Annotated in this window: 53 protein-coding genes, 3 tRNA genes and 1 pseudogene (2 of these 57 running past the window's edge); 29 read left to right on the forward strand and 28 right to left on the reverse strand. The window is 62.8% G+C overall.

The genetic code is table 11. From position 1 onward, the window contains the following. The 9 genes and pseudogenes from gnd to J2Y68_RS11315 all read left to right on the forward strand — a co-directional run. Positions 1-438 (forward strand): annotated as a pseudogene (gene gnd / locus J2Y68_RS11275) (phosphogluconate dehydrogenase (NAD(+)-dependent, decarboxylating)) (its annotated part extends 474 nt beyond the left edge of the window); the annotation flags it as partial. Positions 439-462: 24 nt separating this feature from the next. After that, a complete protein-coding gene (gene recF / locus J2Y68_RS11280) occupies positions 463-1656 on the forward strand; it encodes a DNA replication/repair protein RecF (RefSeq protein ID WP_309993363.1) in 1194 nt (397 codons plus the stop codon). After that, entirely contained in the window at positions 1643-2197 is a 555-nt protein-coding gene (locus J2Y68_RS11285; protein ID WP_309993366.1) for a DciA family protein, read from the forward strand. Before recF ends, J2Y68_RS11285 begins: the two co-directional genes overlap by 14 nt. A 337-nt stretch (positions 2198-2534) precedes the next feature. Further along, positions 2535-4613 carry a DNA topoisomerase (ATP-hydrolyzing) subunit B gene (gyrB, locus tag J2Y68_RS11290; RefSeq protein WP_309993368.1) on the forward strand — a complete coding sequence of 693 codons (2079 nt, stop codon included), beginning with the start codon at positions 2535-2537 and terminating at the stop codon, positions 4611-4613. A 62-nt stretch (positions 4614-4675) separates the two neighbouring features. Further along, positions 4676-7345: a DNA gyrase subunit A gene (gyrA, locus tag J2Y68_RS11295; protein WP_309993371.1), complete on the forward strand. Its 2670-nt coding sequence runs from the start codon at positions 4676-4678 to the stop codon at positions 7343-7345. Beyond that, a complete protein-coding gene (locus tag J2Y68_RS11300; RefSeq protein WP_309993374.1) occupies positions 7342-8055 on the forward strand; it encodes a DUF3566 domain-containing protein in 714 nt (237 codons plus the stop codon). Before gyrA ends, J2Y68_RS11300 begins: the two co-directional genes overlap by 4 nt. A 113-nt stretch (positions 8056-8168) precedes the next feature. Continuing rightward, positions 8169-8242: transfer RNA gene (locus tag J2Y68_RS11305), tRNA-Ile, on the forward strand. Between the two features lie 47 nt (positions 8243-8289). Continuing rightward, entirely contained in the window at positions 8290-8409 is a 120-nt protein-coding gene (locus J2Y68_RS11310) for a DLW-39 family protein (protein ID WP_211710343.1), read from the forward strand. Between the two features lie 70 nt (positions 8410-8479). Then, positions 8480-8555, forward strand: a tRNA-Ala gene (locus tag J2Y68_RS11315). A 91-nt stretch (positions 8556-8646) separates the two neighbouring features. On the opposite strand, the gene J2Y68_RS11320 is transcribed toward J2Y68_RS11315, so the two are convergent. Continuing rightward, a complete protein-coding gene (locus tag J2Y68_RS11320) occupies positions 8647-10635 on the reverse strand; it encodes a beta-N-acetylhexosaminidase family protein (protein ID WP_309993376.1) in 1989 nt (662 codons plus the stop codon). Positions 10636-10753: 118 nt separating this feature from the next. Between J2Y68_RS11320 and J2Y68_RS11325 the strand changes: the two genes are divergently transcribed. Further along, a complete protein-coding gene (locus J2Y68_RS11325; protein WP_309993379.1) occupies positions 10754-11662 on the forward strand; it encodes a DMT family transporter in 909 nt (302 codons plus the stop codon). A 17-nt stretch (positions 11663-11679) separates the two neighbouring features. On the opposite strand, the gene J2Y68_RS11330 is transcribed toward J2Y68_RS11325, so the two are convergent. Together J2Y68_RS11330 and J2Y68_RS11335 are read right to left on the reverse strand one after the other, a co-directional pair. Further along, positions 11680-12555, reverse strand: a complete 876-nt coding sequence (locus J2Y68_RS11330; RefSeq protein WP_211710345.1) for a glycosyltransferase family 2 protein — start codon at positions 12553-12555, stop codon at positions 11680-11682. Between the two features lie 121 nt (positions 12556-12676). Beyond that, a complete protein-coding gene (locus J2Y68_RS11335) occupies positions 12677-13621 on the reverse strand; it encodes a hypothetical protein (RefSeq protein ID WP_309993384.1) in 945 nt (314 codons plus the stop codon). Between the two features lie 153 nt (positions 13622-13774). Here J2Y68_RS11335 and J2Y68_RS11340 point away from each other — a divergent pair, with 153 nt between their 5' ends. Continuing rightward, positions 13775-14317: a peptidylprolyl isomerase gene (locus J2Y68_RS11340; protein ID WP_257369980.1), complete on the forward strand. Its 543-nt coding sequence runs from the start codon at positions 13775-13777 to the stop codon at positions 14315-14317. Positions 14318-14326: 9 nt separating this feature from the next. Further along, complete coding sequence (locus J2Y68_RS11345) at positions 14327-15181, forward strand: rhomboid family intramembrane serine protease (RefSeq protein WP_309993387.1); 855 nt, start codon at positions 14327-14329, stop codon at positions 15179-15181. Here the strand turns inward: J2Y68_RS11345 and J2Y68_RS11350 are convergent. The 7 genes from J2Y68_RS11350 to J2Y68_RS11380 form a co-directional block, all read right to left on the reverse strand. Further along, the gene (locus tag J2Y68_RS11350; protein WP_309993389.1) at positions 15168-15806 is read right to left on the reverse strand and encodes a GyrI-like domain-containing protein; all 639 of its coding nucleotides are present in this window, start codon (positions 15804-15806) and stop codon (positions 15168-15170) included. The genes J2Y68_RS11345 and J2Y68_RS11350 overlap by 14 nt on opposite strands. Positions 15807-16593: 787 nt before the next feature. After that, positions 16594-17193, reverse strand: a complete 600-nt coding sequence (locus J2Y68_RS11355; protein WP_309993392.1) for a DNA-3-methyladenine glycosylase I — start codon at positions 17191-17193, stop codon at positions 16594-16596. A gap of 108 nt (positions 17194-17301) precedes the next feature. Continuing rightward, entirely contained in the window at positions 17302-17991 is a 690-nt protein-coding gene (locus tag J2Y68_RS11360; RefSeq protein ID WP_309993662.1) for an alpha-ketoglutarate-dependent dioxygenase AlkB family protein, read from the reverse strand. Between the two features lie 23 nt (positions 17992-18014). Further along, positions 18015-18641, reverse strand: a complete 627-nt coding sequence (locus J2Y68_RS11365) for a methylated-DNA--[protein]-cysteine S-methyltransferase (RefSeq protein WP_309993394.1) — start codon at positions 18639-18641, stop codon at positions 18015-18017. Further along, the gene (locus J2Y68_RS11370; RefSeq protein ID WP_309993397.1) at positions 18638-19168 is read right to left on the reverse strand and encodes an RNA polymerase sigma factor; all 531 of its coding nucleotides are present in this window, start codon (positions 19166-19168) and stop codon (positions 18638-18640) included. Before J2Y68_RS11370 ends, J2Y68_RS11365 begins: the two co-directional genes overlap by 4 nt. Continuing rightward, the gene (locus J2Y68_RS11375; RefSeq protein ID WP_309993399.1) at positions 19168-19677 is read right to left on the reverse strand and encodes a methylated-DNA--[protein]-cysteine S-methyltransferase; all 510 of its coding nucleotides are present in this window, start codon (positions 19675-19677) and stop codon (positions 19168-19170) included. The genes J2Y68_RS11370 and J2Y68_RS11375 overlap by 1 nt, the downstream gene beginning before the upstream one ends. A gap of 44 nt (positions 19678-19721) precedes the next feature. Then, a complete protein-coding gene (locus J2Y68_RS11380; protein ID WP_211710355.1) occupies positions 19722-19976 on the reverse strand; it encodes a cell division protein CrgA in 255 nt (84 codons plus the stop codon). Positions 19977-20148: 172 nt separating this feature from the next. Here J2Y68_RS11380 and J2Y68_RS11385 point away from each other — a divergent pair, with 172 nt between their 5' ends. Genes J2Y68_RS11385 through J2Y68_RS11395 form a run of 3 tightly spaced genes read left to right on the forward strand, consistent with a single transcriptional unit; the run spans position 20149 to position 21773 of the window. After that, positions 20149-20961, forward strand: coding sequence for a class E sortase (locus tag J2Y68_RS11385; RefSeq protein ID WP_397334937.1), 813 nt, complete (start codon positions 20149-20151; stop codon positions 20959-20961). Positions 20962-20964: 3 nt separating this feature from the next. After that, positions 20965-21135 (forward strand): hypothetical protein, encoded by a 171-nt coding sequence (locus J2Y68_RS11390; protein WP_309993401.1) that lies wholly within the window; start codon positions 20965-20967, stop codon positions 21133-21135. After that, on the forward strand, positions 21132-21773 hold the full coding sequence (locus J2Y68_RS11395; protein WP_309993403.1) for an aminodeoxychorismate/anthranilate synthase component II: 642 nt from the start codon (positions 21132-21134) through the stop codon (positions 21771-21773). The genes J2Y68_RS11390 and J2Y68_RS11395 overlap by 4 nt, the downstream gene beginning before the upstream one ends. A gap of 93 nt (positions 21774-21866) precedes the next feature. Here J2Y68_RS11395 and pknB read toward each other — a convergent pair whose 3' ends face one another. The 7 genes from pknB to J2Y68_RS11430 are packed head-to-tail and all read right to left on the reverse strand — an operon-like array spanning position 21867 to position 31444. Beyond that, on the reverse strand, positions 21867-23777 hold the full coding sequence (gene pknB / locus J2Y68_RS11400) for a Stk1 family PASTA domain-containing Ser/Thr kinase (protein WP_309993407.1): 1911 nt from the start codon (positions 23775-23777) through the stop codon (positions 21867-21869). Between the two features lie 9 nt (positions 23778-23786). Continuing rightward, positions 23787-25640, reverse strand: coding sequence for a protein kinase domain-containing protein (locus J2Y68_RS11405; RefSeq protein ID WP_309993410.1), 1854 nt, complete (start codon positions 25638-25640; stop codon positions 23787-23789). Next, entirely contained in the window at positions 25637-27094 is a 1458-nt protein-coding gene (locus J2Y68_RS11410) for a penicillin-binding protein 2 (RefSeq protein WP_309993412.1), read from the reverse strand. The genes J2Y68_RS11405 and J2Y68_RS11410 overlap by 4 nt, the downstream gene beginning before the upstream one ends. After that, positions 27091-28521: an FtsW/RodA/SpoVE family cell cycle protein gene (locus tag J2Y68_RS11415; RefSeq protein ID WP_309993416.1), complete on the reverse strand. Its 1431-nt coding sequence runs from the start codon at positions 28519-28521 to the stop codon at positions 27091-27093. The genes J2Y68_RS11410 and J2Y68_RS11415 overlap by 4 nt, the downstream gene beginning before the upstream one ends. Further along, positions 28518-30206 carry a PP2C family protein-serine/threonine phosphatase gene (locus J2Y68_RS11420; protein WP_309993419.1) on the reverse strand — a complete coding sequence of 563 codons (1689 nt, stop codon included), beginning with the start codon at positions 30204-30206 and terminating at the stop codon, positions 28518-28520. Before J2Y68_RS11420 ends, J2Y68_RS11415 begins: the two co-directional genes overlap by 4 nt. Before the next feature lie 3 nt (positions 30207-30209). Further along, entirely contained in the window at positions 30210-30689 is a 480-nt protein-coding gene (locus J2Y68_RS11425) for an FHA domain-containing protein FhaB/FipA (protein WP_211710462.1), read from the reverse strand. 5 nt (positions 30690-30694) lie between these two features. Then, a complete protein-coding gene (locus J2Y68_RS11430) occupies positions 30695-31444 on the reverse strand; it encodes a DUF3662 and FHA domain-containing protein (protein ID WP_309993423.1) in 750 nt (249 codons plus the stop codon). A 372-nt stretch (positions 31445-31816) separates the two neighbouring features. On the opposite strand from J2Y68_RS11430, the gene J2Y68_RS11435 reads away from it, so the two are divergent. Beyond that, positions 31817-31899 (forward strand) — tRNA-Leu (locus J2Y68_RS11435). Positions 31900-32092: 193 nt separating this feature from the next. Here the strand turns inward: J2Y68_RS11435 and J2Y68_RS11440 are convergent. Beyond that, positions 32093-32791: a FadR/GntR family transcriptional regulator gene (locus tag J2Y68_RS11440; protein ID WP_309993426.1), complete on the reverse strand. Its 699-nt coding sequence runs from the start codon at positions 32789-32791 to the stop codon at positions 32093-32095. A 10-nt stretch (positions 32792-32801) separates the two neighbouring features. Continuing rightward, complete coding sequence (locus tag J2Y68_RS11445) at positions 32802-33929, reverse strand: L-talarate/galactarate dehydratase (protein WP_309993429.1); 1128 nt, start codon at positions 33927-33929, stop codon at positions 32802-32804. 268 nt (positions 33930-34197) lie between these two features. Between J2Y68_RS11445 and J2Y68_RS11450 the strand changes: the two genes are divergently transcribed. After that, complete coding sequence (locus J2Y68_RS11450) at positions 34198-34938, forward strand: hypothetical protein (RefSeq protein ID WP_309993432.1); 741 nt, start codon at positions 34198-34200, stop codon at positions 34936-34938. Positions 34939-35050: 112 nt separating this feature from the next. On the opposite strand, the gene J2Y68_RS11455 is transcribed toward J2Y68_RS11450, so the two are convergent. Continuing rightward, positions 35051-35767: a TetR/AcrR family transcriptional regulator gene (locus J2Y68_RS11455; protein WP_309993435.1), complete on the reverse strand. Its 717-nt coding sequence runs from the start codon at positions 35765-35767 to the stop codon at positions 35051-35053. A 108-nt stretch (positions 35768-35875) separates the two neighbouring features. Here J2Y68_RS11455 and J2Y68_RS11460 point away from each other — a divergent pair, with 108 nt between their 5' ends. From J2Y68_RS11460 to J2Y68_RS11470, 3 genes are all read left to right on the forward strand, one after another. Next, positions 35876-37249, forward strand: a complete 1374-nt coding sequence (locus tag J2Y68_RS11460) for a flavin monoamine oxidase family protein (protein ID WP_309993437.1) — start codon at positions 35876-35878, stop codon at positions 37247-37249. Between the two features lie 122 nt (positions 37250-37371). Next, complete coding sequence (locus J2Y68_RS11465; protein WP_309993440.1) at positions 37372-38238, forward strand: universal stress protein; 867 nt, start codon at positions 37372-37374, stop codon at positions 38236-38238. 23 nt (positions 38239-38261) lie between these two features. Then, positions 38262-39773 carry an APC family permease gene (locus tag J2Y68_RS11470; RefSeq protein ID WP_309993442.1) on the forward strand — a complete coding sequence of 504 codons (1512 nt, stop codon included), beginning with the start codon at positions 38262-38264 and terminating at the stop codon, positions 39771-39773. Positions 39774-39856: 83 nt separating this feature from the next. On the opposite strand, the gene J2Y68_RS11475 is transcribed toward J2Y68_RS11470, so the two are convergent. After that, on the reverse strand, positions 39857-40408 hold the full coding sequence (locus J2Y68_RS11475) for a hypothetical protein (RefSeq protein ID WP_309993444.1): 552 nt from the start codon (positions 40406-40408) through the stop codon (positions 39857-39859). A 105-nt stretch (positions 40409-40513) separates the two neighbouring features. Between J2Y68_RS11475 and J2Y68_RS11480 the strand changes: the two genes are divergently transcribed. Next, entirely contained in the window at positions 40514-40897 is a 384-nt protein-coding gene (locus J2Y68_RS11480; protein WP_309993447.1) for a VOC family protein, read from the forward strand. A 54-nt stretch (positions 40898-40951) separates the two neighbouring features. Here J2Y68_RS11480 and J2Y68_RS11485 read toward each other — a convergent pair whose 3' ends face one another. Beyond that, positions 40952-41401: a DUF5997 family protein gene (locus J2Y68_RS11485; protein ID WP_211710371.1), complete on the reverse strand. Its 450-nt coding sequence runs from the start codon at positions 41399-41401 to the stop codon at positions 40952-40954. Between the two features lie 33 nt (positions 41402-41434). On the opposite strand from J2Y68_RS11485, the gene J2Y68_RS11490 reads away from it, so the two are divergent. After that, positions 41435-42160 (forward strand): LysR family substrate-binding domain-containing protein, encoded by a 726-nt coding sequence (locus tag J2Y68_RS11490; RefSeq protein ID WP_309993451.1) that lies wholly within the window; start codon positions 41435-41437, stop codon positions 42158-42160. On the opposite strand, the gene J2Y68_RS11495 is transcribed toward J2Y68_RS11490, so the two are convergent. Next, positions 42161-42859, reverse strand: coding sequence for a GntR family transcriptional regulator (locus J2Y68_RS11495; protein WP_284987163.1), 699 nt, complete (start codon positions 42857-42859; stop codon positions 42161-42163). A 109-nt stretch (positions 42860-42968) separates the two neighbouring features. Here J2Y68_RS11495 and J2Y68_RS11500 point away from each other — a divergent pair, with 109 nt between their 5' ends. From J2Y68_RS11500 to J2Y68_RS11515, 4 genes are read left to right on the forward strand one after another with little or no spacing between them, the layout of a single operon-like run. Then, a complete protein-coding gene (locus tag J2Y68_RS11500; RefSeq protein WP_309993456.1) occupies positions 42969-43727 on the forward strand; it encodes a LamB/YcsF family protein in 759 nt (252 codons plus the stop codon). Between the two features lie 46 nt (positions 43728-43773). Next, positions 43774-45123, forward strand: a complete 1350-nt coding sequence (locus J2Y68_RS11505) for an MFS transporter (protein ID WP_309993460.1) — start codon at positions 43774-43776, stop codon at positions 45121-45123. Between the two features lie 7 nt (positions 45124-45130). Further along, a complete protein-coding gene (locus J2Y68_RS11510; RefSeq protein WP_309993462.1) occupies positions 45131-46765 on the forward strand; it encodes a 5-oxoprolinase subunit B/C family protein in 1635 nt (544 codons plus the stop codon). 7 nt (positions 46766-46772) lie between these two features. Next, positions 46773-48536, forward strand: coding sequence for an acetyl/propionyl/methylcrotonyl-CoA carboxylase subunit alpha (locus tag J2Y68_RS11515; protein ID WP_309993465.1), 1764 nt, complete (start codon positions 46773-46775; stop codon positions 48534-48536). Positions 48537-48620: 84 nt separating this feature from the next. On the opposite strand, the gene J2Y68_RS11520 is transcribed toward J2Y68_RS11515, so the two are convergent. Next, positions 48621-49868, reverse strand: a complete 1248-nt coding sequence (locus J2Y68_RS11520) for a D-arabinono-1,4-lactone oxidase (RefSeq protein WP_309993469.1) — start codon at positions 49866-49868, stop codon at positions 48621-48623. A 130-nt stretch (positions 49869-49998) separates the two neighbouring features. On the opposite strand from J2Y68_RS11520, the gene J2Y68_RS11525 reads away from it, so the two are divergent. Next, positions 49999-51003, forward strand: a complete 1005-nt coding sequence (locus J2Y68_RS11525) for a LacI family DNA-binding transcriptional regulator (RefSeq protein ID WP_309993472.1) — start codon at positions 49999-50001, stop codon at positions 51001-51003. Here the strand turns inward: J2Y68_RS11525 and J2Y68_RS11530 are convergent. From J2Y68_RS11530 to J2Y68_RS11540, 3 genes are all read right to left on the reverse strand, one after another. Next, a complete protein-coding gene (locus J2Y68_RS11530) occupies positions 51000-51986 on the reverse strand; it encodes a bile acid:sodium symporter family protein (protein WP_309993474.1) in 987 nt (328 codons plus the stop codon). The genes J2Y68_RS11525 and J2Y68_RS11530 overlap by 4 nt on opposite strands. Positions 51987-52081: 95 nt before the next feature. Further along, entirely contained in the window at positions 52082-53578 is a 1497-nt protein-coding gene (locus J2Y68_RS11535) for a SulP family inorganic anion transporter (protein ID WP_309993477.1), read from the reverse strand. A gap of 21 nt (positions 53579-53599) precedes the next feature. Beyond that, a complete protein-coding gene (locus J2Y68_RS11540; protein WP_090822251.1) occupies positions 53600-54706 on the reverse strand; it encodes a GTP pyrophosphokinase in 1107 nt (368 codons plus the stop codon). Between the two features lie 110 nt (positions 54707-54816). Between J2Y68_RS11540 and J2Y68_RS11545 the strand changes: the two genes are divergently transcribed. Both J2Y68_RS11545 and J2Y68_RS11550 read left to right on the forward strand, forming a co-directional pair. Next, on the forward strand, positions 54817-55638 hold the full coding sequence (locus J2Y68_RS11545; RefSeq protein WP_309993479.1) for an alpha/beta hydrolase: 822 nt from the start codon (positions 54817-54819) through the stop codon (positions 55636-55638). A 40-nt stretch (positions 55639-55678) separates the two neighbouring features. Continuing rightward, a complete protein-coding gene (locus J2Y68_RS11550) occupies positions 55679-56614 on the forward strand; it encodes a carbohydrate kinase family protein (protein WP_309993481.1) in 936 nt (311 codons plus the stop codon). Here the strand turns inward: J2Y68_RS11550 and J2Y68_RS11555 are convergent. Continuing rightward, positions 56611-56957, reverse strand: the end of a protein-coding gene (locus J2Y68_RS11555) for a glutathione S-transferase family protein (protein WP_309993483.1). The gene runs 721 nt beyond the window's last position; 347 of the gene's 1068 nt are visible here — the last part of the coding sequence; its start codon lies off the right edge, out of view; the stop codon is at positions 56611-56613. The two genes, J2Y68_RS11550 and J2Y68_RS11555, sit on opposite strands and share 4 nt — an antisense overlap.

Here is a 56957-nt window from a genome sequence, read left to right on the forward strand (position 1 = left end):
GCCGACAGCTTCGTCCACGTCGGCGGTGTTGGGGCAGGTCATTACGCCAAAATGGTCCACAACGGCATCGAATACGGCCTCATGCAGGCTTACGCCGAGGGCTATGAATTGCTCGCGGCCAAGGACATCGTGAAGGATCTTCCGGGAACTTTCCGTGCATGGCAGAAGGGAACGGTTGTCCGCTCCTGGCTCCTGGACCTCATGGTCAAAGCCCTTGACGAAGATCCAGGCCTGGCCTCGATCGACGATTACGTGGAGGACTCCGGCGAGGGTAGGTGGACCGTGGAAGAGGCCATAGCCAACGCGGTACCGGCCCCAGCCATTACTGCTGCACTGTTCGCCCGGTTTGCTTCCCGGGAAGACAACTCGCCAGCGATGAAAATGGTTTCCGCACTGCGTCATCAGTTCGGTGGACACGCCACCCGTCCGGCCAGTTAAGGCCGCTGGAGCCCTGCAAACGGCGTGTATCTCGAACATCTTTCACTGACGGATTTCCGCAGTTACGCACAAGTTGACCTGAAGCTCGGCCCAGGTGTGACCGTACTGGTGGGTTCCAACGGGATCGGCAAGACCAACCTGATGGAGGCCATCGGGTACCTTGCCACGCTAAGCTCGCACCGCGTGAGCACAGATGGTCCGCTGCTGCGCTTCGGCACTGAGCGGGCCATGGTCCGGGCGAGGCTTGTCCGCGGCGAGCAGTCCACCGTTATCGAGCTCGAAATCAACGCCGGCCGCGCTAATCGGGGCCGCATCAACCGCAGCAACCCGGTCCGTGCGCGCGACATCCTGGGCATCTGCCAAACAGTACTTTTCGCTCCAGAGGACTTGGCGCTGGTGAAGGGTGATCCTTCGAACCGCCGCCGATTCCTTGATGAGCTCTTGGTGAGCCTTGTTCCACGGCATGCTGCCACACGCAGCGACTACGACCGCGTCCTCAAACAACGCAACGCGCTCCTGAAGTCAGCCCGGACGGGTAAGTTCACCGCGGGACACGAAGCAACCCTGGATGTTTGGGACCAGCACATGGCCCGGGCCGGTGCCGAACTCCTGCACGCCCGCCTTGAACTCGTGGAGCGGCTCCGCCCTCACCTCAACAATGCCTACGCGCAGCTGACTGACGGAACCAAGGAAGCCGGTGCCATCTACCGTTCCACGCTCCAGGACATACTGGACGACGACGGCGGCTCGGCAGACCGCGCAACGGAACCGTCGTCGTCGGCCGAGGACCTTCGGGTGCTGTCCGTGGACGAGCTCACCGAACGGTACATCCAGGCTTTCGCTGCGTCGAGGAAGAAGGAACTGGAACGGGGGATCTCCTTGGTGGGGCCGCACCGGGACGAGCTGGAACTCGTTTTGGGCCAAGCGCCCGCGAAGGGGTACGCCTCCCATGGCGAGACCTGGTCCATGTGCCTTTCCCTGAGGCTTGCCTCCTACTACGTCATGCTGGACGACTCCCGCACGGGCGGGACCGCGCCGATCCTTATCCTGGACGATGTCTTTGCCGAACTTGATGTTCAACGGCGGCGTAAACTGGCTGCAATAGTGGCCGGCGCCGAGCAGGTGCTGGTGACGGCCGCCGTCGACGCCGATATTCCTGAGGAGCTGGCCGGACGGCGCGTTACCGTTGTTCCGGGAGGCATCGATGGCGAAGGATAGCGCGGACGGACTCCAGCCCGGCCGGGATCCCGACGAAATTGACGCGGCCCAAGCAGCGCTGAACCGCATGCGCGAGGCTGCTGCCGCCCGTGGCGAAGTAAGGCAGCGCGCTCCCCGCCCCGGATCAGCCCCCCAACGCAAAGGCCTCCGCAATACGAGGGGTTTCACCCAATTCCATGGCAGCGGCCGGGATCCTTTGGGCCTGGGCAAGGTTGTCGGGCGCTTGGTGGCTGAGCGGGGATGGACGTCACCGGTTGCCGTAGGGTCCGTGATGGCTGAATGGGAAACTTTGGTTGGTCCGGACATCTCGTCCCATTGCACCCCCGAGAGTTTCACGGACACCACGCTTCACGTCCGCTGCGACTCCACCGCATGGGCCACCCAACTGCGGCTGCTCAGTTCAAGCCTGCTTGAGATGTTCAGGAATGAACTGGGCGAAGGCGTAGTAACAAGCATCCACGTCCTGGGTCCATCGGCTCCAAGCTGGCGAAAAGGCGGGCGAAGCGTCAACGGACGCGGCCCCAGGGACACGTACGGCTAAACGGCGTGCAGGGCGATTCAACGCCCCTGGGCCGTATGGACCCCCATTGGGACCACCGCAGGGCCATTGCGGACAGGGCCAGTGGCCTCCCACGGGCATATTCAGCTGTGGGCTACCCCCTTATTTGCAAGGATTCGCGCGTATCCACGATAGAATTGGCGTAGATCACTGAGCGCCGGTGAAACGTCGTCCAGGTCCTGAATCCACTCATGTGGCCCCAGGGACCCCTTCGTCGGAGTAGTCGGCGCAATCAGTCACGTGCCCGTTGACGGCCTCGGTTCGCCGTGGACAACTCCGGGAACGGCCGACATCGAGTACAGAGGAGTCGAAAGCGCCTGTGGCTAACGACAATGCAGAGACCTTGGCAGTAGAGCCCGAAGAGGAGACTGTTCCCAAGCCCGACACGCCCGCAGAGGCGCCCAGGGAGTACGGTGCCAGCGATATCACCGTGCTGGAGGGCCTCGAAGCCGTGCGCAAACGCCCGGGTATGTATATCGGTTCCACCGGGCCCCGGGGCTTGCACCACTTGGTTTATGAAGTGGTGGACAACTCCGTCGATGAAGCCCTGGCCGGCTACTGCAGCCACATCGAAGTCACTCTTCGCGCGGATGGTGGCGTCCGGGTAGTGGACGACGGCCGCGGTATCCCCGTGGACATCCACCCCACCGAAGGCAAGCCGACAGTCGAAGTCGTCATGACCATCCTGCACGCCGGTGGCAAGTTCGGTGGCGGCGGATACGCAGTCTCCGGCGGCCTTCACGGTGTGGGCATCTCCGTGGTCAACGCCTTGTCTCGTCGCGTGGACACGGAAGTCCGCCGCCAGGGCCACGTCTGGCGGATGACCTTCGCAGACGGCGGTAAGCCACAGGGCGAACTCGTCCAAGGCGAGGCTACGGAAGAGACCGGTACTTCCCAGACGTTCTACCCCGATGGCACCATCTTCGAGTCCACTGAGTTCGACTTCGAGACGCTGCGTGCCCGGTTCCAGCAGATGGCCTTCCTTAACAAGGGCCTGAAAATCACGCTGACTGACGAACGCCCTGTTACGCGCGATGGCGACGACGACCTTGATCTCGACGCCGTTGCTACCGAGGGTGAAGTCAGCGCCGAGCACCGCACGGTGGTGTACCAATACCCGGACGGCCTGCTGGACTACGTCAAGCACCTGAACTCGAATAAAAAGGTTGAAATCGTCCACGAGGACGTCATCGCCTTCGAGACTGAAGACACCGAGCGGCACATCGCCGTCGAAGTCGCCATGCAGTGGACCACCGCCTACTCGGAAAGTGTCCACACCTATGCGAACACCATCAATACCCACGAGGGCGGAACCCACGAAGAGGGTTTCCGCGCTGCGATGACCTCGCTGATCAACCGCTACGCGCGGGAGAAGAGCATCATCAAGGAAAAAGATGACAACCTCACGGGTGACGACATCCGCGAAGGCCTCACGGCAGTCATCTCGGTCAAGCTTTCCGAGCCACAATTCGAAGGCCAGACCAAGACCAAACTGGGCAATTCCGAGGTCAAGGGATTCGTTCAGCGCGTGGTCACGGACCAGTTGGGCGACTGGTTGGAGCGAAACCCCGGTCCCGCCCGCGACGTGATCCGTAAGGCCATATCGGCCGCACAGGCACGTATGGCAGCACGCAAGGCCCGCGACAACGCCCGCCGTAAGAGCCCCCTGGAATCGTTCGGCATGCCCGGCAAGTTGTCCGACTGCTCCTCGAAGGATCCGTCCCGCTGTGAGGTTTACCTGGTGGAGGGTGACTCGGCCGGTGGTTCGGCAAAGCGCGGCCGCAACCCGGAAACCCAAGCCATCCTGCCCCTCCGTGGCAAAATCCTGAACGTGGAGCGCGCCCGGCTGGACAAGGCCCTTGGCAACGCCGAAGTCCAGTCCATGATCACGGCTTTCGGTACGGGCATTGGCGAGGACTTCGATATCGCCAAGCTCCGCTATCACAAGATCGTCTTGATGGCCGATGCTGACGTCGACGGCCAGCACATCACCACCCTGCTGATGACGCTGCTGTTCCGCTACATGCGCCCACTGATTGAAAACGGGTACGTGTACCTGGCCCAGCCGCCGCTGTACAGGATCAAGTGGTCCAACGCAGCGCACGACTACGTTTACAGCGACCGTGAGCGCGATGAGACCATCCGCAAGGGCGCTTCCATGAACAAGCGGCTTCCCAAGGACAACGGTATCCAGCGCTACAAGGGCTTGGGTGAGATGGACTACACGGAGCTGTGGGACACCACCATGGATCCCGATCGGCGCACGCTTTTGCAGGTCACCATGGATGACGCGCTGGCCGCCGACCAGACGTTCTCCGTCCTGATGGGCGAGGACGTCGAATCGCGCCGAAACTTCATCCAGCAGAACGCCAAGGACGTCAGGTTCCTCGATATCTAGAGGCCCCAGCGGGCATCTAGATATTCCAGAACCGACATATACCTGAAACGGAAACTTAGATTATGAGTGACGAAACTCCCGAAGTCCCGGCCTCTAACGACGGCGAGGACGTTGTTCTTGAGGGTGATGTGCTGACTGACCGCGTGGAACAGGTGGACCTGCAGACGGAAATGCAGCGGTCCTACCTGGACTACGCAATGGCCGTGATTGTCGGCCGTGCCCTCCCTGACGTACGGGACGGTCTCAAGCCGGTTCACCGTCGCGTCCTGTACGCGATGTTCGACGGCGGTTACCGCCCGGACCGCTCTTTCAACAAGTGCGCCCGCGTGGTCGGCGATGTCATGGGTACGTACCACCCGCACGGCGACATGGCGATCTACGACGCTTTGGTCCGCCTCATCCAGGACTGGACCATGCGCTACCCGCTGGCACTTGGCCAGGGTAACTTCGGTTCGCCCGGTAACGACGGCGCCGCTGCGCCCCGTTACACCGAAACCAAGATGGCCCAACTGGCCATGGAAATGGTCCGGGACATCGACGAGGAAACCGTCGACTTCCAGGACAACTACGACGGCAAGAACCAGGAACCCACCATCCTGCCGGCCCGGTTCCCCAACCTGCTGGTGAACGGTTCCTCGGGCATCGCCGTCGGTATGGCCACCAACATTCCGCCGCATAACCTCCGCGAAGTCGCCGAAGGTGTCCAGTGGGCGCTGGATAACCCCACGGCCACCCGGGAAGAGCTCCTTGAAGCACTGTTGCTCCGTATCAAGGGACCCGATTTCCCTACGGGTGCCACGATCCTCGGCCACAAGGGCATCGAAGACGCCTACCGTACCGGCCGCGGCTCCATCACCATGCGCGCAGTGGTCAATGTGGAGGAACTGCAGGGCCGCACCTGCCTGGTAGTTACTGAGCTTCCCTACCAGGCCAACCCGGACAACCTGGCCATCAAGATTGCCGAACTGGTCAAGGACGGCAAGATCCAGGGCATCGCCGATCTCCGCGATGAGACCTCGGGCCGTACAGGCCAGCGCTTGGTGATCGTTCTCAAGCGCGACGCAGTGGCCAAGGTGGTCCTCAACAACCTGTACAAGCACACACAGCTGCAGGACAACTTCTCGGCCAACATGCTGGCAATCGTCGACGGCGTTCCGCGCACCTTGAGCCTGGACGCCTTCATCCGGCACTGGGTTGCGCACCAGATGGACGTCATCGCGCGTCGCACCAGGTACCGCCTGCGCAAGGCCGAGGAAGAAGCACACATCCTGCGTGCACTCCTCAAGGCACTGGACATGTTGGACGAGGTCATCGCCCTCATCCGCGCGTCGAACACCACTGAGGCGGCCCGCGAGGGTCTCATGGAGCTTTTGGAGATCGACGAACTCCAGGCCCGCGCCATCCTGGATATGCAGTTGCGCCGTTTGGCTGCCTTGGAACGCCAGAAGATCCAAGACCGCCATTCCGAGCTCGAGGCGATGATCCAGGAATACAACTCGATCCTGGCTTCCGAGGAACGCCAGCGGCAGATCATCAGCGAGGAACTCGCCGAGATCGTGGCCAAGCACGGCGACGACCGCCGCACGCACATCCTGATGGGCTTCGACGGCGACATGTCCATGGAGGACCTGATCCCCGAAGAGGAAATGGTCGTCACGATTACGCGCGGCGGATACGTCAAGCGGACCCGGAGCGACAACTACCGCTCGCAGCAACGCGGCGGCAAGGGAATCAAGGGTGCGCAGCTGCGCGGCGACGACGTCGTGGAGCACTTCTTTGTGACCACCACGCACCACTGGCTGCTGTTCTTCACCAACCTGGGACGCGTCTACCGCGCCAAGGCCTACGAGCTTGCGGAAGCTGGCCGCGATGCCAAGGGCCAGCACGTCGCCAACCTCCTGGCCTTCCAGCCGGACGAGCACATTGCGCAGGTCCTGGATCTGCGTGACTACCAGCAGGCACCATACCTGGTGCTCGCAACCAAGAATGGCCTGGTCAAGAAGACAAGGCTGGAGGACTACGACACCAACCGCACGGCCGGTGTCATCGCCATCAACCTGCGCGACGAAGACGAACTCGTCTCTGCCCAGCTGGTCAGCGAAACCGACGACCTTCTCCTCGTGTCACGCAAGGGCCAATCGATCCGCTTCACAGCAACAGATGACGCGTTGCGCCCCATGGGACGCGCAACATCCGGTGTGACCGGTATGAAGTTCCGTGAAGACGACGAACTTTTGGCCGCTGACGTGGTCCAGGACGGCTCGTTCGTGTTCATCGTGACCGAGGGAGGCTACGCCAAGCGCACCGCCGTCGACGAGTACCGGCTCCAGGGCCGTGGCGGCCTGGGCATCAAGGTTGCCAAGCTCGCCGAAGACCGTGGCGACCTTGTGGGTGCCTTGATCGTGCAGGAAGAAGACGAAGTCCTGGTGGTCATGGAGGGCGGAAAGGTGGTCCGGTCAGCCGTCACCGGAGTCCCTGCAAAGGGCCGCGACACCATGGGCGTCATTTTCGCCAAGCCTGACAAGAATGACCGGATCATCGAAGTAGCACGCAACAGCGAACGTGGTTTGGAAGTCGAAGAATCTGAGGACGGACTCGACGATGACGTAACGTTGGCTGAAGACGACGGCGCCGCTGAGGCGACCGTCACGCCCGAAACGGAAAATGACGCAGACCCGGAAACCGAAACGGGCGCGGAGCTGAACGAAGACAATACCGGAGGTAACGAGTGAGTAATTCCGACTCATATCCCAAGCCGAGCACAGGTGTCCCCGGCGGACTCCGGCAGCCCTCGGGCAACGCGCAGGCAGGAACCCCTGCACGGCCACAGCAGCGTCCAGGAGCCGGCGAAGCAGGGGCTCGCCCCGCGGCCGGCACTAACTCTGCCCAGCGGCCCGCGGGTGCTCCCGGCCAGCGTCCCGCGCAGCCGGGGCAGCGTCCCGCAGGAGCAGGAACCCAGCGCCCGGCAGGTGCTCCCGGACAGCGTCCCGCGCAGGCTGGACAGCGTCCCGCAGGCGCAGGAGCCCAGCGACCCGCCCAGGGCGGTCCGGGCTTGGTAAAGCCCGCTCCCAAGGCCAAGGTTCGCCGCGCACGGTTGCTTGTCAGCAAGGTCGACCCGTGGTCGGTCCTGAAGATGGCTTTCCTTCTGTCCGTCGCACTGGGCATTGTCACCGTGGTGGCCGCGATCGTCCTCTGGACCGTCCTGGACCTGACTGGCATCTTCAACCAGGTGGATAGCCTCCTGGGCACCCTGGCAGGTTCCGAAGGCAGCGGATTCGAATTGAAGAAGATCGCTTCCCTGGGGCAGGTGGCTTCCTTCGCCACCATTATTGCCGTTGTGAACGTGGTCCTGCTGACCGCCCTCTCCATGCTCTCCGCCGTGCTGTATAACATTTCGGCAACGTTGGTTGGCGGCGTGGGCGTCACCTTGACCGACGATTAGGAAAAAACCGCGGAAATAGGCCAAATATGGCTGAAATCCGTGGTGGGAAAGCCTCGATTTGAGATCGGGCCGGGATGTGCTGTACAGTCATATCTCGGCCCGATGAGGCATCGGGGCGTATAGCTCAGGCGGTTAGAGCGCTTCGCTGATAACGAAGAGGTCCCAGGTTCAAGTCCTGGTACGCCCACGGAACCAAAAGTGGTTCAGGTAAAACTGAACTGGAATGAGGTACTTGTGAAGAAGTTGCTTGTAGTAGTTGCAGCAGCGATCGCAGGTGTCCTGGTCTATAAAAAGGCTCAGGAATCCGAAGCCCGGAAGGATGTCTGGAGCCAGTCGACCGATAACGTCGATTAGCCGAGGAGCCCGGTTGGGACTGGTAATTCACAGTCAAAACATAGGGTATGATTGACGGGTTGCTTCTTATGGGGGCATGGCGCAATTGGTAGCGCACCTGCTTTGCAAGCAGGGGGTTCGGGGTTCGAGTCCCCGTGCCTCCACCATAAGGAAAGTCCCGGTCAGAAATGGCCGGGACTTTTGCTTTAAGTCCACCGCTTTCCGAGGCGTCAAAGGCTTGCGCGGTGTAAGGCAAGCTCAAGGTGCTGGAACCCGCTGGAGCGCCTGCTCGATGAATGACTTCAACTCACTGCCCCCCAGAACGGGCGTGACAACGCCACGTTCCAGGGTCGGCTGGGTCTTCGCCGCCGCTGTGGTCAACGCGCCCTCCGCACTCTTACGCGCCGCCGCTGCCGACGCTGTATCTCCCCGCTTGGTCGCCTCCAGCATGACCAGGGCGTCCTCGACGCCGTGTCCGTATTCGGCCGAGGCTGCAACCCATGCCGTGGCATCCTGGGCGAATCCCGGCTGCGCCATCCGTGGCAGAAGCTCCGGCAGGCGCTGAAGTAGCACGGCGCGAGCCTTCAAACCACCGGAGGGAACCCGTCCGGCGTCGTAATCCTGCCAGAACTGGTCAATATCTCGCCGCAGCTCGGGAGCGGAAGGCGTTAGTTCATCGTCCTGCCAGTCCTGGTTGAGGTCAACGAAGGCACGCACTGCGGCTTGGACTTCGGGGTCAGGACCCGCCAGCAGGGAGAGGGCAGCATTCATGGATTCGTCTGGATGATAAGCCGGGCCGTTCCAGGAGAGATCGGCGTAATTGAAGATGGCAGGTAGGGACAGGTACGGCTCAATCATCGGGTTGGTGACGATGCCCCGGACTGTCTTGTAGAGGTCGGCGTCCCTGCCGATCACGGGCGCCAGGAACAAACGGTCTTGGGAGTAGTCGTTGACTGGGTAGTTATCCCAGAGCACGATATCCCGCGGCGACCCGGGCCTCCCGTAGCTGTCGCCTGCCGTCTTCGCCGAGTCCAGGGTGATCCGGTGTGACACGACTTCTTCACCTGTCCACTGGACCACTATCCCTGGATTCAGTGCAGTGCCGAGTTCCCTTTTGTAGGGAGTGCTCCGGGAACCGTTGTAGAACGTGGGGACTGTTTCCAGTGGCAGCACGCCGTCCTTGCCGGAGATGAATTTTTCATTGATGTCGTTCAGGAAGGAGGCCTGGGCTTTGGCCAGGTTTGCCTGGCCGGAGCCGAACTCCCGGAGGTCTTCCGCGCACTGGACTTTGGTGGCTATGTCGTCAAGGGGAATAACGAAGGATCGAACACCCAGCGAATACAACGATTCAAGCTTGGCCACGGCGTCGTCCAAATCCGATGCGCGCGAGTAGCAGACGTCGATCCCGGGTGAGAGGGCATAGCTAAACCGGAGGTGATTGGCCGCGGCGGCGTCGATAAGTTCCCGCAGTTCACCTAGTTCCTGGTTGGAGTACAGGTCGCGCCACTTTTCCCTCAGCAGGGGATCGTCCTTGGGGGAATAGATGTAGGTATTCATCTTTTGCCGGCCAGCGAATTCGATGACGTCGAGGCGGGCCTGGTGAGACCAAGGCGTGCCGTAGAAGCCCTCAATGACGCCTCGGGTTTCGGTCAGCGGCCAGTCGCTGATGCGCACGGCCGCCAACGCACCGTCCTTCAGCAGTTGGCGAAGCGTCTGCACTCCGTGGAAAACGCCGTCGTTGTCCCGGCCGGCCAACACCGCCGTCGGAATTCCTTCAATCGTTCCGGTAGCTACGGCGTAACCCTCGGGCCGTTCGAGTGCGCTCCGAATCTCCGGGTCGCCGTCCAAGCGCAGTGCTTTGAGGGCGGCATCGGAGTCGGTCCCAACACGAATGGCAGAGGCGCCCTGGCGAGGGGTGGAAAGTGTAGTCACGACTTCGGCCGTTCCTCCGGCTCCGGCAATCAGATCCCGCACGGCGTCGACCGAGGCTTGGTCCGTTCCCTCCGGGGCTACGACGTATACATGGCCGTTCAGGGGAACGGGCCCTCCGGCTTCGGCGCGGGCATGTTGCGGCACAGGGAAGATGCTCGGAACCGCCGCAACATCTCCGCCCTTCCCGTCGGGACGGTCGTGGGCAACAACGAACCACCCGCTCACGACGAGGGCGGCAACGAGTGCCACGCCTGCGATCAGCAAGAAGACAGGCCGCCTGCGTCTGGCGCCGGCGCTGATGGGTGCGTTGTTCAATCAGGTAACCCCTCGTGTATGCCGTAACCGGCTCACTGGAATGCTGAGTCAAGACAATCACACTGTCCCCGCATCAGGTAGGGATAGAAGCGCCTCACCGCCACACTAAGGTTGATCCGTGACCCTTCTCATCGCCTCCCTCGGGGTACTGGGAGTAGCCTCTTCCGGCCCACTCATTGCAGGCACCCTCGGGGCCACCTCCGTGACCGCTCTGGCCATTGCCTTTTGGCGCAACGCGATCGGGGCTTTGGTGATGGCCACTCCCGTGGCTGTTCGCGAGCCTAAGGCTTTCGGAAGGATCACGCGCCGGGAGTTCGGCTGGTCCGCTACCGCCGCTGTCGCGTTGGCCTTCCATTTCGCGTGCTTCATTACCGCCCTGGAACTGACATCCGTTGCGGCCGCCACGGCCTTGGTGTGCCTGCAATCGGCTTGGATTGCCGTTTTCCAGTTGTTCCGCGGCACCCGGCACCGCTGGCCGGTGCTGTTGGGCCTGGGGATAGCCTTTGGCGGGGTGGTGGCTATTACCGGATTCGATATGGGGTCCTCGCCAGAGGCACTCCTGGGTGACGTCCTGGCGCTTGCTGGTGGCGCCTTGGCGGGCCTCTACACGCTGGCAGGCGGGAAGGCCCGCCAGTCGATGGGCACCGGCACGTACACCACCCTCTGCTACGGCATCTGCGCGGCGATCGTTGCAGTGCTGGCTGCCTTCAGCGGGCAGGCCCTTGTAGGGTTCGACGCCGGCGGCTGGCTGGGGATTGTTGCCATCACCGTCTGCGCGCAGCTGGTGGGACACACAGCGTTCAATCACCTGCTGGCCACGATGAGTCCCTTGCTGGTGTCGATGATTATCCTGTTGGAGATTCCGGGCGCGGCGATCCTCGCAGCAGTCTTCCTGAAGGAAACGCTGCCGGCTGGCACGTATGCGGGGCTGGCGCTGATTCTCGTGGGCCTGGCGGTCGTGGTGGCCGGACAACGGCGTGGGCGGCCTGAAGCAGACCGTGGCGAAGCTGAGCTGGGCACCGACTAGCCGCCCGGCGTCGTGCGTTATATCCCGCCGCGCCGAACGCCTTGGGCGGAGTTGGCCGTGTGGATGGCGCGCAAAAGCTTCGCGGGGAAATACACGGAGAAAAACACCACCATGGGAGCCTTCAAGGCCATCTTCTTCACATTGTGTGCCTTGTACGTGCGGTCAAACCGTTGGACGTAGTAGCGGTAGTCGCGCGGTGAGTCCTCAAGCCGGCGCGCGGACATACCGGAGACCATCTGCGGCAGGTACTGCACTTTGAGGTCGTGATCGAAAAGATGGAGGGACAGATCGATGTCTTCGTGCATCTCGTCCTTGGGATCCAGGCATGCCTCATCGCGGATGGTTTCCCACGCGGAACGGCGGAGGGCCATGTTTGAGCCGAAGAGGAAGTGGTACTGGTGCTTGGCCAGCCGCAGCATCAGTTGGCGCATCTTGTCGTCAGCTTTGAGTCCAAAACGGCGCATGGGCATGTCGTAGTAGACCACAGGGCCGGTTGCGGCAGCGATGGTCTGGTCCGTAAATGCTTTCTGGACCTGTTCAACCCAGTCAGGTTCCAGGACGGAGTCCGCGTCGATTCGCCCTACGACGTCCCCCGTAGCGTGATTCAGGCCAAAGTTCCGGGTGGGAATCAGTCCCTGCGTGGCAGCCTGCTGGAGAAGGATGATGGGGCTTTCCGGGTATTCCTGCTGCATCTGTCGCACAATCCTGGGTGTGCGGTCGGTGGAGAGGTTGTCCACCACGATGATCTCGGCGGCCGGGACTGACTGGTAAATGGCCGCGATGAGGCACTGGCGAATGACGCTTTCCTCGTTATACGCCGGGATGACAATGGATACGCCCGGAGGCTCCGGAGCATCCTTGAGGGCACCCGCAACGGGTCTATCGGCTGACATCACTCCAAATCTAACACCCACGGCAGTTGCACCGAAGGAGGCTTTGGTGACATGCCGGGAAACACTGAGGGGACCCCGGCATTGGCCGGGATCCCCTCAGAGGCAGTGAAAACAGCTCGTGCTAGCTGTGGGCGCCCTTGCTTTCGGAGTCCGAAGCGTCAGTGTCCTTTTGGAGGCTTGCCGCGATGTTCTTGACGGCAGTCTTGGCGTCGGTTGCCACCTTGGCGCCTGAATCCTCGACGTTTTTGAGAGCATCCTTGGTGGCCTGCTCGGCCTCGGCGGTGGCATCTTCGGAGCTGGTTTCCGTTGCCTTGGCGTCGCTCACAGTCGATGCGGTGGCCGATGCCGCAGCGTCAGCGGGAACAGGTGCCGGAGTTACCGGCGACGGCGTCTTCCACGGATCCTCCACCGGCTTGGAAGCCTTCCACGCAGCCACACCTGCAGCAGCTGCGGCGGCAATGACCGTGACGATCAGCCAGCCACGCTTCTTGGGCTTCGGTTCCTTGCCCAGTTTGGTGCTGACAACCTTGCTGGCCTCGTCCGCTGCGGCCTTGATCTGCTTGCCAGTGGCGTGGGCCTGCTCCTGGACGCTGTGCACAACCCCTGAGTCCACCAGCTTCTGCGCTACCGCATCGACCTGCGCCGGCGCATTCTCGAGGGCGTGATGAACGGCCACGGATGCTTGACCGAGCTGCTCGGACAATTTGGGCAAGTACTCGTCAACAACCTTGTCCCGGGCCTGGCCCAAGGCAGGCGTGGCCTTGTTCAGGGCTTCCTGGATCCGCGGGGTTGCGTCTTCCACGACGTCATGGATCTTCGGCGCGAGGTGCGCCAGCCCATCCTGAATCCGCGGCGTAACAACGGCAACCCCGTCTGCGAGGTTGTGGGCTGCCGACTTCAGCCCCTCCTGGATCTTGGGGGAAGCGGTATCAATGCCGTGCTGGATTCGCGGAACAGCCCAATTCACGGCCGCCTCCACGCGGGGCGCGGCCCAGTCGCGGGCGTTATCCACACCAACCGCAACGGATTGTTCGAGATCGCGGGCAATACGGTCTGATTTCTTCACAACTACCTCCCGATACACATGCTCGTTTGTTGCTAGCCTACGTCGCTTGGGGAACACCGGCTATTCATCTGCCGGATTCGGCCCGGATTTCACCGAGCGCGGAACCGGCTTTACAACTCCAAAGGCGTTGACCCTGCATGGAAGAATGGGGCCATGACCATCGCAACCGCAAAAGCAACGATCCACACGACCCTCGGCGATATCAAGGTTGACCTCTTCGGCAACCACGCGCCCAAGACGGTCGCCAACTTCATTGGCTTGGCCACGGGCGAAAAGTCCTGGAACCACCCGGAAACGGGCGAGGACAAGACCGGCACGCCGCTGTACAACGGCACGATTTTCCACCGCATCATCAAGGACTTCATGATCCAGGGCGGCGATCCCCTGGGCCGCGGCGTCGGCGGACCGGGTTACCAGTTCGACGATGAAATCCACCCGGAACTGACCTTCAACGCCCCGTACAAGCTGGCCATGGCCAACGCCGGTATCCAGATGGGCAAGGGCACCAACGGGTCACAGTTCTTCATCACCACCGTGAACACCGACTGGCTGTTCGGCAAGCACAGCATCTTCGGCGAGGTGACGGACGAGGAATCCCGCAAGGTCGTGGACTCCATCGAGGCTGTCCGTACAGGCATGGGCGACCGTCCGGTTGAAGACGTCGTCATCAACAGCATCGACATCGAACAGCTCTAACCCGCATTCATGAGTTACGGAATCCCGTCGGCTGAGCCGTCCGCTGATGTTCCGGTGTGCCCCAGGCACCCGGACAGGCCCTCCTACGTGCGGTGCCAGCGCTGCGGGCGCCCCGCGTGCCCCGAGTGCCAGCGGGCGGCCGCCGTCGGGTTCCAATGCATTGACTGCGTCAACGAACAAAAACGGTCGACGCCGGAGTACAAGTCACCTTATGGCGGCGCCTTGGCCATTGGCCGGCCCTTGGTGACGTACCTGATCATCGGTTTGTGCGTGCTGGTTTACATCCTCCAGTGGGTGCTGCCGGGGGACGTCATCTTCCAGAACTTCGCGTTCGCCAACGTCTTCGCGGACAGCGAGCCATGGCGGATGTTGACGTCGGCATTCCTGCACTCGCAGGGCTTCCTCCTTCACATCGTCCTGAACATGTACACGCTCTGGATCTTCGGCCAAGCCCTTGAGCCTTTGCTCGGGCGCATCCGATTCCTTGCCGTGTATCTGATATCCGCAATTGGTGGTTCAGTCGGTTTCCTGCTTCTGACTCCGGACCGGCCTATCGTGGGTGTGGTCGGAGCATCCGGGGCCATCTTTGGCCTCTTCGGAGCCATGCTCGTGGTGCAACGCCACAGGGGCGGCGAAACCAAGCAATTGTGGGTTCTGATCGCCATCAATGGCGCCATTGGCTTCTTTGTTCCCAGCATTGCCTGGCAGGCGCACCTGGGCGGCCTGATCGCTGGTGGTCTTGCGGCGGGTGTCATTGCCTATGCCCCAAGGGGTAAGAACCAGGCCCTGCTTCAATCCGGCGGACTCATCCTGGTGGTCGCACTGTTGGCCGTGGCCACCTGGGTCCGGGTCACTGCGGGCTGACCCGCCCATCCTTCTTGACAGCCACCGGCTGCCGCAGAATCGTCCTGAGCTTCCCTGGAGCAGTGCGCCGTGGATCGCTCAGATAGATCTCGTGATGCCGCCCCGTCATGGTCAGGGATTTCTTGGGGATAAAGCTGTTATGCATCTCCTCGAGCACCGGTCCTTCATGGTCATAAGGCCCTATATGCAGCGTCTGCACGCTGAGGCCTTCATGAAAGGATTCCAGGCGGACTTCCTTCACCACTGCCCTGCCTCTCTTCCTGGTGAACGTTTCCTGAGCCCTTTCCACGTGCTCCGCGCCGAGCCAGTCCGGAACCATGGTCATCAGGGTCCAGTCCCATCCCGACTTATCCCGTGCGTCTGTGAAGGAAGCCATGTCATCCGCCCACCACAGCGCTTCCAATGGCATCACCGTATAGTCCTGCCCGAGATCGGTCTTGCTAAGGAACTTCAAGGCATAGGCAAGCGGGTATAAAGCAGCCAGGGCATCCTTGTACTCCTGGGCGCTGTTGGGGTCCCCGTGCCCATCGACCATCAGGAACTGGAGCGCAGGGACGGACACGACTGCGAACTCGCCAGGCTTGGCGGTGTACTCGGGGATCTGTTTCTTGAAGTCTGTCTTCATGGTCGCTCTCTCCGGTCGTCCGGCAGTACTGGGTGCCAGTTTTCCACAGCACTTATCCACACTGTGAGTAACTTACATGCTTGTAGTTCCATGCCAATGGCACTCTGCGGGCGGTAAAAGAGCTAGATATCCCCCGAATGGCATGAATCTGTCCACACCTGTGGATAACTTTGTCCCCGACTGCCCCCTGAATGTGGACAAGTGAGGGTATTTGGGACCGCATGTGGACAACCCTGTTAATGCTGCTGTGGAGAGGCTTCTATCAACAGGCTTATCAACAATGTTAATAACTTACATAGGTGTAGTTCACCCACCAAGGAAGGGTAAAAACCTCGGATCGCTGCGGTTAACGCAGGTAAAACCCACACGTTGTCCCCATCTGTGGATAACTTGTGGGTACTGACCTGTTGTTAAGTGGGTAACCCGGGCGTCGCCCGACTTGGCTCAGCACAACGAAAACGCCGGTGATGAAGGGTTGCTCCGGGGCCCGCCCGCGGTCGATGCGCTGGAAACCTGGTTTGGGGAAATCCGGCAATGCGGAGTCGTTGAACTTTTGGTGAAGTTTGCGGCACTATCCACAGCGCGATACACAGTGGGTATAACTATTCCGGCAGGTACTTCCAGCCTTGGATCGGCGGCAGCGCGCCGATAATCGGCTCAAGTCCGTGGATGTCCACAGAAGTTATCCACGCCTGTGGATAAAGTTACACACTTCTGTGGACAGCGCGACGCGGTAGCGGACTTCAGCAGCGGAGCCGCTGGGGCGTGGTCCCGGCACGCGGGCTGGTTAATTCCAAACGCCCGATGTGCCCCGCCGATGACTGTCCATCAGGTGAGTATCGATTATTCCTATCGCCTCCATGAGCGCATACATGGTGGTTGGCCCGACGAAGGCGAAGCCCTTCTTCCTGAGTGCCTTGGATAAGGCGATCGACTCAGGGGACGTAGTGGGGATGTCGGCGAAGGTGCGGGGCACCGGGGTGCTTGCCGGTTGGAATGACCAAACAAAGTCCACAAGGCCGCCTTCTTCGCGTAACGCGATAGTGGCTTTGGCATTGGTGATCGCGGCATTGATCTTCAAACGGTTACGGACGATCCCCGTGTCCAGCATGAGCCGCTCAACGTCGGCTTCCGTGAAAGCGGCCACACTCTCCGGGTGGAAGTCCAGGAAGGCCGTCCTGAACGCATCCCGCTTCCGAAGGATAGTGGCCCATGAGAGGCCTGCCTGGAACGCTTCGAGGCTGATGCGCTCATACAGACCTTGCTCATCGCGGACCGGCATGCCCCATTCATGGTCATAATAGGCCTGCATCATGGGGTCGGAGGCAGCCCACACGGGACGGGCCAGCCCGTCCTCACCGATGATGATGCCGGGGTCCGGGGTCATGAATGCTCCTCTGTGGCCGCGCCAGCCACACGGCCGGCAGGGTAATTGGGTTTCCCGGGATATTCTGCCCCTACCCACTGACATTTGGGCGTTGCCCAGGCTCCGTACTCACGATAATCCTGTGACCCGCATGGTGATGTTGATCCGGCCATGAGTGAGACCGCAATCGGCGGGTGCAGTGCCTGGTAGAACTTTGGGTATGCCGTGATAGGCGAACCGTGACGGGCCACCAAAGACGAACAGGTCCCCGGATCGAAGTTCAACGTCGGTATAGGGCTTAGTGCGTGTTTTGGTGTTGCCAAAACGGAAGACGCACGACTCGCCAATGCTGAGGGACACCACAGGGGCATCCGAGCGCTCGTCCTTGTCCTGGTGCATTCCCATGGCAGCACCGTCATTGTAGAAATTCACCAAGGCGGCGTCGGGCGTGTAGGCCGATGCCAGGGCAGTGGACCCATTCTCGCCGCCATCAGAGGCATACGCAGCCGCGACCGCCTTCCGGCCCAAGCGCACCATCCACTCCGGGAAGTCGAGGACAGGGCGGCCGTTGACGTCAGTAGCTTCCCGCGTGTACTTGTAGGGCTGCCAGTGCCAGCCCAGGCACACGGTACGCACGGACATTTGGTGTCCGCCAGGCAGGGTCGCCGCGCGCAGGGGCACCGGCCCCTGCGTCCATTCGGCGAAGCGCGCCACTATCCATCGCTGCTGTTCTCCCGTCAGCCAGCCAGCCACGTGGACTGCGCCCGGCGCGATCAGGCGCGGACCGGCGTCGTGGGTTTCTGGCTGCACCAGCTCCAGGGGAAACAGTGCGTCATCGTCGCTCACGCGGCCTCCAACGTGAGAAGTGCGCGTTTGGCGTCCGCACCTCCGAGGTAGCCACCAAAGCTGCCGTCTGACTTAACGACGCGGTGGCACGGAACGATCACCGGTATCGGGTTGGTAGCGCAGGCGCTTCCTACGGCGCGCACAGCATTGGGGCTGCCTGCCGCCCGGGCAACGTCAGCGTAGCTCTCAGTCTCGCCGTACGCGATCCGGGGCAGGTGCTGGAGTACGTTGAGGCGGAACCCGCGGGACAGCCGAAAATCCAGCACGAGGTCAAACTCCTTGCGGGTGCCGCTGAAGTACTCGTCGAGTTGCCGTGCAGCGTCCTCCAGCCGCGCAGGTGCTTCGAGAATGCGGGGACTGATGGTGTTGGCGAGAATCTGCAGGATGTCGGTATGGTTTTCCCGCTCAAAGGCCACCCGCACAATCCCCCGGTCAGTTGCTGCCAGCAGGAGCTTTCCTACCGGTGAATCAACCACCCGGTATGCGACGTCCAAAGTGTGGAGCAGTTGGGCATCGCGGGCCAGCCGGGCGTGGAGACTGGCAAGGACAGGTTCCATCTCCCCGGACAGGGGCTGGAGGAGATGAGTGACCTCGGCAAGGTCGGGACTTGGGTCCAGGGTCATTTGCTGTCTCCCTTCGTGGATGAATGTGCCAGGACCGGGCTGGCTGCCAGTGCGGCACGGAGGGCTTTAACGCCGTCCGCCCCGGCGCGGCGTGCGGCCTCGGGGGTGACACCAAGGAGGACCGCGATGTCCTTGTACGGCATGCCCGCTATGTAGTGGTAAGCCACTGCCTGCCGTTGCTTCGGCGGCAGGTGGGCGACGGCGTCGAGCAGTTCCGGGTGGCCTTCACCTGGAATGCCGAGCTGGGAAGGGTGCTCAGGAGGGTTGTCGGTTGGCAAAGCCCGACGGTTTCCGGCACGCAGGTGGTCGATGCATTTCCGATGTGCGATGGTGACCAGCCACGCTTGCACATTGGCTCCCGCCGGGAGGGCAGGGTAGGACTGCAGGGCCGCCAGGAAGGTATCAGACCAAGCATCATCAGCGTCATGCACCCCCAGGACTGCCCGGCACACCCGGAGTACGGTGGCGCCCTGTTCCTGGACGACTGCTTCGAACGGCTTCTTGGTGGCCAACTGCCGGGGTTGCATCAGAAAAGTTTGCCTTCCCTGACCACCGCTGGCTCCTCGAGGTCCAAAAGGTAACGCTTGTTGCGAAGGCCGCCCGCGTATCCGGTCAGTTGTCCATGGCGGCCCACCACCCGGTGGCACGGAATGATGATGCTGATGGGGTTGCGACCAACGGCCGATCCGACAGCTTGGGCAAGATGGGGATCGCCCAACTCAGTTGCGAGCTCGCCGTAGGTCACTGTTTCCCCGAAAGGTATATGTTTCAGACGCTCCCAGACCTTCTGCTGGAAGGTGTTTCCACCCGCGTCATAGGGGACGTCAAAAACCGTTCGGCGGCCGTCAAGGTATTCTTCGAGCTCTACCCGGGCGAGGGCGAACACCGGATCTTCGACGCCGGTTGGAACGCCAAAGTACTCCGGCGGAGGCAAATGCCAGTGCCCTTCGTAGAAGATACCCGTCAGAAATTCCCCACGGGCAGTCAGCGTCAACTGCCCCAACGGGGAGTCCATGGTGGTGTGCCGGTTGCTCATATCCTGTAGACGTTCACGGGCACGGAAATGTGAGGAGCGTAAGCCTAGGAGCGCCAGCGGGTGGTCATCAGGAAGCCCACAATGGCAATGCCGAAGCCGGCCACGATGTTCCATGATGCCCAGTCCCGAACAGGGAACTGGCCTTCGGTGATGTAGAAGGTGATGATCCAGATAAGTCCGAGGATCATGAGTCCGAACATCACGGCCTTGTACCAAACCGGGTTGGGCTTGTACTGCTGCGCGGCGGAAGTCTGCGGGGCCTGACGGGCAGGCCGCTTGCGGGGCTTGGACTCGGGCACGGATCCTCCTGGCTGTTCGGTTGGCACCCGTTTCGGCCAGCCTTGGTATCCTGCAGGAAGGAAATTTCCAGCGGTTAATGGCCACACGGCGTTCCGGGTTCGTTCTAGCTGTCAAGTCTAGCCGCAACTTGGGTCCAGCCCGCGCCGCCCGTGCACTACCCGAGGAGAGCCTGTGGCGCACCAGCAGACGACGGCTGACTCGGCCGTGCCGTCCCGCCGCAACGACCACGGCAGCCATCCCAAAAAACGGCTCCGCGCCTCTGACGTTATCCGTAAGATCAGCCAGATCCTGGGTGAACTCCTCATTACGGCAGGTATCGTCCTGCTGCTGTTCGTTGGCTGGGAACTCTGGTGGACCAACGTGGAAGCAGACGCCAAGCAAACCGAGGCGATCCACGACTTCGCGCAGGAATTTCAGGGGCCCCTGGCGCCCACTGCTCCCGCTGATCCCGCGAACTTCGGCGAACCTGTAGTGGGAACTGCACCCGGATATGGCAAGACAATCGGCATCATGTACGTCCCCCGCTTCGGTGCGGACTACACGCGCCCCATCATCGAGGGAACTGATGCCGGCGTCCTGGACACACTGGGCTTGGGCCACTACGGGAGCACCAGCATGCCCGGTGCCCTCGGCAACTTCGCTGTGGCCGGCCACCGGCAAACGCACGGTGCCGTACTCGATAACATCCACACTCTTGTTCCCGGGGACAAGATCTACGTGCAGACGGCCGACGGATACTACACGTACGTCTTCCGAAACAACCAGATCGTCACCCCGGACCGAACGGATGTCCTGATGCCCGTCCCCACGCAGTCGGGCGCGCAGCCCAAGGAGAGCATCCTCACCATGACCAGTTGCAATCCACGCTTCGGCTCCCAGGAAAGAATAATCGCCTACTCGTTGTTGGACAGTTGGCAACCTGCTTCAGCTGGCCCGCCGTCGGCAATCGCCGCCCAGGTAGCCAAGGCAAACGGAAAGGGATAACGGATGTACGCATGGATCTTCCGTAACCTGCCCGGCCCTGTCTGGGTCCGGATCGTGACATGCTTGGTGATGGTGGCCGTAGCCCTGGTACTGATGGTGGAGTTCCTCTTCCCGTGGTTCTCCCAATTCACCACTTTGACTGACTCAACGATTGGTTTACTGCAACAGCCATGAGCACAACAAAAATCCTTGTAGTGGATAACTACGACAGCTTCGTCTACACCCTGGTGGGATATCTCCAGGAACTTGGGGCCGAGACCACGGTTGTCCGCAATGACGACGTCACTCTCGCTGAGGCCACCGAGCTCGCGGCAACCCGCGACGGCGTCCTCGTCTCGCCGGGTCCCGGCACCCCCGCTGAGGCCGGCGTCTGCATTGAGCTCATTAAATGGTGCGGTGAAGCCAACAAGCCAATGTTCGGTGTGTGCTTGGGCCACCAGGCTCTCGCTGAGGCGTACGGCGGTGTAGTTACCCACGCGCCCGAGCTCATGCACGGCAAGACTTCTCCGGTCCGGCACGAAGGCAAAAGTGTGTTCGCTGGACTCCCGTCGCCTGTCACCGCAACGCGCTACCACTCCCTGGCGGCAGTGCGTGAGTCCATCCCGGATGTCCTGGAAATCACCGCCGAAACCACCAACGGCGTAGTGATGGGCCTGCAGCACAAGACCGCTCCCCTGTGCGGCGTCCAGTTCCACCCCGAATCCGTGCTCACGGAGGGCGGCTACCAGATGCTGGGCAACTGGTTGGAGTCCCTCGGAATGACAGGCGCGGCCGAACGCGCGGCCAAGCTGAGCCCGCTGATCAAGCAGTAGACGCCAACGGGCTGTCGCTGCAGACGCCCTCCGCGTGCTGGTCCTTCGTCGCTTTGACGCACGCTTCCGGGCCTGTAGCGACAGCGCCGGCCGCTACTTCTTGGTAGGCGTTGGCTTCGGCGTGGCTTTGTCCGTGTCGGTGGGCGTTGGTGTCGGCGTCGGAGTGGGGGTAGGCACCACTGGAGCCTTGGCTACTGTCACGATGACCGTCTTGCCTTGGTCCACTTCGGTATTGAAGGCTTCGCTCTGACCCGTTACCGTGCCGGCTGCTACCTCGGAGTTCTCTTGCTCCACCACCTGCATCACCAAGCCGTTCGTCTTGAGTGTGGCTTCCGCTTCAGCCTGCGGAAGGCTGATCAGCTGTGGCATGAGGACCTTGCCGGAGGAAATCTGCAGCTCCACTTTGGACGAGGCAGCGATGGCTCCTCCGGGTGCTGGCCCTGTGTTGATGACCAGTCCCACGGGCACGGTAGGGCTGTGCGTCCTGACCGAAACGATGTCGCCGGTAATGCCGAGCTTCCGCAAGGCCTCCCGGGCGTCGCCCTCGGTGCGGCCCACGATGTTCGCAGGGATGGTCACCGAACTGGGGCCGCTGGAGATCTTGAGGATCACCTCAGCGTCCTGGTCCAACATGGCACCGGCGGCGGGCGCAGTTCCGATGGCCATGTCCTTGGTGACGCTGTCGCTGGGTTCGCGCACGCTCTTGGGGACCAGTTTGGCCGAGTAGATTTCCTGGATTGCTTGGGATTCGGTCATGTTGGTCACCGCAGGAACAGAGATTTTCGCAGGAAGCGGGGGCTGCGTGTTCATGAGGTTGTACAGCCAAAAGCCGCCGCCAGCGAGCACAAGGAGCGTGAAGATTACCAACGTGGCGGTCCAGGCACGACGGCGGGACCTCTGGCGGGCTGTCGGCTCACGTTCCGCGGGGAGGCCCAAGGGCAGGGGCTCTTCCTGGGGTTGCTCGCCGGGTTCGTCCTTGAACTGGTCCACGTCAAGGAACCCCACGGCAGTGGTACTCAAGAGCTGCGTGGCGGGGTCTTCCGCTTCGACGAGGTCGTTCGGGTCCGTGGGGGCCTCACTTGACGGCAGGGCCGGCACGGGAATGCCGTTGCTGGCAGCGCGCAGTGCACGCCGGAAGGATGCGGCGTCCTGGAAACGGTCTGCCCGGTTCTTCTGCAGGGCCTTGGACAGGACGGAGTCGAGAGCTTCAGATACTTCAGGATTGTGGGCACTGGCAAGGTCGGGAGTTTCGCGGACGTGCTGGTAGGCAACGGACACGGGACTGTCGCCGACGAACGGGGGCCGGCTGGTCAGCAGCTCGTATAAGAGGCACCCCGCCGAGTAGAGATCGCTTCGGGCATCGACGGTCTCACCACGGGCCTGCTCCGGGGAAAGGTACTGTGCGGTCCCCACCACGGCCTGGGTCTGCGTCATGGTTGCTGCAGAATCAGCCATGGCCCGGGCGATGCCGAAGTCCATGACCTTCACGTCCCCGGTGTCCGCACAGACCATGACGTTGGCCGGCTTGATGTCCCGGTGGACGATGCCCGCCCGGTGGCTGTACTCCAAGGCACTAAGAACACCGAGGGTGTAGCCGATGGAATTCTCGACTCCAAGCTCGTTCGCCTTGATCATGTCGCGCAAGGTCCGTCCGGAAACGAACTCCATAACGATGTACGGAACACGGACGTCCTCACCAGGCCCGCCCGGCACGGAGTACTCGCCCGTATCAAAGATCGCCACGATGGAGGGGTGGTTAAGTGCCGCGACAGCCTGGGCTTCGCGCTTGAAACGGGCCTGGAACTGGGGATCGCGGGCAAGGTCGGCACGCAGCACTTTCACGGCGATGGTTCGACCCAGGACGGTGTCCGTGCCGCGATAGACGTCTGCCATGCCACCCCGACCTATGAGCTCACCGAGCTCATAGCGGGAATTGAGGATGCGCTGTGAAGACACAGGTGTGCTCTCCTCTCGATGAGCAGGACCGGGCCGGGGCGTGGACATGATGCTTACTTAGTTCTTCGGGTTGCCGGAAGCGCTCGGGTTGGCGCTCGGGGTGTTCGGGTTGGTGGGAACAACGTTCTTGGCAAGGAAGTACGTGACTGTGGAACCTGCATTAACCTCGGTTCCAGCCGCCGGGGACGACCGAACGAAGGTGCCAGGCTGCTGGCCCACGGCGCCGTTGACGGGATCTCCCGGGATCCACTTGAGGCCTGCGCCTTCCAAGGTAGCCCTGACCTGTGTTTCGCTGGCACCGGGAGCGATGGTGGGAACAGCAACCGTCGCCGGAGCTTGTGGACCCTTGGAGTACTGGACGGTGATGACTTCACCCGGCTGGACCGCTCCGGAGGGGTTGATGTCAGTCACGATACCTACAGCGGCTTGATCGTCGAATACTTGCTCCCCTCTCACCTGCAGGCCAAGTGCCTCAAGTTGAGCACTGACGGTGTCGAAGGGTTTGCCAAGGTATTCCGCTGGGATGAGGTTGATGGTCTGCGGCGTTGACTGCGTGGGCGAGGGTGCCTGGGACGTCGGCGTGGATGAAGGCGTCGGGGCAGCTGACGATTGCGTCGGGCTGGCCGAACGGCTGGGGCTCGTCGACGTAGTCCCGGTCGGCGCCGGGTTTGGTGAGAAGAAGCCCGACTGTGAGATCAGGAAGCCAACCAGCGCGAAAAGCACCAACAGGATCAGGGCAACGAGCGGCCACGTCCACGGGCTGCGTTTCTTGCGTTCCGGTTCCGGGTCGTCGAAGTTTTCGTCATCGGTGTAGATGACTTCCTCTTCGTCGTTTAGCTGGCGTTCGGCTTCCAAGGCGTTAGCGCGGGTCAGGGGGTTGTCCGAAGAAGCCGCAGCTGCTCCCAAAGCGGCGCCGGCAGCGCCGGCGCCCAGCACCGGAAGCGCGGAAGTCGCCGTCGACGACTGCTCCTTGCCATACGGCGACGTGACGACGCCGGTTGGTGCCGTTGCGGTGTCGACGGGCGCCGTGATGGGGCCGGTGGTGCTTTCGAAGAGCAACATCCCGGGAACCGCAGCGTGGGCCGTCGCGATGTCGCCATTGCGGATTGCTTCGGCGGCTTCGGCCAGTTTGATGGCGTTGGCCGGACGGTTCTTGGGGTCCTTGGCGAGCATCGACATCAGGAGCGCCCGAACAGGCGTGGGCAGCGTCTCCGGAAGGGGCGGGGGTGCGTCATTGACCTGCGCGAGGGCAATGGCGATCTGCGATTCACCGGAGAAAGGACGGTGACCCGTGAGGCACTCATAGCCGATAACGCCCAGCGAGTAGATGTCCGAGGAACCGGTGGCAGTCTGGCCCGTGGCCTGCTCGGGCGCCAGGTACTGGGCCGTACCCATGACCTGTCCGGTCTGGGTCAGCGGCACCTGGTCGGCCAGACGGGCGATGCCGAAGTCGGTGACCTTGACCCGGTTGTCAGGGGTGATCAGCAGGTTGCCCGGCTTGATGTCGCGGTGAACCAGGCCTTGGGCGTGTGCCACCGCGAGGGCGCGGGCAGTCTGCGCGATGATCGAAAGTGTCATGTCCGGGGACAGCACCTGCTCGCGCTCCAGGATGCCGCTCAAGGGGTGACCTGGTACGAGCTCCATCACGAGGTACGCCGAGCCGGCTTCCTCGCCGTAATCGAAGACGTTGGCAATGCCTACGTGGTTGAGGAGGGCGGTGTGGCGAGCCTCGGCACGGAAGCGCTGAAGGAAGCCGGGATCCCCCGTGTATTCCTCTTTCAACACTTTGATGGCTACGATCCTGCCGAGGATCTGGTCCTTGGCCTTCCAGACCTCGCCCATGCCGCCAATCGCAATGCGACTGGTCAGCTGGAACCTGCCGCCGAGTGTGATTCCCGAAGTAGGCCTCACTTATTCAACACCGCCTCAAAAATCTTCTTTGCGTTCGGACTGGTTAGCTTGGCACCGCTGAGCACATCCACACCTTCCATGACGATGGTGACGGCTACTTGCGGGTCGTTTGCCGGGGCGAACCCGGTAAACCATGAGTTGTTCAAACCTGAATCCCCCAGCTCGGCGGTTCCGGTCTTGCCGGCCACCTTGACACCGGGAACCGCTGCACCGTTGGCAATGCCGTTGTCCACCGCGCTGGTCATCCACTCAGTGATCTGGCTGGCGATGGGCGCAGTAGTGCTGGTGCGGAGGGCCTCGGGTTTGGTTTCGCTGATAACGCGAAGGTCCGGAGCACGAACGGTCTTCACCAGGCTGGGCTTCATCTGCACCCCACCGTTGGCGATGGCCGCCGTCATCAGGTTGATCTGGAGTGGGGTTGCCTTGACGTCGCGCTGGCCAACGGCCGACTGGGCGAGCTGCGCCTGGTCGAGGTCCTGAGGGAAGATGCTGGGGGCCATCTGGAGCTTGAGCTGATCGCCGAAGTTCTCACCGAAGCCGAATTTCTTGGCTTGGTCGCGGATGGCATCCTGGCCAAGGTCCAGCGCGATGCTGGCGAACGGCGTGTTGCATGACTGCTCCAAAGCAAAGACAAACGACGCCGTCTCCCGGACGTTGCAGTTACCGCCGGCATAGTTGGGGAGGCTCGCGCTGGAACCCGGCAACGGCAGGCTGGAGGGGTTGGGAAGTTCGCTGTCTTTGTTGTACTTGCCCGAGTTCAGTGCCGCTGCGGTGTCGACGAGCTTGAAAACGGACCCGGGCGAGAGCAGGTTGCCGGTGGGTCCGCTGACGTTCTGGTTCAGGTTGATCCCGGGAACCTCGTTGGCAGCTGTGTAACTGGCATCAGCTGTAGCCCTGTCGTGTGAAGCGATCAGGTTGGGATCATAGGACGGTTTGGAGACCATCGCCAGGATCGCACCGGTCTTGGGGTTGGTCACGACGATGGAGCCGCGTTGGCCGTCAGGAATGAGGTCGTACGCCAACTTCTGGATGTCGGGATCCAGGCTCAGTTCCACGGAGGCACCCTTGGGCTCGTTGCCCAGGAACATCTGGCTGAGCCGGTCAAGGAAGAGCTGATCGGAGTTCCCGGCAAGGGTATCGCCCATGGACTGCTCCAGGCCGGTGGATCCGAAGAACTTGGAGAAGTACCCAGTGACTCCTGCGTACAGCTCAGGCTGGTTGTACTTGCGCTGGAAGGCGCAGGATTCTGTCCCGGGGACGGACTCCGCCACGGGCTTGCCACCCACGATGATGGCCCCGCGATCGTTGCAGAAGGAAGCGAGGATGGCACGCTGGTTCCACGGGTTGGAGTTGAGGTCATCAGCCCCAATCACCTGGACATAGCTGATGGCACCGAGGATCAGCGCGAACATGGCGACGGCGGCCATCCAGGAACTGCGGATTGCCTGGTTCATTGTTGCTTCACCGCCTCTGTTGGTGCGCTGGGTGTCTGGCCTGTGGCCGGTTTACGAACTACCGGGTTGCTGCCGCTTGCTGGGGGCTTGTTGACCATGGGGGTTGTATCCACGGGGCCGCGGGCGGTATTGGAAATCATCAGGAGCAAACCGACGATGATCCAGTTGGCCAGCAACGACGAACCACCCGCAGCAAGGAACGGCGTGGTGAGGCCTGTCAGGGGTATCAGCCGGGTGACGCCGCCGATCACGACGAAGCACTGGAGGGCAATGGCAAAGGACAAGCCGCAGGCCAGCAGTTTTCCAAAGGCATCACGTGTTCCCAATGCTGCGCGGAAGCCCCGGGTGAAGAGCAGGAGATACAACATCACCACGGCGAACAGGCCTATCAAGCCGAGTTCTTCGCCGATGAGCGCCACGATCATGTCGCTGTTGGCGAAGGGCACCAGATCCGGTCGGCCCTGTCCAAGTCCCGTGCCTACAAGACCGCCGTCAGCCATGCCGAAGAGGCCTTGGACAATCTGCCCACTGCCGCCCGGCGACCTGCCGAAGACTTCCGGGGTGAACGCGTTGATCCAGCTGTCGATGCGGAATGCCACGTGGGAGAAAATCTGCGAGGCGACGAAGCCGCCGCCCAGAATCAGCAGGACGCCAATAACCACCCAGGAAATGCGGCTGGTGGCCACGTAGATCATGACAATGAACAGGCCGAAGAAGAGGATGGAGGAACCGAGGTCGCGCTGGAAAACCAGCACGCCGATGCTCACCAGCCATGCGGTAATCATGGGACCGAGGTCCTTGAACCGCGGGAACTGCATGGGACCGATCTTCCGGCCGGCCAGGAGGATCAGGTCCCGGTTGGACGAAAGATACCCTGCGAAGAATATAGCCAGGGTGATCTTGGCGATTTCACCGGGCTGGAAGGTCATGGGTCCAAGCCGGATCCAAACGCGGGCGCCCAGGATTTCACCGGCAGAAATGCCAGGGATAAGCGGCATCAGCAGCAAGAGTGCACTCACTGCCAAGGAAATATAAGTGAAGCGGCGCAGGACCCGGTGGTCCTTGAGGAACCAGATGACTGCGATGGAAACGGCCATCGCGATGAGCGTCCAGCGCAGTTGATTGTTTCCGGTGTCATCGCCGGGTCCATCCATGCGGTGGATGAGGGCCAGCCCCAGGCCGTTCAGGGCCACGACGATGGGAAGTATTACCGGGTCTGCATATTGGGCGCGCAGCCTCAGCACCACGTGGAAGGCCAGGGCGGCCACCGCGAGAAGGCTGGACTGGAACCAGAAATCGCTGTCCAGCCCAACTTTCGAGTTGATACTCACCAACGCGCTGGCGCCGATACCCACGGAAAGCGCCAGGACGATGAGGACCAGCTCCACATTCCTGCGGGGTTTGGGGGCAGTTTCAACCTGCGTCATTTGGCCGCCTCGCAGGATGTGGGGATGGGCGAGGGGCTCGGAGTCGCGACTGCGGCCGTACTGGGGACGGGAACGCTGATGGTCGGCGACGGCGTTGGCTTAGGCCCCTTTGTGGGGCAGTTGGCTGAAGCGCTGCCGGTATTCTTCAAGTTCTCCACAATGCCCTGGGCGTCGTGAAGGTCGCCCGCGGGCACGGTCTGGCGTACGCTTTGCTGGCCGTATTCCGGCAATGAATCCACCCTGATATCTGTGACGGCCTCAAGCCGGGAAAGCTGTATAGGGCCGAGCCTCTGCGAAATTCCGTTGAAGATGGCTACCCGCTGGTCGTATTCGCCCACGTAATAGCGGGTTTGGGTCCATGCATAGCCGAGCCAAAGACCTACTACGACGCCAAGGACTACCACGGCAGCAACTGCGGGCATCAGCCATCGAACGCGCCGGCGGGGAGGCTCCTCAACGTCCACGCGGTCTTGTTCGGCTTTGTGGGTCAGCACCGTAGCCGCGCGACGGGCCACCGTTCGGCCGGCGACCGTTGGAATGGATCCGGTCTCCGCTGCCGTGGCAGCCGCACCAACGAGTTCGTGGGGGCGGCTGGCGAGTTCCTCGCGCAAAACCTCCGCGGACAGATGCTCGCCAAGATGGGGGTCCGTGGTGGCTGGCGGTTCTCCGGAAGCGGACGTTTCGGATGATTCCGCTTCCTCATCCGGAGTGGTCGGGTCGCCTGAGCTGAAGGACGATCCCGCATCTGCGTCCCGGGCAGCTTTCGCACGGGAGCTGCCATCGGAGTCCTCAGCCGCTTTACTTGCGGCGGGGCCGTCCGGTGACTTGGACGCGGTCACTGAGTCGGCTTCGTCGTCGAACGAGGCTAGCGCCGCGGCCGGGACGATGTCGACGGCGGCCGTGTTGACGTCGTCGTCGGTTTCTTCGACGATTTCCAACATCACCACGGTGACGTTGTCCGGCGCGCCGGCCTCCAACGTCAGGTCAACCAGGATTTCAGCGCATTCGCGCAAGTCCTTGGTCTCCCGGACCATTCGTTCAACGACGTGGCCCGCGACGTAGTTGAGGCCATCGGAGCACAGGAGCCAGCGTTCGCCTGGTTCGACGTCCAGGACGTCCAGGTCCAGTTCGGGACTGGCATCGACGTCGCCGAGGACGCGCATCAGGACGTTCTTGTGGGGATGTGTTTCCGCTTCTTCGGGGCGGAGGCGGCCTTCATCGATGAGGCGCTGGACGAACGTGTGGTCCACGCTGACTTGCTCAAATTTCTTGTTCCGCAGGCGGTACGCGCGCGAATCGCCGATGTGGGCGAAGTGGAGCTTGTGGTCCTCCAGCAGCAGGGCGGTGACCGTGGTACCCATGCCGGAAAGCTTGGGGTTTTGGTGGACGAGTTCGGACAGAAGCGAGTTGGCGGTCTGAATCTCGTCAGCGAGGACGGTGTCTGCACCCTCCGGATAGTCGTCATGATCAAGGTGGATCATGTCCAGGACCGTTGAGGCCGAGGCGACGTCACCGCCGGCATGACCGCCCATGCCATCGGCCACGACAGCTAGATGGCGGCCCACGTATGCGGAGTCGTCATTCTTGGAGCGGATCCGACCGACATCCGAACGCGCGGCGTAGCGCATGATGAGCGGGCGCTCCGCAGGCGTGTCTTTGCCGTCGGGGGTCTCGGGGGCGGCCATGGACTACGGCCTCAATTCAATGACCGTCTTGCCGATCCTTACGGGGACGCCAAGTTCAACCGGCAAAGCGCGGGTGAGCTGTTGATCGGCCAGGTAGGTGCCGTTGGTGGAGCCCAGGTCCTCAATGAACCAGCGGCTGCCCTGCGGGAACAGGCGGGCATGCCGTCCTGAGGCGTAATCGTCCTCGAGGACCAACGTGGCTTCCTGCGCACGGCCAAGCAAGATGGGGCTCGCGGCCAAGGGGACCGTGGTGCCCTTGAGCGGACCCTCAGTGACCACCAGGTTGCGCGCATGTTGGATTGGCGGCGGCGGTGACGCGGCCAGTTCCGGGTGCTTGCGGACTTCCCGGGCGGTGGGAACGCCTGTCACGGCTTTGCGGCCGATCTGGAAGTCGCGGCGCATGGTGGACACGATGCTGAAGATCAGGACCCAGAGCAGCAGGAGGAACCCGAAGCGAAGCGCTGTGATGGTCAGTTCGCTGATGTCGTTCACGCGTGGCCACCCGGGGTTTGGGGGAGGAGGCGGAAAATGATCTTGGTACGTCCCATCGTGATGGTTGAGCCGTCGGTGAGCTCGACGCTGCCGTTTACCTTATGTCCGTTGACGTAGCTGCCATTAGTGGAACCCATGTCGACGGCCCACGTGCTGCCATTCTCGGTGCGGATCTCAAGATGCTTCCGCGAAACGCCGGTGTCATCTACAAGAATGTCGGCTTCCGACGAACGGCCGAGTACTACGGACTGGGCATTGAGGGAATATCGCTGGCCGCCGATGTCAAGGACGGGCTGGAGGCGGGTGGGCTGCCGGACAGGAGCGGCGGGAACATGGGCGCGCGGAGCCTGGGGAGCCGGAGCCGCATCATCGGATTGCTTCTCGGTCCGGGAAGTGATTTCAAAGTGGCCAGCGCGCTCTTCGTCGTTGCGACGGAACGAGATCCGGACAGCACCCTGAAGTGTGTAGCCCTGGCTGCGGACGTGCTGGATCACTACATCGCAGAGTTCCTCGGCCAGGGGAGTTCCCCATTCCTGGGCCCTCGCGAAATCTTCGTCGCTGAGGAGGACATCGAAGACATTGGGAGCCAGGGTACGGCCGGCCGCGATGGTGATGGACTTATTGTCCAGCTCGCGCCTTAGCTTGCTTGCGATCTCCACCGGTTCAACACGTGCCCGCGACCCCGTGGAGAAGACGTTTCGGACGGCTTTTTCAATGCCGCGCTCGACTTTGTCCAGCAAACCCATGGTCTTTCTCCTTTCCTTGCCGCGGCACCTGTTGTGCCTGTCCGATAGTCCGTCTGCGCACACAGCGAAGTACGCGCCTGACGGCCCTTCCACTTCCCGATACTACTGGGACTGACTGGGAATGGCCTTAATCCACAACGCCTTGCGACCCGGAAAAGTTCTCTCCCGGCCCTTGCTGGCGCGGCAGGCGGGGCGAGAAATTTCCATGGAATTCGGCCGTTGTTGCGGGAATTCTGCTGGGCATGGCTGGCCCGTAGGACCCTCCCGGCACCCCGATTGGTGTTTTGAAGCGAATGTCCGTTATGCTTGATCTCGCTGCTTTTGAAGGAAACGAAGCCGGGAAACCTGCGGAAGTCCGGAAAAAGAAGTTGCGCGCGAGTGGCGGAACGGCAGACGCGCTGGCTTCAGGTGCCAGTATCCGAAAGGGTGTGGGGGTTCAAATCCCCCCTCGCGCACGCAATGGAAAGAGCCCCAGTCTTAGGACTGGGGCTCTTTTGTTTTGTCCCTTCGCCTTTACGCCCACAAGGTCGTTGGCAACAACGGAAGAGCGGGCCGGCCACGGGGATGCAGCACGGGGATTTCGAACAAGGGCCGGATGTGACGGTCCCAGGTGGGCCAAGGGTGTGCGGGGTGAGCCGCGCGGAACCGTTAGCCGCGTGCGGAAGCCGTAAACCGGCGTCGTGAGTTACTCAGGTGCAGGCGCATCGCTGCCGCGGCAGCTACTTGGTCGCCGTCGGCGATTGCGACGTATATAGAGGCGTGCTCGTGGACGACCTGGGCGAAGCGTTCGGGGGAGTCCTGGTCTTCGCTGGCGACCAGGCGCGGGCGGGGCATGGTGATCATGGTTTGGCCCAGGGCGGAGATGCAGTCCGTATAAAAGGGGTTGCCAGTAGCTGCAGCCACGGCGCGGTGGAACTCGAAGTCCGCTTTCATGGAGGGCCCCGGGTGGCCTGAGCTCGCGGTGAACTGCTCCAAGGCGCCATGGACCGCCTTGAGCTGGTGCTCGGTGTGGTTTTTCGCGGCCAAAGCAGCGGCCTCGGTCTCGACGCCGATCCTGAAATCGAGCATCTGCAGCCGGTCTTCCATGCTGGAGACGGGCCGTGTTCCCGGTGCCGCAGCGGGACCTTCCGCAGGCGGGGTCAGCGCGAAGCTGCCCCGCCCGCGTTCGGTTTCCACCAATCCCTCTGCTTGCAGACGGGTCAGGGCCGAGCGGACTACCGTCCGGCTCACCCCGAACTCGCTGATGAGGGTGTTTTCGCTGGGGAGCTTCTCACCTGGTTGGATGGCGCCGTCGACGATGCGGGTGCGAAGGTCGGCGGCGAGATCCGCGGTCAGGTTTCGGCTCATGGGTTCAAGATTACGCGCCGAACTCCACTGATTCCGTGGTCCACGCGCGGGCCTGATCGCTGAGCGTGACGCCCAAACCGGGGCGGTCCGGGACGATCATGCGGCCGTTTTTGGTTTCCAGGCGTTCCTCGAACAGGGGGTCGAGCCAGTCGAAGTGCTCCACCCACGGCTCGCGTGGGTACGCGGCGGCCAGGTGGAGGTGGATCTCCATGGCGAAGTGCGGGGCCAGGCCGAGTCCGCGTTCATCCGCGAGGGCCGCGAGGCGCAGGAACTGCGTGATGCCGCCGACGCGGGGTGCGTCCGGTTGGATGATGTCGCAGCCATTGGCGTTGATGAGGCCCTTGTGTTCCGCGACGGACGCGAGCATTTCGCCCGTGGCGATGGGGGTGTCCAGGACCTGGGCCAAATGCGCGTGGCCTTCGAAGTCGTAGGCGTCCAGCGGCTCTTCGATCCAGATCAGGTTGAATTCCTCGAGTTGACGGCCCATGCGCAGCGCCGTGGCCCGGTCCCACTGTTGATTGGCGTCCACCATGAGCGGGACATCCCAGCCGATGTGCTCGCGGATTCCGGCGACACGGCGGAGGTCCTCCTTGGAATCGGGCAGGCCAACCTTGATCTTGATGCCGCCTATGCCTTCGTCGATGGACTGCGTGGCGCGGTCCTTGACCTCGTCCAGGGTGGCGTTGAGGAAGCCGCCGGAGGTGTTGTACGTCTGGACGGAGTCCCGGTAGGAGCCCAGCAGCTTGGCAAGGGGGAGCCCGGCACGCTTGGCTTTGAGGTCGTAGAGCGCAATGTCGATTGCGGCGAGTGCCTGCGTTGCCACACCCGAACGGCCCACCGAGGCGCCGGCCCAGAGGAGTTTGGTGTAGATCTTGCCGATGTCGTTGGGGTCCTCGCCGATGATGCCTTCCGCGACTTCCTTGGTGTGGGCGTACTGCGCCGGACCCCCGGCCCGCTTTGAGTAACTGAAACCGATGCCCGTATGGCCCTGTTCCGTGGTGATCTCCGCAAAGAGGAAAACCACCTCGGTCATGGGCTTCTGCCTGCCCGTGAAGACTTTCGCATCGCTGATCGGTACGGTGAGGGGCAAGCGGGCCGAGGACAGCTTGACGTGGCGAATGAGATCTACGGTGCTCATGGTTCTCCTAGTGGGTACGGCATCCTTGCCTGTCACTTAGGATACAAGTTTAGAACTTGTCTTACAAGAGGTGGCGCCCACCCCCTTGTCGGACGCCGCCCCCGCGCCCGAACAGTCGACGACGGCGGTAAGCCCGCCTTGGCATGGTGACTACAGCCGCGTGGCGACATCCAGGGTTTGACTGATAGATTAATCCAGTCGGTAGATATATTGGTTTGGGGCTGTTCCGGTTCGCCTCGGCATGCACCCCGCACATCAAAGGATTCCCATGAAGACCTCGAGCACATCAAGCAAGCTGCCTCTTGTACTGTTTTCGTCTCTTCTTGCCACGGCGACGCTGGGTGGCTGCGCCATCGGAGCACCGGCGCCGACCGACCCTGCAGTCGCCAGCTCTGCCCCCTCGCAGGGCCCCAGCCACAGCGCTATCGCAGCCTCGCCCACGGCGAAAGCAGGGAGCGGCAACAGCAACAGGAATGCAGCCGGAAGGCTTGATGCGGCCACGGAAAATCTCTCATGGGACAACGGCAACAGGATCGAAGGGGATGAAAATGGTGGGCACACTCCCGACATCGCCAGCTCCCTGACGGACCCCTCGGCTGGGTGGCAAGGCGACTATAGCCGCATGGCGACGGAGGGTGTGATGACCTTCAGCTCTGAGAACACTCACTGCAAAGTAAGAACGGTCCAGGTGCGCAACCAGCCCTCCGAAATCGTGCCTGGCGACGACAGGGCATCAACCCTTAAGGTTCTCTCGATCCTCTTTCCCGGCAAAACGGACGTCGTTGCGAATGCCAAGGACGCGACTTTGGGCTATGGCATCGGCGGTACTCGTGATGTAGACATGCTCTCCGTGGCATATACGTCCGGTGACAACTATGGCTACACTGCCGTGCGGACGTTCAGCAAGCCGGCGGTCACGCTCAAGGTCGAAGCACTCTGCCCCACCCTGGATACTCTCAAATCGACCCTCCCCGAGATAAGCAAGGGCATCACCATCAATGCGCTCTGATGGCCAGCGGCGGCATCCACCAAAGGGGCCGACCCAACTTATTTACCGGTTTCAATCCCGACGTGATCGCTACCTGAGCCTCTAACGCGACGCCGGCTCGAGTCGAAGGGACCTACCCCCGCAGCGCTCCAAACCCGGTAATCAGTGCCTCGAGCCCCAAACTGAACGCAACATCCGTCGGCCGCGGGTGATTCTCAAGTGCCAGCCGGTCCACGGCGGCCGTGAAGTTGGGGACCTGGTCTGCGAGGCTGCCGGCGTCGAATATGTCTTCCGGCGCGGTGACGTCGTAAGCGGCCCCGAACACAAAGGCTTCCAGGGCAACGATCGCCGAGATGATCTTCTCTTCAGGGAACCCGGCTTCGCGGAAGCCCGCAGTGACGGCCTCATACATGGCAAGGGTTTTGGGCGCATTCGCAACCGGGAGCACAGCTATCACCGGGATGAGGGGAGTGTGCTCCGAGAAAACGTCGCGGTAGGACCAGGCCCACTTGCGGACAGCGGAATCCCAGGGCTCGACGCCGAACGCGGACACATCCACCATGGCCGCCAGGTGGTCCTCGAGCAGCAGCAGGACATCGTCCTTGGAGGATACGTGGTTGTACAGCGCGGATGGTGCGACGCCCAATGAGCGGGCCAACGCCGCCATGGTGAGCCCGTCGTAACCCTTGGTACTGATTAGCTCGAGTGCCGCCGTCGTGATGCCGTCCTGGTCCAGGATCGCCGCAGTTGGCCTGCCGGCGCGGCGGCGTATGGGGCGCGCCGGGGTGGCGGAAGTAGCGGGAGTTGGTGCGGGCATCGGGAGCCTTTCTGCTGCCTGTGTCCCCAGCATTATTCCACCGGGTCTTCACAGTCGCGGCCAGGGCGGCTACTATTGAATATAAATGAATGGCATTCATTTATTGGTCAGCCGCCAACGGACGGCCACGGAGAGGACATCATGCAGAATCTTGAACGCGACGTTGTAATCGTCGGTGCCGGACCGTCAGGGTTGACGGCGGCACGCGAATTGAAGAAAGCCGGACTCAGCGTCGCGGTGCTCGAAGCGCGCGACCGCGTGGGCGGACGCACCTGGACCGACACCATCGACGGCGCAATGCTGGAGATCGGCGGCCAGTGGGTTTCACCGGACCAGACGGCCCTCATGGAGCTGCTGGATGAGCTCGGCCTCAAAATGTACTCGCGCTACCGCGACGGCGAGTCCGTCTACATCGGCGCTGACGGCAAGCGCACCCAGTACACCGGTGACACCTTCCCGGTGAACGAAACCACCAAAGCCGAAATGGACAAGCTGGTGGCCATTCTTGACGAATTGGCTGCCGAAATCGGCCCCACCGAGCCCTGGGCCCACCCCAAGGCCCGCGAACTGGACACCATCTCCTTCCACCACTGGCTCCGCCAGAACTCCAGTGACGAGGAAGCCTGCAACAACATCGGCCTCTTCATCGCCGGCGGCATGCTCACCAAGCCTGCCCACGCCTTCTCCGCACTCCAGGCGGTCCTCATGGCGGCCTCCGCTGGATCCTTCAGCCACCTGACGGACGAAGACTTCATCCTGGACAAGCGCGTCATCGGCGGAATGCAGCAGGTCTCCTTGCTGCAGGCAGAAGAGCTGGGTTCCGACGTCGTCCTTAATAGCCCGGTCCGCACCATCAAGTGGGATGAGAACAACGTGACGGTGGTATCCGAGCAGGCAACCGTCAATGCACGCTACGTGATCATGGCGGTCCCGCCGAACCTCTACTCACGCGTCTCGTTCGACCCGCCGCTTCCTCGCCGCCAGCACCAGATGCACCAGCACCAGTCGCTGGGCTTGGTCATCAAGGTGCACGCCGTCTACGAGACTCCGTTCTGGCGCGAAGAAGGCCTCTCCGGCACGGGCTTCAGCGCAGGCGCGCTGGTCCAGGAGGTCTACGACAACACCAACCACGGCGACCGCCGCGGTACCCTGGTGGGCTTCGTCTCCGACGAAAAGGCCGACGCCGTGTTCGAGCTCAGCGCCGAAGACCGGAAGAAGGCCATCCTCGAATCCATCGCCGGCTTCCTGGGCGACAAGGCACTTACTCCCGAGGTCTACTACGAGTCCGACTGGGGCTCCGAGGAATGGACCCGCGGCGCCTACGCCTCCAGCTACGACCTGGGCGGCCTGCACCGCTATGGCAAGGACCAGCACGCCAACGTAGGCCCGATCTACTGGTCCTCGTCGGATCTCGCAGCCGAGGGCTACCAGCACGTCGACGGCGCCGTCCGGATGGGCCAGGCTACCGCCGCGCGCATCGTCGAAGCCAACAAGCTGGCGTCAGTAGCCGTCTAACCGTCTGTGGCAACCAAACCGGCAGGCCGGAGGAGCACCATTTCCCGGCCTGCCGGCTCCACTGTTTAAGCACCACCAGCCGTTTAAGCACCACCAGCCGTTTAAGCACCGAAAGGACCGCCATGCGTTACGTAGTGGGGTACACCGCCAACGCGAGGGGGCACGACGCCGTTCACCTCGCCGTGGCGCTTGCCCGGAACCACGATGTGAGCCTGGACCTGGTCCTGGTGGTCCCCGAGGACTCTCCTTTCAATGCCGTCTACCCGCCGGAAACCGGCTACGACGACATCCTTAACGAGCAAGCGCAGCGTTGGTTGGACGAAGGCCTGGCCCTGGTGCCGGACGACATTACCGCGCGGGGCCACATTCGCCGCGGCGATTCCGAAGCCCGGACGCTGATCGAGGCATCCGTGGAAATGGGCGCTGCGGCACTGGTCATCGGAGCCACCAATAGTGGTTTGTTCAAGCGCTTCACCATTGGCTCGGTGGCTGGCGCGTTGCTCCACTCTGCACCGTTACCGGTGGCCCTGGCACCGCACGGATACCGCCGTACGGAACCGATCACCCGGATGAGCTGCGGTTTCGGCACGCGCCCAGGGGCCGATGAGCTCCTTGACGTTGCCGTGGAGTCCGCGCGTGATCGCGGCCTTCCGCTGCGGCTCGTGTCCCTGTTGGCGCTCGACGGCGGTGACTCGCCTGAGCTGCTCGACGCAGCCTGGATGCACGCCGCCCAGCGGATTGCCGCCGTCGAAAGTTCCTCCGCGGAGGCGCTGCTCCCGGAACCCGAAATCGTGGTTGCGAAGGGCCGGACCATCGAGGAAGCGGTGGACCGCCTTGACTGGGAAGACGGCGAAATCCTGCTGATCGGCTCCAGCCGCCTCGCCCAGCACCGGGCTACTTTCCTTGGCACCACCGCAAACCGGATCCTGCGTGCCCTCCCCGTTCCCATGATTGTGGTCCCCCGCGACTACACGCGACAAAGCTCCTAGCAATCGCCTGAGAGGCAATACCCATGTCAACTGCACCAAAGACGGTCCAGTCGAAAGAATCTTCCCTGAGCGAAAAGGGACTGAAAGCCGGATCGGTGGGCCTGATTGGCGCCGTCGTGATCGGTGTTTCCTGCATCGCGCCCGCCTATACCCTCACCGCAGCGTTGGGCCCCACAGTCTCGGAAGTGGGCGTGCATCTTCCCGCCATCTTCCTGGTGGGTTTCATTCCCATGCTGCTGGTGGCGCTCGGCTACCGCGAACTGAACAACGCCATGCCCGACGCCGGTACCTCCTTTACGTGGGCGACTCGTGCTTTCGGTCCGTGGATCGGTTGGATGGGTGGTTGGGGGCTGATCGCGGCCACCATCATTGTGTTGTCCAACCTCGCGGCCGTTGCGGTGGACTTCTTCTACCTGATGCTCGGGCAGCTCTTCAGTAACCCTGAGCTGGCCGGGCTCAGCAAGATCCTGCCGCTGAACATCGCTACCACGTTGGTATTCATTGCCCTTGCGTGTTGGATTTCCTACCGGGGAATGGAGACCACCAAGGGCGTGCAGTACGTGCTGGTGGCCTTCCAGTTGCTGGTCCTGGGCTGGTTCGCGGTATCTGCGTTCGCGCACGTCGCCAACGGAACCGCATTTGATGCCACCGCCATCTCGCCCGACTGGTTCAACCCGTTCGCCGTGGACTCCTTCTCGCAATTCGCCGCAGGTGTGTCGCTCTCGATCTTCATTTACTGGGGCTGGGACGTCACCCTGACCATGAACGAGGAAACCAAAAACCCGGAGAAGACACCCGGCCGCGCAGCGACCATCACCGTGCTGGTCATCGTGATCATCTACATGACCGTTGCGCTGGCCACCCTGTCGTTCGCGGGCGTCGGCGACACCGGTTTGGGTGCCGGGAACCCTGAAAACCAGTCCAGCATCTTCGCCGTCCTGGCCGGTCCGGTGATGGGTCCGTTCGCTATCCTCATGTCGTTGGCCATCCTCAGCAGCTCGGCGGCCTCCCTGCAGTCCACCTTCGTTTCGCCGGCGCGGACCATGCTGGCAATGGGTCATTACCGCGCTATCTCGCCGCGTTTCGGGCGCATCAGCCCCACGTACAAGTCGCCCAGCTTCGCCACCATTGCCGCCGCAGTCGCTGCGGCGGCGTTCTACGTGATCACCCGGACGGTATCGGAGAACGCGCTGTGGGACACCATCACTGCCCTGGGCATGATGATCTGCTTCTACTACGGCATCACGGCCCTGGCCTGCGTGTGGTTCTTCCGGGCATTGGCCTTCAGCAGCGTCCGTGCCTTCTTCTTCAAGTTCCTGGCGCCCTTGGTGGGTGGGGTGATCCTGCTGGTCATGTTCGTGAAGACCGCCATGGACTCGATGGATCCGGAATATGGCTCCGGCTCATCGGTTGCCGGGGTAGGCCTGGTGTTCATCCTGGGCATGGGTGTGATCCTGCTGGGCGTGGTGGTCATGCTGGTGATGTACCGGTTGCGGCCCGAATTCTTCAAGGGCAAGGTGCTGACCCGGGCGTAAACCTGGGGCGCGCCCGCCTTTACGTGCGCGTTGTGGGGCCCGCTCTGCGCGCTAAATCCACGCTTCGGGGCGCAGAGCGGGCCTCACAACGTAGGTTCTGGGACTCCCGCAGCCCGCTCGGCCGCCTTCAGGGCTTCGGCCAGGCGTTCGACGGCGGCCCGGTAGTCGGTGCCGGCGGTCACCTTGCAGTATTCGGCCTCACGCATGGCCCGCGTGAGTGCAGCTGTCTCCGCAGTGCGGACGTCGGTCATGGCCGGGAAATCAATAGTCTGTGCTGGATCAAGCTCGTATCTTTGCCACTGCTGGATGAGGTTCTGGTGGCGGACGGTGTCCAGGAGAAAACCAGCACGACGCCGGGGTTCAGCTGCGAGGATGCGCTCTACTTTGCGGATACTCGCCAGGGTTCCGCCGACGGTGGCTAGGCCCACCAGGACCAAGATAAGCCCGGCCGGGGCCCACTGCACTGCGGGGACCAGGATGGCGGGAAGGATCACCACCGACCCTCCGAAAAGGTCCCAGAAGATCCCGTCCGGCTCCGGGCCGTGGCCATGGATTAGTTTCCTGTGCAGGGCGTACGTGGTTGCTGCGGTTGCAAGAACCAGGGCTGCACCCCACAGGAGCATCATGGCGGGCATCGGACCACCTCCAGGCGACATCACGTTGCTTTGATTTCAGTATGCGCCAGTGCCTGCGTGGGCGCGAGGGGCCAGGTTGTCTGACCCGGCGCGTAGCCTAGGCGCATGAGACTGAAAATGTGCAGCATCCATGTCAAGGACCCCGCAGCAGCTCACACGTTCTACACGGAGACCCTGGGCTTTGAGACGCTCATGGCCATGCCGGAGTACAACCTGTTCATCATCAAGGATCCCGGGGCGGATAACAGCAGTTCGCCTGGGCTGCTGCTGGAACCCAGCGACAACCCGATCGGTGCCAACTACATGAATGCCGTCTACCAGGCCGGGTTGCCTGCAGTGGTCCTGGGTGTGCCCGACGTGCAGGCCGAGTACAAGCGGTTGCTCGCGGCCGGTGTGACCTTCAAGGGGGAGCCCTCTGAGGACCCGTCCGGTGTCAGCGCAGTCTTTGACGACGGTTGCGGCAACTTCGTCCAACTACACCAGGACTAGCCCGCCATAAAAGCTGTGGCCGGGACCCAGGTCCCGGCCACTGAATGCTAAACCTTACGCGTGGTCCCGCTTGGAGGCCTTGGGGGCGTCGCGCTTTGCTGCAGCGTTCTCCCTCGCTTCCTTGGTTGCTGCTTTCTTGTGGGCTTCGTCCTTGACGCGCTGGGCTTCGCTGCGGACCGCGGCGTGCGTGGCACGTTCGGTGACCAGCCACTGCGGGGGAGACTGCAGCAGCTCGCTGATTTCCGCCGTCGTGAGCGCTTCTTCCACGCCGCCGCGGGCGAGGCCACTGATGGAGATGTTCAGCTTCTGCGCTACAACCGGTCGCGGGTGGGGGCCGTTGCGGCGCAGTTCGGCGAGCCACTCCGGCGGGTTGGCCTGAAGTTCGGCGAATTCGTCGCGGGAGATCGATGAATCCTGGAACTCCTGCGGTGTCGCCGGCAGGTAGATGCCGAGTTTCTTGGCAACTGTTGCCGGCTTCATGGACTGGGAGTCTTTGGGGGTCATGCTTCAAGGGTATCTGGCCGGTACTGTGAGTGTGTGCCAGCCGCTGAAGAATCCCCCGAATCCGCCGAACCCCAACCGGGCCTCCGGGTCGCCTATGTTGCGGGGGTGACGCCTGGGAAATGGATCCGCAGGTGGGAAGAGCGCATGCCCGAGTATCCGCTGCATGCGTTCATGTCCGACGACGCCGCCCAGCTTTCGGTGCTGCGTGACGGTTCCGCCGACCTTAGTTTTGTTCGGTTGCCGGTGGATCGTGAAGGCCTCAACGTCATCCCCTTGTATGAAGAGCAGCCAGTGGTGGTGGCTCCCAAAGGTCACGAGATCTCCGTGTTCGAGGAAGTCGCCTTGGATGACCTTGCCGAGGAAAACTTCCTGGACATTGAAGAAATGGGCGGCCCGGACATGGCGCTGCAGGTTGTCGCTTCAGGCGCGGGCCTGGCCATCCTGCCCATGTCGGTTGCCCGGCATCTGAACGTCAAGGACACCGTTATGCGCCGCTTGACCGGTGCGCCCGGCACGCAGATTGGATTGGCCTGGCTGGTGGGTACGGATAACCCCGTCATCGAGGAATTTATCGGGATCGTGCGTGGCCGTACGGCGCAAAGCTCCAGGCAACCGTCTGCCCAGCAGGAGAAGCCCAAGAAGGCTCCCAAGCCGGATCGCCGCGGCGGTGGTCCCAAGAAGCCTGCTGTCGCACAGCGCTACGCCCCGAACCCGGACAAGGGCCGCGGCAAGGGATCGCGCAAGAAGGGCAAGCGCTGACTAGTCCCCGTGGATTGCGGTCTGCTGCTGCTCGGAACGGTTGAGGTAAGCCAGGAGCAGGTCCCCGGCCTCTTCCAAGTGGCCGGCTTCCAGCGCTGCGCAGATCTGCTCGTTTTCGGCCAGCCAGTCGCTGTAGAAGTGGGCGTTCATGGTGGCTTTGTGAAAGTAGAGCCGCATCTCCGCCAGGATCTGGGCCATGATCGTGTCCAGCCTGTTGCTTTCGGCGAGGGCAACGATTGCTCCATGGAAATGCTGGTTGGCGCTGCCGAGTCCTTCATTGTCGTCGGCTGCTGCTGCCCGCTTACCCTCCTCGACGGCGGCCCTGACGGCAGCAATGCGCTCAGGTGAGCCACCTGCGCGAATGGAGCTGACTTCGATGGCACGGCGGACGGTGTAGACGTCGTGGATATCGCCGGCCTCAAGGGTTGCGACATAAACGCCTTTGTTGGGCTGGCGGAGGAGGAGCCGCTCACCGGCCAGTTCGGCGAAAGCTTCACGGACCGTATTCCGGGAGACGCCCAGATCTTCGGCGATGGTGGCTTCGGTGAGCTTGGAGCCGGGAACAAGGAAGCCTTCTGCCAGTTGATACCGCAGTTCTTCGGCCACGCGCTCAGCCACGGACGGAACCCTGAGCCGCATTCTGGCGCGTGCACCGTCAAAGCCAGCGTGTTCGCTTGATTCCTGATCTGCACCGGCCATGACACCAAAATTACACGATCGCCGAAAATTAGGATCGCTGGATTGTTGAACAATCCAGCAGATTGGTGCATTCTTGATGTAACGCACATCACGAGGCAGGGATCACATCATGGCAATCATCGATCTGAACAGCGACGTCGGCGAGTCCTTCGGCCGCTGGACGCTTGGCGATGATGCGGCCATGTTTGAGTCGGTGTCCAGTGCCAACGTCGCGTGTGGATTCCACGCTGGCGACCCCAGCGTCATCCGCAGCACCTGCGAGAAGGCGGTGGAGGCCGGCGTCGTTATTGGCGCCCACGTCGGATACCGCGACCTCGCAGGCTTCGGCCGCCGCTTCATGGATATCGACCCCATGGAACTCGCGGACGACGTTGTGTACCAGATCGGAGCGCTGCAGGCGCTGGCCGCCACGACGGGAGCCCGCGTCCAGTACGTGAAACCCCACGGCGGTCTCTACAACGCGATCGTCAAGCACACCGCCCAGGCGCGTGCCGTCGTCGAGGCCGTGAAATCGGTAGACCCCAACCTTCCGATCCTCGGCCTCCCGGGCTCCGAAGTCCTCCGTCTCGCTGAAGACGCCGGTCTCCGAGGCATTGCTGAAGCATTCGCGGACCGCGCTTACAACCCTGACGGAACGCTCGTCTCGCGCAACCAGCCGGGTGCTGTTCTGCACGATCCCGCCGAAGTTGCGGAGCACGTCCTACGGATGGCCACCGAACAGTCCGTCAGGACCACGGACGGTTCCATCCTGAACATCCGCGCAGAAAGCATCTGCGTACACGGTGACTCACCCGGAGCCGTTGCCATGGCCACCGCAGTGAAGTCCGCTCTGGCCGGTGCCGGCGTGACCGTCGGCTCGTTCCTCTAGCCCATCCCGGGCGCCCCGCACCATCCCTCATCCCCCGGAGGTCATCATGACCAGCACCAACAACGCAGCCAAGGCAGCGACAAGGAAGCCGCCGCCCGGTGCGCTCAAGGCGTACGTCGCCAGCCTCACCGGCACCTCGCTGGAGTACTACGACTTCGCCATCTATTCCGTGGCGTCAGCACTCGTTTTCCCGAAGATCTTCTTCCCGGGCAATGACGAATTCGTTGCACTGCTGCTCTCGTTCTCAGCATTCGCGGTGGGCTACTTGGCCCGTCCGATTGGCGGCGTCATCTTTGGCCGCCTGGGTGACAAGATTGGCCGTAAGTACGTCCTGGTTTTCACCCTTGTCCTCATCGGGGTGGCAACTGTGCTCATCGGAGCGCTGCCAGACTACTCCGTCATCGGCGTCGCAGCCCCAACCATTCTGGTGCTGTTGCGCTTGGCCCAGGGCATCGGTGTCGGCGGCGAATGGGGCGGCGCTGTCCTCCTGTCGAGTGAATTCGGTGACCCCAACAAGCGTGGTTTCTGGTCCTCGGCAGCCCAGATCGGGCCGCCGGCGGGCAACCTGATGGCCAATGGCGTTCTTGCCATCCTGGCCGCCTCACTCAGCGACGAAGCCTTCCTTTCATGGGGCTGGCGTGTAGCTTTCCTCGCTTCAGCGCTCCTGGTGGTGTTCGGCCTGATTATCCGCCTCAGGCTCGAGGAAACCCCAGTGTTCAAGGCCATCCAGGCCCAGGGGGACCGTCCCAAAGCTCCCATTAAGGAAGTCTTCACCACGCAACCCAAGGCGTTGGTGGCTGCAGCACTCTCACGCGTTTGCCCCGACATCCTGTACGCGCTCTTCACGGTGTTCGTTGCCGTTTACGCCACCAAGCAACTGGGCATGACCACGGGCAACGTCCTGTCCGCCATCCTGATCGGTTCCGCCTTCCAGCTCTTCCTGATCCCGATGGCCGGGGCGCTGACCGACCGCTTCAATCGTCGCTGGGTTTACGGCATTGCCGCAGCAGCGACTGCAGCCTATATTCCCGTGTTCTTCCTGATGATCCAGGGCAAGTCCGTAGTAATGCTGACTATCGGCACTGTGATCGGTTTGGCACTTCACGCCTTCATGTACGGCCCCCAAGCAGCCTTTATCACCGAGCAGTTCCCTGCCAGGCTCCGCTACGCGGGCAGTTCGTTGGCTTACACGTTGGCCGGCGTGATCGGTGGGGCGGTCGCACCCATCATCTTCACGGCGCTCTACGGTGCCGCGGGTGGTGGCTGGTACTTGATTGCCGTCTACATCCTCGTTGCGGCAGTTGTCACGATCGTCGGGATGCTCCTGGGCCGCGACCCCAAGCCTGAAGAAGACGTTCGTTTGATGCAGGGGACGCACGCTCAGCCGGCGGCGTAGCGAAAAGATGGAAACCGTGATGCACACGACCACCGCAAAAAAGGTTCGATCCGTTCGTCCGGTCGGCACCCGGGCTGTACTGGCCGAACTGGATGGGCTGCAGGATGTCCTCGCCCTGCAGGACATGCTCAACAAGGCGCCGTTGCCGGGGCAGGTGGACGTTCTTGCCGCCGCAGAAACGGTGATGGTGGTTGGTGAGTCCGCAGCGGCCACCCGCGCCATCGGCGCCCGGCTCCTGGAGTTGGAACTCAGTGCGCCGGAAGTCACTGATTCCGGCTTGGTTGTTATCGACACCGTGTACGACGGCGACGACCTCGCCGATGTCGCGGAGCTGACCGGCCTGAGCGTGGACGGCGTTGTCGCCGCGCACACCGGCCAGATCTGGACAGTGGCCTTTGCAGGCTTCGCACCCGGTTTCGGCTACATGGTGGGCGAAAATGAAGCACTCACGGTTCCCCGCCGTCCTTCACCACGCACGGCGGTTCCTGCGGGATCCGTGGCCCTCGGTGGACAATACTCGGCGGTTTACCCTCGCCGTTCCCCCGGTGGGTGGCAGCTGATCGGCCGGACAGGAGCCAGGATGTGGGATCTGGAACGGTCCCAGCCTGCCTTGGTTCGTCCGGGCGACCGGGTGCAGTACCGGGCGGTCCGCGAGGTTGTGGTGGCTGGTGCCTCACCGGCGAGCGAACCTGAAACGGAGCACCACCCTGACTCGGGTCTTCGAATTCTGAATCCGGGTGCCCAGAGCCTCATCCAGGACCTGGGCCGCCGCGGCTATGGTCCGCTGGGTGTCTCTGCTGCGGGTGCGTTGGACCGGGCTTCATTGCGACGGGCCAACCGGTTGGTAGGCAATGATTCCTCGGCCGCCGCCATTGAGAGCGTCAATGGCGGGCTCACTATCGAGGCGGTCGGCGACCAGGTGATTGCTGTGGCAGGTGCGCCGACGACGCTGGCTATCCAGTCGCCGTCGTGGGTTGAGCCTGAGGTCGGCGGCGCGCACCGGACTGTCCCGATGGCCGAACCTTTCGCGCTGCTCGACGGCGAAGTCCTCACCTTGGGTGCTCCGGAGTCCGGGTTCCGGAACTACCTGGCCATCCGAGGCGGAGTGGACGTCCCTGAGGTCCTGGGTAGCCGCTCGACGGACACGATGTCCGGGATCGGCCCGGCTCCCTTGGTCATCGGACAGGTGCTCCCGGTGGGTGCGGCCACCGTCTCCACGGCGGTTGGCAGCCCCGAACTGCAACCGGATTTCCCGGGCACAGGCGTCACGGAGCTGGACGTAGTTCCCGGACCGCGGGCTGACTGGTTTGACCAGGCGGCGCTCGATTCGCTGTGCTCCCAGGAATGGGTAGTCACGCCGCAGTCCAACAGGGTAGGCATGCGTTTGGACGGCACTCCGCTGGAGCGTAGCCGCGAAGGTGAGCTACCCAGCGAAGGCACCATGGCCGGAGCCCTCCAGATCCCACCCGCCGGACTGCCGGTGCTGTTCCTGGCGGACCACCCCATTACTGGCGGCTATCCGGTGATCGGAGTGGTGCGCGATGAACACCTGGACCGCGCCGCACAGGTCCCTATCGGCGGACGTATCCGCTTCCGGTTCGTCCCGGATTCAACGACTTTTACGAAGACCCCAGAGAAGTGAGTATTTGATGCGCAAGGTCCTGATCGCGAACCGTGGCGAAATCGCCGTCCGCGTCGCCCGTGCCTGCGACGACGCCGGGATTGCCTCGGTAGCCGTCTACGCGGACATCGACGCAGACGCCATGCATGTTGGCGCTGCCGACGAAGCCTACAGCCTGGGCGGAAACTCTCCGGCTGACACCTACCTGAACATCGGGAAGCTGCTCGCCGTGGCGGAGCAGTCCGGCGCGGACGCCGTACACCCCGGGTACGGCTTCCTTTCCGAGAACGCCGAATTCGCGCAGGCAGTACTCGACGCCGGACTTGAGTGGATCGGTCCCTCCCCGGAGTCGATCCGGCAGTTGGGCAACAAGATCACGGCCCGCGAGATCGCCGTCCGTGCCGGAGCGCCCCTGGTTGCCGGCAGCGACGGTCCGGTTTCCTCGGCCGCAGAGGCCCGGGCTTTTGCGGAGGAGCACGGACTCCCCATCGCCATCAAGGCTGCCTTTGGTGGTGGTGGCCGCGGATTGAAGGTGGTTCGCGAACTCGCCGAGGTGGAGGAAGCCTTCGATTCCGCCGTCCGTGAAGCCGTGGCCGCATTCGGTCGCGGGGAATGCTTCGTAGAACAGTATTTGGACCGGCCGCGCCACGTTGAAGCCCAAATCATTGCGGATGTCCATGGCAACGTGATTGTCGTGGGCACGCGTGACTGCTCCCTTCAGCGCCGTCACCAGAAACTCGTGGAAGAGGCGCCCGCGCCCTTCCTGAGCGATGCCCAGCGCCAGCAAATCTACGATGGCGCGAAGGCAATTGTGCGCGAAGCCGGATATTACGGCGCTGGAACGGTGGAATTCCTGGTCTCAGCGGATGGCGCCGTAGCTTTCCTCGAGGTCAATACCCGCCTCCAGGTTGAGCACCCCATCACGGAAGAAACCGCACGGATCGACCTTGTGCAGGAGCAGTTCCGGATCGCTGCAGGCCTGCCCCTGAGCATCACGGAGGATCCCGTGGCACGTGGACACTCCTTCGAGTTCCGCATCAACGCCGAAGACGTGGGCCGTGGATTCCTGCCCTCGCCTGGCACCGTTGCTTCCTTCGAAGCGCCCACCGGGCCGGGCATCCGCTTGGACACCGGTGTACGCTCCGGCTCGTTCGTCGCGCCGCAGTTCGATTCGCTGTTGGCCAAGTTGATCGTCACTGGAGCTGACCGCCAGCAGGCGCTGCGCCGTGCCCGCCGTGCCCTCGCCGAAATCAACATCACGGGGCTGGCAACTGTCCTGCCGTTCCACCGGGCGGTCCTGGAGTCCGAGGATTTCACATCCGTTGCCGGGCTCAGAGTGCACACGCGATGGATCGAAACCGACTTCGCGGACAAAATTCCCGTGGACCCCGAGTACAACGTGGTGGCCCCGGACGGAGAACGACGAACGATCACTGTTGACGTGGACGGAAAACGGCTCGCCGTAGGGCTTCCGGCTGATTTGTTGGATGGCTGGGCCCGTTCCGGGCAGGGTGTGCCGGCCTTTTCCGCATCGACCGATACGCCGGGTTCTGTCACCGGCATTGGTGCCGCACCCGCCGAGTCCGCATTGGTTTCCAGCATGGCCGGCACAGTGGTGAAGTGGCTCGTCGAACCGGGCGCTGACGTCACCGCGGGTGATCCCTTGGTTGTCCTGGAAGCCATGAAGATGGAGACCCAGGTTCCCGCGCACCGGACGGGCACGCTGTCAGAGGTAGTGTCGGCCGCCGGCGGGGTTGTCACGGCGGGGGCTGTACTGGCCCACATCGAGTAGGCCCCCCGTAGCTCCGTTGCTGCCCCGCTGTTCCGTCGCTGGGCAGCAACGGAACAGCGGCTGGGCAACGGACCAGGTGTCCAGCTAGGACGTGACGGCTACGCCCAACACGCTGTCCAGGAGACCGTTGCGGAACTTGCCCGTGGGGTCGTTCGCCTGGACGAGCGCGCGGAAATCCCCGAAACGGGGGTAGAGAGCGGCGAAGTCGTACAGGCCCGGTGTGAAGAGTTTGCCCCAGTGCGGCCGGGCACCGAACGGACGCAGCGCTTCCTCGAGTTCGGGGAGTACCGCCTCCACCTCGGCCTGCAGGGGCTTCCACGTGAAGTGCAGCGCTACGCTTTGCTGCTGGTAGAAAGGGCTGAGCCAGAACTCGTCCGCGGCTACTGTGCGGATTTCGGAGATGAACAACAGCGGTGCCACCGTGGCCGCCAGGTCCCGGACAGCCTGTAATGCCGCAGGTGCCTGGTCCAGGGGCAGCAGGAATTCGCTCTGGAGTTCCTCGCCATTGCTTGGCGTGAATTCGTGCCGGAAGTGCGGCAATCGGTCAAGCCACTTTCCGGCGACGTCCAGCTGCTCGGTGCAGTTCTCGGCGGACATGTCAGGCAGCGGGTGCAGCGCCGCCTTTGCGGCCGCCCCGCCGAACAGCTCCGCGAGGGGAGCTTCGGTGTCCAGCGCCTTGAACCACACCTGCGGGATGGCCTCTCCTGTGTAATTCGTGAAGAAGCTGACGCTGTAGGCGCTGGACGCAATGGTGTGGAAGTTCGCCAGGACGCCGTCCCAGGCCAGATCCGTGAGGACCCTCTGGCGGACGTCGTAACTGGGCCTGACGGCAAGCTCCAAGCCCGTCACAATGCCCAGACCTCCCACGCCCACCACGCTAGCGAGGAATTCGTCGTCGTCCTCGGTGAGCGTTACCAGCTCGCCGGAGGCGCGCACAAGGTCAACGCCCACGACGGCGGCAGCCAGGGAGGGGTTGTTGACCCCACTGCCGTGCGTGCCTGTTTGGATGGCACCGGCGACGGAGATGTGGGGAAGCGAAGCGAGGTTGTGGATAGCGTATCCCTGTTCCTCGAGTGCGCGGCCCAGTGCTCCGTAGCTGATCCCGCCGCTGACCTTGACGGTCCCTTTGTCTTTATTGAGGACAACTTCCTGAGGCAGGGCGTCGAGCAGGATGTGGGTCCCGTCCGTGTCGGCGACGGTGTTGAAGGAGTGCCGGGAGCCGAGAGCCTTGATGCGGGACGCATTGGCGACGAGCTCCTGCAGCTCGCCAACCGACGTGGGGCGGTGCACTTCCGTGGAGGAGTACTCGAGGTTTCCTGCCCAGTTCTTCATTGAATGATCTTCCAGCTTGGGATACAGATAACTCCCGTAATTGTTAACGCTCTCAACTAATTGCGTCAAGGGGAGTCCAACTGGTTGAAGATAGAGTTCAGGAAATGCGCTGTCTACCAGGAGTCGCCCCGTGAGCAAGGGATCCAAACCCACCATCCGTGACGTTGCGATGGCGGCCGACGTATCGCTGACCACGGTGTCATACGTGCTCTCCGGCCGGCACGGCGGCACAACCCGGATCAGCCAGCCCACCCAGGACCGGGTGCTGGCGGCGGTCAAAGAGTTGGGTTACGTGCCAAATCAGGCTGCCCGGGGAATGCGGCGGGGCAAGACGGACGTAGTGGCTGTGGCGATCGGCAACCTTGACTGGCCGTGGGACCGCGCCCTGGCAACAGCGGCCGCAAGAATCCTGCCCGAGCATGGGTTTCAGCCTGTGATCCTGCTGGGCGACGATTGGCGTAAGTTCATGATGTCCGGCGGCGCTGACGGTGTGATTATCGGCTTCTTCCCGGAAGCAAAGTCTGAGGACCAAACGGTCACGGAGTTGGCCCGTCGCGGGGTTGCCCAAGTGGTGATCTCGGGAACCATGGAACCCCAGGGATTCGACGTGCTGGCCCCCGAATCAGAGGCTGGGTTGAGGGAGTGCATGGACTTCCTCACCGCGGCCCATCGCAGGATCGCGTGCATCCGCAGGGCCCACCCGGAAGGGCGCCGGAAGAGCCGCTACGCTGCCTATGCTGCCGGGCTTGAGAGGGCCGGAATTCCGCTCGCTGAGTCTTTGGTCAGGACGTCGAACCACCACCCGGCTACCGCGTACCAGTCGGCGCTCGAGCTGCTCCAGATGCCCAACCGGCCCACTGCCATGATCTGCACGGACGATATGGAGGCCTTGCAGGCCATCCGCGCCGCCTACAGGCTGGGCCTCCGGGTGCCGGAAGATATCCAGATAGTCGGAGTGGGTAACTCGACGGAGGGCCAGGAATACGATCCCCCGTTGACCACCGTGGGGCCTGAGCCGATCTTCGAAAAGGTGGTCCATATGTTGCTGGACCGCCTGGCGGGTACCACTCCCGCGGCCGGTGTCCGGGTGGCCTCGCCGTGGACGTTACACCGGCGGGGCACCACCCAGGGTTAGTCCTTCAGTGGACGCCGAGCCAGCCAGGCGGCGACAATCGCGCCGGAAATGTTGTGCCACAGGGAGAACACGGCGGACGGCAGTGCGGCCAACGCACCGAAGTGGGCGGTGGCCAGCGTGGCGGCCAGGCCGGAGTTCTGCATGCCTACCTCGAAGGCCAGGGCGCGTCGCGCCTTGTCGTCCAGGCGACCGAGTTTGCCTGCCAGGTAGCCAAGGCCAAGGCCGAAGCCGTTGTGCAGGACAACGGCCAGGAACACGATTCCGCCGGCGGCGACGATCTTGCTGGCGCTGCCCGCCACGACGATCGCCACGATCAGGGAAATGACGACGGCGGACGCCCACGGAAGTGCCGGAAGAACCTTCGCGACGACCTTCGAAAGGAACAATCGGGCAAGCAGGCCTGCGATGACCGGCAGCAACACGGTCTTCACGATGTCCAGGACCATGGCGCCGGCGTCGATGTGCAAGAAGGAGCCGGCAAGGAAGAGGGTCAGAGCCGGAGTGACGAGGGGGGCGATCAGCGTCGAAACCGAAGCCACGGCGACGGACAGAGCCACATCACCCTTGGCCAGGAAAGCCATGACGTTGGAGGCGGTTCCGGACGGCGCGCAGCCCACCAGGATGAGCCCGACGGCCAGCTCCGGCGGCAATTGCAGCAGGACAGCGATCAGCCAGCCAGCGCCGGGCATGATGACGTAGTGGGCAATGATGCCGAGTGCCACAGCCCATGGCCGGCGGGCCACGGATGCAAAGTCCGGCGGGGTCAGCGTGAGACCCATGCAGAACATGATGACGCCCAACAGGTACGGGACCGCGACACCCATGGGTTTGAACAGGTCTGGAATGAGGAACCCGAGGACGCCGGCAACCACCACCAAGAGCGGGAACACCGTCACGGCGATACGCGCAATCCTGGCCTCAGCGGCAAGGGCTGCGTTTGCGGGTTCTTCGGTTTCTGGCGGGGTATTGGTTGCCTCAAGCATTCATCCATGCTCACACTTGGCGCGCGGCAGGGACGACTTCGTTACATTCGCGGAGGTGTATATGTCAGATGACCGTCGTCTCATCCCCCATTGGGTCAGGAGTTGAGCTTCCCTGCGAGGCGCTCCCGCATGCGTACGCTGGCCTCGTTGAGTCCGATGAACTCCACCTCGCGCCCGTGGTTGCGGTACTTCTCAGTCACCGAATCGAGCACGGCCACCGTGGAGGCGTCCCAGATGTGCGAACCGTGGAGGTCGATGATCACGCGATCTATGCCCTCTGAGGAATCCTTCGCATAGTCGAACTGTGTGTAGAGATCGTTGGACGAGGCGAAGAACAGTTCGCCATTTACCGTGTACGTCGCCACGGTCTCGCCATTGAGCTCCAGTTCGGTCCGCTCGACTGTCGCAAAATGGGCCACCCGCCGCGCAAACAGCACCATTGCCGTCAAAACGCCGACGCCGACCCCCACCGCCAGGTTGTGTGTCGCCACCACAGCGGCCACGGTCAACAGCATCACCGCAGTCTCCGATTTCGGCAGGCGCCTCAGGGTTGAAAGCCGCACAGAGTGCCAGTCGAAGGTGATCAGGGAAACGAAGATCATCACGGCCACCAAAGCCGCCATGGGGATCATTCCCACAACGTCACCCAAAGCCACCACCAGTACCAGCAGGAACACACCGGCCAGGAACGTGGAGAGCCGGCTTCGAGCCCCTGAGCCCTTGACGTTGATCATGGTTTGCCCGATGACGGCGCAACCGCCCAGGCCGCCCAGGAACCCGGTGACGATGTTTGCCGCACCTTGGCCCCACGAGACCCGTGTCTTGTTGGAACGGGTGTCCGTGATGTCGTCCACCAGCTTGGCGGTCATGAGCGACTCCAACAGACCCACCAGCGCCATGGACAGTGCGAAGGGCGCGATGATCTGGAATGTCTCCAGGGTCAAGGGAACGTTGGGGAGGAAGAACCCTGGAAGGCTGTCCGGGAGTTCGCCCTTGTCACTCACTGTGGGAACGTCGATGCCACCCATGACGGTGACCACCGTGATCAGGACTATGGCCACCAGCGGCGCGGGGATGGCCGTGGAGACCCGGGGCAAGCCGAACACGATCACCAATCCCACCACCACGATGGGGTAAACCATCCACGGCACGTTGAAGAGTTCCGGCATTTGGGACATAAACACCAGGATGGCCAGTGCATTCACGAAACCGATCATCACCGAACGCGGGATGAAACGCATCAGCCGCGTCACCCCCAGCACCGCCAGGATGATCTGGAAAACCCCGGCCAGGATGATCGTGGCAATCAGGTAGTCGAGTCCGTGTTCCTTCATCACCGGAGCGATCACCAGTGCCACCGCCCCGGTTGCCGCGGAGATCATGGCGGGACGGCCCCCCACCAGTGCGGTCACCACGCCCATGGTGAACGAAGCGAACAACCCGATCCGAGGATCCACGCCCGCAATCACCGAGAACGCGATGGCCTCCGGGATGAGTGCCAAAGCCACCACGAGACCCGCAAGGGACTCCGTCAGCAGGCGGCGGGGCGAACGGAGCGTCGCCCGCAGTGACATGAGTTGCTCGGGTGTCATGGGTCCTTAGGATGCAGTCTTTTACAAAGCAGTCTGGCGGTAACGCTCAATCTGCTTAAGACGCCGCAGGAGGCTGTCGCGCCGCGGGTGCGGAACGACGTCGGGCGCCTCGGCGGTGAGATCAATGTGTTCGGTTCCGTACTGCCACAGCAGGAGGTCATCCAGGAGGCGGTCGGGGCCGGGGGAGTAGCGGTGGTCCAGGGCCTTACGGACCTCGGTGATCCGGTTGGCGCTGAGCAGCCCAGCCAGTTCCACGGTCTTGGTCAGTCCGTGGGCGGCAAGCAGCTCGGCGGCCCATCCCCAGTCGTCATCAACTTTACGGTCAACGTGGGGAAGGAGCGTCCGCCAGACATCACGAACCCGGTTCGGAGTCAGGGGCGAACCGCCCTCACCCTCCAGGTCCCAGTAGCTGCGGACTTCCTCGTAGCGCTCATGGAGGTCGGCGAAGGCGCTCTCCACCGTTTCCAGCATCGCCGCGGTAGCCGTGAATTGGCGGTCGAAATGGGGGGTCCAGGCGCGTGGATCTTCCGCCTTGAAACGGATGTCGTGCTCGATCTCGCTCCAGGCATGCGCGAACACGGTCCGGATCTGGCACTCGAAGAAGTAGCTGCCGTTGGCTGGCATGTCCGGATTGAAGACGTGCTGGTACTCCTTGACGGCCTCGTTCTGGATAGTGCGAAGGATCAGGTGGCGGCTGGAGTAGCCGTAGGTCCCGGACTCGATGGAGCCGATGTCCTTCTCGCGGTCGCCACGGCAATCGAAGAGCTGACGTTGCCGCTTGATGATGTTGGCCACAGCAGCGTTTTCGGCGGGCAGCTTGGTGATGACACGGATGCCCACCATGTCGTTCAACGTGCGGAACGGGTCCGGGAACTTGAGGACCCGCGGACCACCCGGCTCCAAGGGATCATCCGTCCGGGAGATCTTTTCCCGGAACGACTCCACAGTCTTGGTCCGGCCCGTGACGAACAAAGGGGTGACCTCGGCGTCGTTCAGCATGTCCCTCAGAGTGAGCAGAACGTCCCGCGTGACCCGCTTCAAAGCCGGACGAACACGCTCATAGAGGGCCACGTTCGCGTCCACTGCGTCGCGCTGGTCCTGGTCCAGGCTGTCCCAATTGCTTGCCATGCCCCCAGCTTACGGGTCGGGTCCGACACTGGACCGGGCCACTCGCCGTCGGGGTGGCCCTAGCCAAACTTCCGGATCGTCACGATAGGCTCAGTACAAAGGAGGGCGCAATGTTGCGGCACAAGTACAGCTACGGCGAACACCCCAGTCAGTGGGGCGAACTCTTCATACCTGAACCGAACAATGGGAACCATCGCGGCGCATCAGCAGCTGCCGGTGGAATCGCCGTTGTGATCCATGGCGGCTACTGGCGCTCGCAGTACGGTGCGGAGCTCGGTGAGCCCCTTGCGCGGGACCTTGCAGCGCACGGCATCACGGCCTGGAACCTTGAATACCGGCGGGCAGGGAACGGCGGTGGGTGGCCCCATACTTTCGAGGACATCCTGGCCGGCATCGATCATCTGTCCAAAATCGCGGGCGACCACGACCTCCAACTGGGCAAAGTGGTGGCACTCGGGCACTCGGCCGGTGGCCACCTTGCTGTCTGGGCCGCTGGTCGCGAGCGGCTTTCCGCCATAGGAACTCCCGACGCCGACCGCCAACTGGTGCGCTCACCCGAGGATAACGCGGTGCACCTGACGGGGGTCGTCAGCCAGTCCGGCCTGCTCAACCTTGCGGCCGCGGAGAAGCTCAACCTCAGCAACGGCGCCGTCTGCAACCTCATGGGCGGTGATTCGGCCAGATTCCCCAAACGGCATAAATATGCGGATCCCATGAGTTTGCTGCCCATCAACGTCCCCGTCTATGCCGTGCACGCCACGGAAGACGAGGACGTTCCTGCAAGCCAATCCGAGGCCTACGTTGCCGCGGCCACGGCTGCCGGAGGTGCCGCCCAGTTGCTGCGCGTGCCGGGCGACCATTTCGACCTGATCGACCCGAAGGCAGTGGCCTACAAGAAGTGCCGCGAGCTGGTGCAGCGATTGCTCTCGTAATTGTTGGGATGCGGCGGCTCCGCTCTGGCAGAGTGGTCCCATGCTGACTGTCATTGGTGAAGCCCTGGTCGACGTCGTTCAACGCTCCTCTGGAATCGAGGCGCATGTTGGCGGGAGCCCACTCAACGTGGCCGTTGGGCTGGCACGCCTTGACCACCCCGTGCAGTTCATCGGGCGTTACGGCCGCGACGCTTATGGCGACTCGGTTGCCGCGCACCTGCGTTCGAGTTCGGTGATGGTCCCGCTTCCGCCGGACGACAAACCAACCAGCGTCGCCACCGCAGAGATCGACGACGACGGCGCCGCCACCTACGCGTTCGACCTCGCCTGGGAGTTGCCCGGACTCGCCGCGCGGTTGCCGCTCATGCTGCAGGGCGCCACCCTGCTCCACACAGGTTCCATCGCCACTGCGTTGGAGCCCGGCGCCGCGGAGGTGCTTGCCGCCGTCGAGCATGCCCACCCGGGCACCACCATCAGCTTCGATCCCAACTGCCGCCCCAGCATCATCACCGACGTCGACTACGCGCGTACGCAGGCCGAACGCTTCGTGAAGTTATCCGACGTCGTCAAAGCCTCTGACGAGGACCTCGAATGGCTGTATCCCGGCGTCGATCCGACGGAATCGGCGCGTCGTTGGCTGACCCTGGGCGGCGAGGAAGGACCGGCATTGGTGGTGGTGACACGTGGCGCACGCGGGCCCTGGGGCATAACCCGGGCCGGGGAAACCCAGGTGCCCGCGCCGTCCGTGAATGTTGTGGACACCGTCGGCGCGGGGGACTCGTTCATGGCCGGGTTGCTCTCCGCGATTGTGGACCACGGGCTGGACGGAGCACAGAACAGGGAAGCGCTCCGGGCTATGCCTGCCGAAACCCTCGCCGCGATCCTGGATCGTGCAACGCGTGCTGCCGCTGTCACGGTGTCGCGGGCCGGAGCCAACCCGCCGACGCGGGCCGAGCTCAACCATGCTGCCGCTTAGTTTCTAACCGGCCCGTGGCCGGCGGCAACTTCCTCGCCGGCCTTCACCGGACCTGGGGGAGTACCCTTCCCGAACGGGCTGCCGCCCAGCGATTCGCGTCCATGGTCGGTCAGCCATCCGGAGAGGTCCGGGCCCGCTGGAACGATCTGCGTGGGGTTAATATCCTCATGCACTATGTAGTAATGCTGCTTGATCTGCACGAAATCGATGGTGTCGCCGAAGCCCGGCGTCTGGAACAAGTCCCGGGCGTAGCCCCACAGGGCAGGCATTTCGCTGAGTTTGTTCCGGTTGCACTTGAAGTGTCCGTGGTAGACGGGATCGAAGCGGGCCAGGGTGGTGAAGA

Origin of the sequence: Paenarthrobacter nitroguajacolicus, assembly GCF_031455195.1 — a bacterium.
In the GTDB taxonomy this organism is placed as follows: Bacteria; Actinomycetota; Actinomycetes; order Actinomycetales; family Micrococcaceae; genus Arthrobacter; species Arthrobacter nitroguajacolicus_D.

Bases quoted from the DNA above. Each gene is read 5' to 3' on its own strand.
- J2Y68_RS11410 (WP_309993412.1), bottom strand. From the start codon at position 27,094: ATGAACCAGGCAATCCGCAGTTCCTGGATGGCCGCCGTCGCCATGTTC.
- J2Y68_RS11500 (WP_309993456.1), top strand. From the start codon at position 42,969: ATGGCAATCATCGATCTGAACAGCGACGTCGGCGAGTCCTTCGGCCGC.
- J2Y68_RS11345 (WP_309993387.1), top strand. From the start codon at position 14,327: ATGAGTTACGGAATCCCGTCGGCTGAGCCGTCCGCTGATGTTCCGGTG.
- J2Y68_RS11365 (WP_309993394.1), bottom strand. From the start codon at position 18,641: ATGACCCTGGACCCAAGTCCCGACCTTGCCGAGGTCACTCATCTCCTC.
- J2Y68_RS11350 (WP_309993389.1), bottom strand. From the start codon at position 15,806: ATGAAGACAGACTTCAAGAAACAGATCCCCGAGTACACCGCCAAGCCT.
- J2Y68_RS11330 (WP_211710345.1), bottom strand. From the start codon at position 12,555: ATGTCAGCCGATAGACCCGTTGCGGGTGCCCTCAAGGATGCTCCGGAG.
- J2Y68_RS11510 (WP_309993462.1), top strand. From the start codon at position 45,131: ATGGAAACCGTGATGCACACGACCACCGCAAAAAAGGTTCGATCCGTT.
- J2Y68_RS11470 (WP_309993442.1), top strand. From the start codon at position 38,262: ATGTCAACTGCACCAAAGACGGTCCAGTCGAAAGAATCTTCCCTGAGC.
- J2Y68_RS11505 (WP_309993460.1), top strand. From the start codon at position 43,774: ATGACCAGCACCAACAACGCAGCCAAGGCAGCGACAAGGAAGCCGCCG.
- J2Y68_RS11395 (WP_309993403.1), top strand. From the start codon at position 21,132: ATGAGCACAACAAAAATCCTTGTAGTGGATAACTACGACAGCTTCGTC.
- J2Y68_RS11535 (WP_309993477.1), bottom strand. From the start codon at position 53,578: ATGACACCCGAGCAACTCATGTCACTGCGGGCGACGCTCCGTTCGCCC.
- J2Y68_RS11375 (WP_309993399.1), bottom strand. From the start codon at position 19,677: ATGAGCAACCGGCACACCACCATGGACTCCCCGTTGGGGCAGTTGACG.
- J2Y68_RS11520 (WP_309993469.1), bottom strand. From the start codon at position 49,868: ATGAAGAACTGGGCAGGAAACCTCGAGTACTCCTCCACGGAAGTGCAC.
- J2Y68_RS11495 (WP_284987163.1), bottom strand. From the start codon at position 42,859: ATGGCCGGTGCAGATCAGGAATCAAGCGAACACGCTGGCTTTGACGGT.
- J2Y68_RS11545 (WP_309993479.1), top strand. From the start codon at position 54,817: ATGTTGCGGCACAAGTACAGCTACGGCGAACACCCCAGTCAGTGGGGC.
- J2Y68_RS11550 (WP_309993481.1), top strand. From the start codon at position 55,679: ATGCTGACTGTCATTGGTGAAGCCCTGGTCGACGTCGTTCAACGCTCC.
- J2Y68_RS11450 (WP_309993432.1), top strand. From the start codon at position 34,198: ATGAAGACCTCGAGCACATCAAGCAAGCTGCCTCTTGTACTGTTTTCG.
- J2Y68_RS11455 (WP_309993435.1), bottom strand. From the start codon at position 35,767: ATGCTGGGGACACAGGCAGCAGAAAGGCTCCCGATGCCCGCACCAACT.
- J2Y68_RS11440 (WP_309993426.1), bottom strand. From the start codon at position 32,791: ATGAGCCGAAACCTGACCGCGGATCTCGCCGCCGACCTTCGCACCCGC.
- J2Y68_RS11415 (WP_309993416.1), bottom strand. From the start codon at position 28,521: ATGACGCAGGTTGAAACTGCCCCCAAACCCCGCAGGAATGTGGAGCTG.
- J2Y68_RS11430 (WP_309993423.1), bottom strand. From the start codon at position 31,444: ATGGGTTTGCTGGACAAAGTCGAGCGCGGCATTGAAAAAGCCGTCCGA.
- J2Y68_RS11465 (WP_309993440.1), top strand. From the start codon at position 37,372: ATGCGTTACGTAGTGGGGTACACCGCCAACGCGAGGGGGCACGACGCC.
- gyrA (WP_309993371.1), top strand. From the start codon at position 4,676: ATGAGTGACGAAACTCCCGAAGTCCCGGCCTCTAACGACGGCGAGGAC.
- J2Y68_RS11485 (WP_211710371.1), bottom strand. From the start codon at position 41,401: ATGACCCCCAAAGACTCCCAGTCCATGAAGCCGGCAACAGTTGCCAAG.
- J2Y68_RS11355 (WP_309993392.1), bottom strand. From the start codon at position 17,193: ATGACCCCGGACCCCGGCATCATCATCGGTGAGGACGGGCTGGCCCGT.
- J2Y68_RS11340 (WP_257369980.1), top strand. From the start codon at position 13,775: ATGACCATCGCAACCGCAAAAGCAACGATCCACACGACCCTCGGCGAT.
- pknB (WP_309993407.1), bottom strand. From the start codon at position 23,777: ATGTCCACGCCCCGGCCCGGTCCTGCTCATCGAGAGGAGAGCACACCT.
- J2Y68_RS11480 (WP_309993447.1), top strand. From the start codon at position 40,514: ATGAGACTGAAAATGTGCAGCATCCATGTCAAGGACCCCGCAGCAGCT.
- J2Y68_RS11445 (WP_309993429.1), bottom strand. From the start codon at position 33,929: ATGAGCACCGTAGATCTCATTCGCCACGTCAAGCTGTCCTCGGCCCGC.
- J2Y68_RS11515 (WP_309993465.1), top strand. From the start codon at position 46,773: ATGCGCAAGGTCCTGATCGCGAACCGTGGCGAAATCGCCGTCCGCGTC.
- J2Y68_RS11285 (WP_309993366.1), top strand. From the start codon at position 1,643: ATGGCGAAGGATAGCGCGGACGGACTCCAGCCCGGCCGGGATCCCGAC.
- J2Y68_RS11390 (WP_309993401.1), top strand. From the start codon at position 20,965: ATGTACGCATGGATCTTCCGTAACCTGCCCGGCCCTGTCTGGGTCCGG.
- J2Y68_RS11420 (WP_309993419.1), bottom strand. From the start codon at position 30,206: ATGGCCGCCCCCGAGACCCCCGACGGCAAAGACACGCCTGCGGAGCGC.
- J2Y68_RS11540 (WP_090822251.1), bottom strand. From the start codon at position 54,706: ATGGCAAGCAATTGGGACAGCCTGGACCAGGACCAGCGCGACGCAGTG.
- J2Y68_RS11530 (WP_309993474.1), bottom strand. From the start codon at position 51,986: ATGCTTGAGGCAACCAATACCCCGCCAGAAACCGAAGAACCCGCAAAC.
- J2Y68_RS11475 (WP_309993444.1), bottom strand. From the start codon at position 40,408: ATGCCCGCCATGATGCTCCTGTGGGGTGCAGCCCTGGTTCTTGCAACC.
- J2Y68_RS11460 (WP_309993437.1), top strand. From the start codon at position 35,876: ATGCAGAATCTTGAACGCGACGTTGTAATCGTCGGTGCCGGACCGTCA.
- J2Y68_RS11370 (WP_309993397.1), bottom strand. From the start codon at position 19,168: ATGCAACCCCGGCAGTTGGCCACCAAGAAGCCGTTCGAAGCAGTCGTC.